Origin of the sequence: Williamsia muralis, assembly GCF_002735905.1 — a bacterium.
GTDB lineage: Bacteria > Actinomycetota > Actinomycetes > Mycobacteriales > Mycobacteriaceae > Williamsia > Williamsia muralis_A.
Genome location: NZ_PEBD01000008.1, coordinates 682,529 through 740,199, shown reverse-complemented (window position 1 = coordinate 740,199; position 57,671 = coordinate 682,529). Strand labels below are relative to the sequence as shown.

Sequence of the window (57,671 nt, the reverse complement as noted above, 5' to 3'; positions counted from 1 at the left end):
CAGCGCGCCCTTCGAAACGCCGAGTTTCATCGCCACCAGGTTCTTCGGGTGGGGTCCCTTGATACGCAGATCACGAAGCCAACTCGGCGGGTCCGCCTGCAGGGCTTCGAGTTCGGCACGGGTGATGGCGCCCTGCTGGAACTCGGCGGGCGTCGCCGGCAGGTACACGTCCAACTTCTTGGCGGCGGTGGCCGGCTTCATCGACTGCGAACTCATGAACCGAGACTATCGGCCGGTAGCCTGTGGGCGTGACCGCGCCTCACCATGCCTCGTCATTTCAGCTGGCCTTTGTGCCCGGCGTAACACCAGGCAAGTGGGTACGGATCTGGAGTGAACGCCTTCCGAAGGTGCGGCTCGAACTCGTCCCGATCGACGTCGCCGCATGCGCCGATGCCATCCGCGACGGCCGGGTACAGATGGCGATCACCCGACTGCCCGATGCCCTGGATCACCGCGACCCGGGGCCGCACCACACCATCGAACTCTACGAGGAGGTGACGGTCGTGGTCGTGCCGAACGACCACGTCTTCACCGCGGTCGATGAGATCGGCGTTGCCGATCTGGCGGATGAACAACTCCTGTGGCCGCTCGACGAACCGCTGGTGGTCGGGCAACGGCCGGGAAGGGCAGTGGAACATCGACCGCAAACCACCAGCGACGCAATCGAACTCGTCGCGGCGGGCACCGGACTCTTGCTGGTCCCGCAGTCGCTGGCCCGACTGCACCATCGCAAAGACCTTGCCTATCGCCCGGTGACCGACGCGCCAACCGGATCGGTGGGCCTACTGTGGCCGGCACCGACATCTGAGCTCGCCGAGGAGTTCATCGGCATCGTGCGCGGACGTAAGGCGACGTCGTCGCGGAGTCAGTCCGAACCTGCCCCGAAACGGTCGGCCAAAGAGAAGGCCGCTGCCAAGCGCGCTTCCAGAGAAGCCGCCGGAAAGACACCCGGGAAGGGCCCACGTAAACCGAGGCGGTGACGAGCACGCCCTTCGGAAATGGGTCGTTGTGGCGAACGAAGGCCCAGGTGGGCTCCGCCACAACGACCCATTTCCGGGGGTGCGGTTACTTCAGCAGGGTGTGGAGCGAGGCGATCCGGATAAGAGGAGGAACCTCGGTGTCAGAGGCGGTTCATTGAAACCGGCCCTGACGTTCAGCGGAAGCGGAGGGATTTGAACCCCCGGTGGTTTTACCCACGCTCGCTTTCAAGGCGAGTGCATTCGGCCGCTCTGCCACGCTTCCTTCGGTCAGTGAGCCTACTTGACGCGAAGTCGTTCGTTCTCACGGAGCCAGGTATCCACCTTCGCGAAGGTGGTGGCCATCGCGTCGCGCTCGTGGTCGTCGAGGTGGTCGAGCAGGTAGGTGCGCACCGCAAGCACATGCCCCTTGGCCGCCTCGTGCAACTTCTCACGGCCCAGGTCGGTGATGCGGCATTCCCGGTTGCGCAGGTCTCGTTCCTGGTCTTTGGCCATCCGCTCGATGAATCCCGCCTCCACCAGCCTGTCCACTCGGCGGGAGATGGTGCTCTTGGTGGCAAGCGCGCCGTCTGCGAGGTCACTCATCCGCATGTGGTCGTGTTCGGACAGGAGGACCAGGATGCGGTAGTCGGCAAAGGTGAGACCCGACGCGGTGATCAGAGCATCGTTGATGGCGTCGAACAGCCGTTGGCTGCCGTCCATGAACGAACGCCACGCCACCTGCTCGGCCTCATCAAGCCACGGCACATCGTCCTTCGTCATGGTCCATTCCCGGTCACCGATCAGCAATGTGAAGCACAGGTTACCCCGCACCAATACGGTGACCCGCCGAACGTTTTCGCTCGTCAAGAAGCGGTCACCGTAGAAGTGACGCACCAGCCGGCCTTCCGGTTCCGCACTTCGACGGCAGGCTGGGGTATTGGTTGACACATGAGCAACATGCGAGCAGTGACCGTCACGGAGTTCGGACCGCCGGAGAACTTGGTGATCACCGACATCGAACGGCCGTCCCCCGCCGCAGGTGAGGTTCTCGTGAAAGTGGCCGCCGCCGGCGTGAACCGCGCCGACCTGCTGCAACGCCAAGGGAACTACCCGCCCCCACCGGGCGCCAGCGACATCATCGGGATGGAGGTCTCGGGCACCGTTGCCGAACTCGGCGCCGAGGTCACGGGATGGGACACCGGACAACAGGTGTGCGCCTTGATCGCCGGCGGTGGCTACGCCGAATACGTGACCGTGGCCGCCGAGCACCTGCTCCCCGTACCCGACTCGGTCGACCTGATCGAGGCCGCCGCCCTCCCCGAGGTGGCCTGCACGGTGCTGTCCAACCTCAAACGAACCGCTCATCTGCAGCGCAGTGAACTGCTGTTGCTCCACGGCGGAGCAAGCGGCATCGGCACCCACGGCATCCAGTGGGCGAAGGCGCTCGGGGCCACGGTTGCAGTGACCGCCGGCTCAGCCGAAAAGCTGGAACTGTGCCGCGGTCTCGGTGCCGACATCACCATCAACTACCACGACGACGACTTCGTCGAGGTGCTCAAGACTCACGGTGGCGCCGACGTCATCCTCGACATCATCGGGGCGAAGTACCTGAGCCGCAACGTATCTGCGTTGGCAGCGGACGGAAGGCTCGTGGTGATCGGCATGCAGGGCGGCGTCAAGGCCGAACTGAACCTGGGCGCACTGCTCTCCAAACGCGGCACCATCCATGCGACGGCCTTGCGTGGTCGCGAGCAGTCGGACAAAGCAGCGATCGTTGCTGACACCATCGCGACCACTTGGCCGTTGATCGCCGACGGGCGCGTCAAACCTGTTGTCGGAGCACAGTTCTCGCTGAACAAGGCGGGCGAGGCACACGCCTTGCTCGAATCGGGGAAGGTCACCGGCAAGGTGTTGCTCACCGTCTGATCCCGGATTCCCACCAAGATCAGTCCCCTGAGGTGTCGCGGGGGGAACTATGCCCCCGAAGGCGCCTCAGCGGGACGATTGTGGTGGTGTCAGCCGAGTGAACCGAGGGTGCGGACGAGCTGGTCGACCTCATACGGCGTGGTGTACGGCCCGAGCCCGATGGTGACGGCACCGCCCACATCGTTGACCCCGATGCCGGACAGCACCCGGCTGTTCACATCGGCCAGCGCGCTGATGCCATTGTCGGCCAGACGCCGGACCACCTTGTCCGCGGTGACCCCCGAGACTGTGAAGCTGACCGCCGGGATCTGCACCGGCGCTTCGCCGATGACGTTGACGAAGTTCAGCTGCCGTAGCGAGTTGAGCAGGTAGTGCAGCAGTCGCTGTGAGTACTCCGCCAGACCTGTCATCGACTGGACCAGCCGCTCGCGCCGGGTTCCGGTGGCCGATTCATCAAGCGCCGCAAGGTGTTCGATCGACGCAACTAGGCCGGCGAGCAATGCGTGTTGATGTCCGTCGACCTCGAGCCGTTCCGGCCCCTGTGCATCCGGGTTCAGCGACATCGACCGCACGCGGGTGAGCATCTCCGGATCACGGAACACCAGCGCTGCGGTGGACGGCCCGCCCCAACGCTTCGCACTGACCACCAGCACGTCCGCGCCCAGCACCTCGATGTCCAGCGGCATGTACGGCGCTGCGCTGGTGGCGTCCACCACCAGCAGTCCGTCGATAGCGTGGACCGTGACCGCCGCGGCCGCCACGTCGACCACCGTGCCCAGCGTCGACGACGCCAGTGGCATGGCGACCACGCTCGTGGACCGACTGACCAGACCTTCGTATTGCCAGACGGGCAGTTCGCCGTTCTCGATGTCCACCTCGGCCCAGCGGACCTTGGCGCCGAATCGATCGGCAGCGCGCAGCCACGGCACCACATTGGCCTCGTCGTCGAGGCGGCTCACCACCACTTCCGAGCCGAGCCACACCCGAGTGTTCAGGCATTCGGCCAGAACGCTGAGCAACTGCCCACGCGACGGACCGAGCACCACTCCCCGCGGATCGCCGTTGACCAGATCCGCGACGGCCTGCCGTGCCGCGTCGATGACGCCGGCCGTCTTCTTCGCCGCGGGATAGACGCCACCGGGTTCGGAGACCAGCCCGCGGAACGCCTTGGACACCGTGGTCGCCACCGAGTCCGGGATCTGCATCCCGGCCTGGGGATCGAGATGGATCCAGCCGTCTCCAAGCGACGGGAACAATCCCCGTACGCGTGCGACGTCATAAGCCATGGCAGTCACCATAGACCGTCCTTCCGACGCTGCCACCTGAGTTGTGGGCCTGCTGCGAACACGAGATCGGGACATCTGGACAATGGGGACATGGCCGAAGACATTTTCAACCAGGGACCCCCGTCCGACAGCGACGACGGCATCGTTGTGGTGCCGTCGGCGAACTCCGACCAGGGTAAAGGTGACGATCATCAGGGTGTCGCCGACATGGTCGAGCAGCCGGCGAAGGTGATGCGGATCGGCACGATGATCAAGCAACTCCTCGAAGAAGTTCGGGCGGCACCTCTCGACGATGCCAGCCGGGTTCGGCTTCGCGAGATCCATCAGTCGTCGATTCGCGAACTGGAAGACGGTCTGGCCCCTGAGCTGCGCGAAGAGCTCGAGCGGCTGGCCCTGCCGTTCAGCGACGACAACACGCCGTCCGACGCGGAACTACGGATCGCACAAGCGCAGCTGGTCGGCTGGCTCGAAGGACTGTTCCACGGCATCCAGACCGCGCTGTTCGCCCAGCAGATGGCCGCGCGGGCGCAGCTCGAGCAGATGCGTCAGGGGCAATTGCCGCCGTCGGGTCCGATGGGTGGCCCCGGTGGGCCGCCTCACGGGGTCGCGGGCACCGGTCAATACCTCTGATCTGACGTCTGCCGCCGGCAGGCCTGCGGTGCCCGGTTTGCCGAGATCGACAACTGCGGCGTCCGGGGCGGGCCGGCGTTGACGGTAGGCTCGTCTCTCGTGTCAACAGCAGTCGATCGCGAGCCGGTGCGCCCGCCCTCAGCGGAGTCCGATTCCCGGTCCTTCCGCCGGGCATTCGGCGACCTCGCAGCCGGCTTCCGCCAGTCGGAGCTCTGGCTGCTCCTGGGCTGGCAGGACATCAAGCAGAGATACCGCCGCTCTCTGCTCGGCCCCCTCTGGATCACCATCGCCACAGCGGTGACTGCGGTGGCCATGGGACTTCTCTACTCGCAGCTGTTCGGCAACGAGATCGACACCTTCCTGCCGTACGTCATGCTCGGGTTCATCTTCTGGGGTTTCATCTCCGGATCGATCCTCGAAGGTGCCGAGCTCTTCACCACCAACGAGGGGCTGATCAAACAGATCCCTGCCCCGCTGAGCGTGCACGTGTACCGCCTCACCTGGCGCCAGCTGATCATCTTCGCGCACAACATCCCGCTGTATGCGGTGTTGCTGATCATCTTCCCGCAGCCGGTGAACTGGACCGTGGTGTTCGTCATCCCCGGCATCGCACTGCTCGTACTCAACGCCGTGTGGGTGTCCATCGTCTTCGGCATTCTGTCCACGCGGTTCCGCGACATCGGCCAGTTACTGGCCACCGCAGTGCAACTGGTCTTCTTCATGACGCCGATCATCTGGAGTGCCACCGATCTCGAGAAAAATGTCGGAGCCGATTCCAGCCGCGTCAAGCTGGTCCAGATCAATCCGATGTACCACTACCTCGAGATCACCCGCGGTCCGCTGCTGGGCGAGTCGGTGGCGCTCTACCACTGGCTGATCGTCATCGCCTGCACGATCGGCGGCTGGGCAGTGGCGTTGATGGTGCTGCGTAATTACCGTGCTCGCGTTGCGTATTGGGTGTGAGGTCATGAGTTCAGTTCGAGTCGATACCTGGGACGCCTGCGTCGATTTCCCGATCTTCGACGCCAAGACCCGGTCCATCAAGAAATCGGTGCTCGGCCGTGCCGGAGGCGTGATCGGCGCCAACGATTCCAATGTCGTCGTGGTCGAGGCACTCAAGCAGATCAATCTGCACCTCGAACACGGCGATCGCATCGGGCTCGTCGGGCACAACGGTGCCGGCAAGTCCACGCTGCTGCGCCTGCTGTCGGGGATCTACGAACCCACGCGCGGTGCATGCAGCATCAAGGGTCGGGTGGCGCCCGTGTTCGACCTGGGCGTTGGAATGGACCCCGAGATCTCCGGCTACGAGAACATCGTCATCCGAGGCATGTTCCTGGGCATGAGCCGCCGCGAGATGCTCCGGAAGATGGAAGACATCGCCGAGTTCACCGAACTGGGTGACTACCTGTCGATGCCGCTGCGCACCTACTCCACCGGTATGCGCGTGCGCGTGGCGCTCGGAGTGGTCACCTCGATCGATCCCGAGATCCTCATCCTCGACGAAGGTATCGGTGCCGTCGACGCGGAGTTCATGAAGAAGGCACGCATCCGCCTGCAGGAGCTGGTCGCACGGTCCGGCATCCTGGTGTTCGCGAGCCACTCCAACGAGTTCCTCGCGCAACTCTGCGACCGCGCACTCTGGATCGACCACGGCGCGATCCGGATGGACGGCGGGATCGAGGAAGTGGTGCACGCCTACGAAGGACCTGAGGCCGCGCGCCATGTGCGTGAAGTCTTGGCCGAGGTCGAAAAGGATGGCTGAGCCCGCCGCGGCCCCCTCCGGTGGCGCGCAGACCGCGGACCGCGTGATCGGCGTGGTGGTCACCCACCGTCGCCTCGAGCTGCTGCGGCAATCGCTCGGAGTGCTGACCAACCAGAGTCGGCCCGTCGACCACCTCATCGTCGTCGACAACGCCGACGAAGCCGCGGTCGCCGAACTGGTTGCCGCGCAGACCATTCCCACCACCTACATCGGGTCGAAGCACAACCTCGGCGGCGCCGGCGGATTTGCGCTCGGCATGCTGCACGCGCTGTCACTGGGCGCCGACTGGGTGTGGTGCGCGGACGACGACGGCAGGCCCGAAGGCAGCGACGTTCTCGGCACGCTGCTCGAATGCGCTGTCACGCATCAGCTTTCCGAGGTATCGCCGGTGGTGTGCAACATCAGCGACCCCGACACGCTGGCCTTCCCGCTGCGGCGTGGACTGGTGTGGCGTCGCAAGCGATCCGAACTGTTCGCCGGAGACGAGACCTCAGACCTTCTGCCCGGCATCGCCTCACTGATGAACGGCGCCCTGTTCTCCGCATCGGCCATCGAGGCCGTCGGTGTCCCCGACCTGCGCCTGTTCGTCCGCGGCGACGAGGTGGAGATGCACCGCCGACTGGTGCGGTCCGGTCTGGACTTCGGCACCTGCCTCACCACGGCATATCTCCATCCGGACGGCACGGACGAGTTCCGGCCGATCATGGGTGGGCGGATGCACACCCAGTACCCCGACAACGACACCAAGCGGTTCTTCACCTACCGTAATCGCGGCTATCTGATGAGTCGGCCCGGTATGCGCAAACTGCTGGTGCAGGAGTACGCCCGATTCGGCTGGTATTTCCTTGTGCAGCAACGGGATCTGGCCGGATTCCGGGAGTGGCTGCGCCTGCAGTCGCTGGGCCGTCGGGAACGGTTCTCGCGACCCTGAGCTCGTAGGGTACTCACGGCAACGTCGATGGACAGTGCTGCGCATCGCAGGACGTTCGTCTGGTTGATGTGTCGGTGGTGAAGACACGGTTGCCGAAAGCGCGCTGTTGTGTGCGAATCTTCGGGGATGACAACCCCGACACAGAACCGTAGATCACACGTCGTGCAGGTCGCCTCGCGTGTCAACGACATCAGTTGGTGGCTGTTCGTTGTGGCATCCCTGATCGCCGGAGGAGTCAACTGGTGGACCGAACGCGTGTGGGCAGCCGGATTCAGCGACGACGTCCGGTTGTACTGCCCCTTCGTTCGCGGATCGGTAGGCGGCGACTGTATCGTCACCACCTCCGGATTCGCCGACGATCACTGGTTCACCGACACCGCGTTCTACTCGATGGCCGCTTTTGCTGTGCTAATCCTCGCGGCCATCGTGGAAGGCGTCGCGAAGGGCCGATTGGTGTCGGGCATCGTGACGGTCGGGCTACCGATAGTTGCGTGGGGGTTGTTCCTCGTGGCTTCACCAGGCGTGGTCGCCGACGACGTGATGAAGCCGATCTGGGCCATGCTTGTTGTGTTCATCGCCGTCATGCTCCGCGAGACGTGGGCGCGAACCCTCAGACGATCGAACGCCCGGCGGTGGTCGAACCACGAGACAGCGTGACGACAGTCCCGATGGTGCGGACGTGGCTGGGCCGCCAGCTCAGCGAATCGTTCCCAAGCCAAACTAGAACGTGTTCTACTGAACTGAGACGGGTCCGGCTCGACCAGGCTCAGGGAACATATTTAGGAGGATCATGCGGTTCACATTCGCCGAGGCGATGACAGATCCGAGCTACTACCTGCCACTGGCTCAAGCGGCCGAGGCCGCCGGGTATGAGGGGTTCACCATCCCCGACTCCATCGCCTACCCGGAGGAATCGGACTCGACGTATCCGTACACCGAAGACGGCAGTCGGGAGTTCCTGGAGGGCAAGGCCTTCATCGAGACCTTCGTGATGGCGGCAGCCATGGGCGCGGTCACCGAGAAGATCCGATTCAACCCGTTTGTGCTGAAACTGCCGATCCGTCCTCCCGCGCTGGTTGCGAAGCAGGCGATGTCGGTGGCCGTCCTCACGAACAACCGGTTCTCGCTGGGGGTCGGTACCAGCCCGTGGGCCGAGGACTACGACATCATGGGCGTGGACTACAAGCGTCGTGGCAAACGGATGAACGAGTGCATGGACATCATCCGCGGACTCAGCACCGGCGAGTACTTCGAGTTCCACGGGGAGTTCTACGACATACCCAAGATCAAGATGAACCCGGCGCCCACCAAGCCGATCCCACTGCTCGTCGGCGGTCACGCCGATCTGGCACTCAAGCGCGCCGTGATCCGCGGCGACGGCTGGATGCACGGCGGCGGCCCGCCCGAGGAGCTCGACGCCCTGCTCGACAAGATCCACGACATCCGCAAGGCCGAAGGAAAGTTGAACGACCCCTTCGAAATCCACGTGATCTCGTATGACGCCTACACACCCGACGGCTGTAAACGCCTCGAGGACAAAGGCATCACCGATGTCATCGTCGGCTTCCGGATCCCGTACATCACCGGTGACGACACCGAACCGCTCCAGAAGAAGATCGACAACCTCAACATGTTCGCCGACTCGGTGATCAGCAAGGTCAACGGCTGAACCGGCCTCCCGATCTGGTGGGTTCGGGCGAACATAAGCCCAGGTGGACCTCACCATTTCCCACCGAGATCGGGGGTCAGGCGACCAGGCCTGCGCGGAATGCGACGAGCGCAGCCTCAACGCGATTGCGGGTCCCGAGCTTGTTGAAGACCGACGAGATGTGGGTCTTCACCGTCGTCTCGCTGAGGAACAGCGCCGAGGCGATGGTCGCGTTGGACGCGCCGCCGGCGAGCGCGCGTAACACCTCACGCTCGCGGGAGCTGAGGATCGCGAGGTCGGTCGGAGAAGCGGAATTTTCAGGCGGCCCGCTCTCGACGATCCGCCTGAGCGAATCGGCACTGAAGAGCGTATTACCCGCCGCGACCGCGCGAACCGACTGCTGAAACGTCTCAGGCGCCTCGTCTTTGCTCAAGAAACTGTGTGCACCGGCGGAGACAGCCTGCACAACAAGGTCATCGACGTCCATGGCAGTCATCGCAATGACTCGCGGCGGGTTCGGCATCTTCATCAGCTCGCGGGTCGCAACCAGGCCACCGACCCTTCGCATCTTCAGATCCATCAGTACAACGTGGGGGCGGCGAGCCTGGACCGCAGCGGGCACTTGGTCTCCGTCCTCGACATCGGCGACCACGACGATGTCGTCGGTGGCGGCGAAGATGTCGGTGACCCCACGACGAACGAACGGGTCGTCGTCGGCGATCAGCACAGTGATCAGGGCAGCTGTGGTCATGATGATCCACAGCGTATTGCGTCATACCGACATCGAGAAGCACCGTGTGGCCACGCGATTCACGCGTACCAGGGCACCCAGCAGTTGATGATGAATTCGGCGCCGACAACGCCTGCGTTGAACGTACCGCCGACGTTGTGCACTTGTTCGGCAAGTCCACGCAAGCCCATGTGCGAGCCCTGTGGCACCGCGGGCGGTCGGGTGCTGAGGGCGTTACGCACACCGATCCGGATCCCGTGCTCGTGGGCCCCGGTGATCCCGATGAGGACCGTTTGATCGCCTGCATACTTCTGTGCGTTGGTCAGTGCCTCCTGCACGACACGGTAGGTGACGTGCCCGGAGGCGGTGCCTACGTCACCGGGCGACACGTCGGTGAAGAGTGTTGTGTGCAAGCCTGCAGCTCGTGCTGACTGCACCAGATCGGCGATCCCGTCGATGCCCTGATGGCCGGTTTCCCGCGGGGCCGAACCGCGCAGCACCCCGACGATGCCTTTGAGTTCGTCGAGCCCTTCGTGCGCGGTTGCCCGAATCATCGACGCGGTATTGGCAATCTTCTCGGGGTTGTCCGTGCCGCCCACCTGAACCGCACCCGCCAGAAGCGAGATGCGACTCAGACTCGCGGCCAGGGTGTCGTGCATGTCGCGCGCGATGCGTGTTCGTTCTTCTGCGCGGATCATCTCGTCGCGCATGGCGTCGGTCTGCTTGGTTGCGCGATCGCGACTGATCTCGGCGCGAGCCAGCTCGAACTGAGTGTGCCGCAACAACGCCACCACCACGACGATCGCCACCAGCGCGGCAGCCACGATCCACGGAATCCACAGCGGTACATCCCATTCGGGCTTTGGCACATCGTCGGGTACTTGCGGTGACCCGATTGTCAGCACCGAATTGTCGCGGGTTCGATGCGCATCGTAGGTCAACGAGATGCCGCATGCCATGTAGACGACAGCAGCCGATATCGCGAGGCGGATGCCGCGCTCGGCCTGCGCGACCGCGTACAACGCGATCAGCGCAGCGGTGGCATCCGTGCAGAAGAACAACGGCCCGGCGACGGCGGCAGCCAATACCGCGATCGGGTGCTCATGACGCCAGACCAGTGCGGCTGCGGCCGCAAAGTTGAGCAGCATGCCGACCACCAGGTTCCACACGGGAATCGTCCCCGAGTCGCCCGAGATGCCGGCCGTCATCACCGTGCAGAACACGCTCAACGCCACCGCTCCGGTGGTCCAGAGGCGGCGTCTGAAGATCTGCCCGGTAGTCGCTGTCACCGCTGGGACGTTACGCAATGCCTCTGACCAGATGCGATCAGACGACAGGTCCGTGACCACGCGAAGGCAGACCGAAAGGATGACCGAAGCCGACTCTTCGGCCGAGGCGCACCGGAACCCTTCTGCGATGAGCTGTTCATCGACCCGAACGACAGCATCGAACCGCGCCGCGTTCACATCCCGCACAGCACAGGAGGTCCCGTCATGAGCAATCCAGGTCAGCCCGGAGACAACCCTTACGGCCAGCCGTACAACCCCTACCCGCAGCAGCCGCCACCCAAGAAGAAGCGCAAACTCTGGCCGTGGCTGGTGGTCGGCATCCCCGTGCTGCTGATCGGTGCGTGCACCGCGGTGCTGGTCTCCAGTGTCAACACCGACAGCGATACCAGTGTCACCAAGGGTTCAGGGCAAGGCACCCCCGCCGCGGCTGCCGGCCCTGCCTTCCCCGGCAAACTCGACGACGACACCTCGGCGCTCGCGGGCGACACGATCACCCGAGATGACCTCGCCTACACCGTCTCTCCGCTGGAAACGGTCGGCACGGCGATCGGCAACTACCTCTGCACCAACGTGACCATCAAGAACGTCGGTGGCAAGCAGAACGACTTCAACAGCTATATCGACTGGAGTCTGCAGGATGCCGCCGGCACCATCCGCGACGCGACCTTTGCCCCCGAACGCCAGCCGCTCAACTCGGGCCAGATCGCGCCAGGCGGCCAGGCAAGCGGTGACGTGTGCTTCGACTCTCGGGACGGATCCGGCCCCGGTACCTACGTGGTGCTGTTCAACGACACCTTCTCCCTGTCGTCCGACCGACTGGCGTGGGTGAACACCCTCTGACCCGTTCGGCACTGTGCGGTTGTCCGGCGCGTGTGCGCATGTAGCGCGCCGAACAACCCCCACAAGGATCGGGGGTCAGCGGATCTTGAAGATGACCGTTCGCTGCACAACGAAGTTGATGACGGTCGCGGTGCCCTGAGCGATCACGAAGGCGGCGAGACTGTAGACGAAAGTCTCCTCCCACACCCTCGACAACCCGGTGTAGATGCCGACCTGGACCACGAAGGTCACCAGATAGAGAACCGCGACGGCGACAAAGCGAAGCGCGCTGGGTTCGGCGGCGAAGGTCCACCGACGGTTGATCAAGTACGCCGTGGTGGTGCCGCAGATGAAGCCGACGGCTTTCGCGAACCACTCGGGCATGCCGAACCCGTATTGGAGCAACAGCGTGAGCCCGAAGTCGAGGACGCCTGAGCCGGCCCCGGTGATCACAAACCGGACCAACTGGGTCTTCAGGTCGACCCCGACGCGTGGTGCTAGCTCCTCAGACACCCCAACACACTAAACGGCAGCCGCCGACTTCCCCGATTCGGTCGGCTCCAGGATCAGGATCGTGCCGATCACCAGCTCGTCCCGGATCAAACCGGTGATGATGGATTCCTGCTCGGACGCATTCTCCCAGCGACTGTCGTGACGATGACGCTCGGCGACGAGGTCGTCGCATTCGGTGACCCGCTGTTGCCACCAGTCGGGGGCAGCGTCGAAGTCGGCCAGATCGGCGCGATCGACGATGCGCAGACCGGCGTCCTCGACGAGCCGGTCCAATCCGGGGCGAGTCGGAAAGTTGTTGCCCTCGGGCTGGTTCGGCAGGTCGTCGACCGTCTTGACGTACACGAGCACACCGACTCTTCCGTCGGCACGGACAACACGTCGGAGCTCTCGCAGCATCTTCGGCTGATCGCTGCTCGTGCAGACGACTCCGAGCGACCACGCCTTGTCGAATGCCCCGGACGGGAACGGGAGATTCTCGCCGGCGGCCGCGACGGTGGCCCGGCCGAACAACCGTTGCGCGGCCTGGCACGCGCCCATCATCGGCTCGACCAGCACCACCTCGGGTCCGAACTCCCGCGCGACGAACTCGGCTGCCCCACCCATGCCCGCCCCGACATCGACGAGGCTGGTCTCAGGGTCGAGGGCGAGCTTGCCCGCCAGCCAGCGAAGTGCTTCGGGGCTGCCGCTGCCGCGACATGCGGCGGGTATGGCGTACTCGCGACCAAGCGCCTCCACGGCTCGCACTGTCCACGAGGGGACCGTGTCGAACTCGTCCTTCATCGCCTCTGCATCAACTACCACTGCGCCGCCTTCACCGGTTGTGCCCCACGGCCAAGCGCTCACGTAGCCGCCGTCCGATCTCTGCCTTGACCTTCGCTGCTGGGACCTCACCGGCCGCCGACGCCAAGCCCGACAGGTTGACGCCCACCACACCCGGGATGTCGAGGAGCGCAACTGCTTCGTCGACCGCGGTCTCGATGCCCGCCTCGACCGAGTCGTCTGCGGCCAGCACCCTGGTGATCTGCGAGTGGTCGAGGTGCAGACCAGGAAAGGCGGCCAGCACCTGCGCGGACCGCTCATCGGTATAGACGGCCACACCGGCGATGACCGGCATCGTGACGCCCTGAGTCCGCGCTGTTGACATGAACGCCCTCAACGATTCCGGTGTGCTGACGTGATTCAGTACCGCCAACTGGGCGCCGGCCCTCTGCTTCTCGAGCAGACGCGCCGGGCGGATGCTGGTCGGCACGGCTTCGGGAGCCTCCGGCACACCCACGGCAAGATCAGCCTGTGCCGCCAGCGCCGCGAGCCGGGTTCCGTCCAGATCGAAAACCTGTGTCACATCCTGTCGAACGCCCTGTGCCCGGCCGTCGCCGGTGACACAGAAGACGCCGTCGGCCCCAGCCTGGCCCAAGCCCATCAGTTCCTGCTCGAGCACCACCCTGTTGCGGTCGCGACAGGTCAGCGTCACCCACGGGCATCCACCCACCCCCCGGATGATCTGCGCCATCACGGTCGGTGGGTAGTCGGGCCGGTTCTGATGTTCTCCGACGAGGACGGCATCACTGCTCTCACCCAGAATGGATGCCACCTGTTCGAGGACGCCCCGGTCGAAGGCCGGGACCGACAGGTCCGACAGGACCACCGGGCGGGCACGGGAAGCGTTGATCAACTCACTCGGCGACGCCGGACTGGTCAACGGCTGTGGCCACGGAATGGGTTCGGTGAGAACGGCAAACGGACAGATGTGGGCGTCCATTTCACACGTGGCGTCATCGCGCACACCACCGCACGGCCCGAAGACCATGCGCTTGGGGCATTCCCGTGACCGCGTTCCCCGATACTCGGTGAAGGCGTCGGGCCCATCGGTCGTGGTGTCCATGACGAACCGCTTACCCCGGTGACTCGGCCGGCAATCATCTGCGGCGGACCGGCGCACGGTCCCCCGCACGACTAATTGGCTACGTCACACAGTTTTTCGAGCTCCTCGAGTGCTGTGTCGAGATGGGTCAGCAGTCGCTGCAGGCTCGGAATCGTCGCGCGTGCACCGGTCAGACCGAAATTGATGTTGTCGCCGTTGGACGCCACGGTGATGTTCAATGCCTGCCCATCCATGGCGATCGACGCCGGGTAGACACCGTCGAGCCGCGCACCGTTCCAGTACAGATCCTGTTTCGGGCCCGGCACATTCGAGATGATGATGTTGAACGGCGGCGGGGTGTACCGCACGAACCCGGGCACCGTGGAAAACGCCAACGGCGCCATCACCGCTGCGCCGTAGCCCAGCGCCATCAGCGGGCTGAGGTCGCGGATGACGTTCTTGCTCGACCGCGTCGACTCCACGAGGGTGGCCAGCCGACGTTCCGGATCAGGTTGATCGGTGGCGAGATTCGCCAGGATGGCGGTGACCGCGTTGCCCTCGGAGGTGTCGCTGCCCGCGGCATGCATCGACACCGGCATCATCGCGATCAGCGGCTGTTCGGGCAGCTCGTTCTGGTCGATCAGATACGACCTGAGCGCTCCGGCACACATCGCCATGACCACGTCGTTGAGTGTGATGTCGAGGCCTGCGGCCACCGTGCGCAACCGGGTGGCCCGCCATTGATCGGCCGCGAATCGCCGTGCGCCACCGATCGGCACGTTGAACATCGTGCGGGGCGCCTGCAACGGCAGGATCAGGTTGCGGTCGCGGACCGCCCGAAGCCCCAGACGTGCACCGGCGGGAGCCAGCCCGGCGAGTTCACCGGCGATCTTGGCCCCACCGCTGAATACCTGCCCGACCAGGTTCTGTGAAACCGAATCGTTCGACGGCTCCTTGGGTTTGCGTGCGAACAGTGCGGGGTCCCAGGGGGCGCGCCCGTTTCGCGCCTCGGGGTCAGTGTCGAGCGTCTTCTCGAGCAACTTCAACGCGCTCACACCGTCCACCAGCGAATGGTGGATCTTGGTATACATCGCGACCCGGCCATCGGCGAGGCCCTCGATCAGGTGCACCTCCCACATCGGCCGGTAACGGTCGAGAAGCGCGCCGTGGTTCGCCGAGACGTACCTGAGCAGTTCGCGGATTCGGCCCGGACGCGGCAAAACCGTTCGGCGAACGTGGTATTCGAGGTCTATCTCCTTGTCGTACGTCCACCGGACCGTACCCATCAGCGCCACGGGTGACGCGGGCCGTTTGCGGAAGAGCCGGTAGACGTCGGTCTGCGCCTGCAGTGTCTCGAACATCTGCTCACCGAGCTCTTCGGCAGAACTGCCCTCGGCGGGCTCGAAGAGCTGAAGACCACCGACGTGCATCGGATGCTCGCGGGATTCGGCCAGCAGGAACATCGATTCGGTGATCGGCATGTACGGCATGTGCGCTCCTGGACTGTCGGTTCCGTGTGTGCTCGAGAGACTCGAAGTCCACCAATGTGAAACAGGTTACAAGCTCGCACGGTTGCGCACCCGCCGTACTCGAGGGTTTACCGCTCGACTCTGGGGGAACTCAGGCGACATGCGCTTTGGATACACGTTGATGACCGAACAGAGTGGCCCGAAGGATCTGGTGCGGTACGCCGTGTCAGCCGAGAACGCGGGATTTGACTTCGAGGTCTCCAGCGACCACTACTCGCCCTGGCTCGTGTCCCAGGGTCACGCGCCCTATGCGTGGAGTGTGTTGGGCGCGGTCGCCCACGCCACCGAGCGGGTCGAGCTGGCGACCTACGTGACGGCGCCGACCATGCGATACCACCCGGCCGTGGTGGCGCAGAAGGCTGCGACGATGCAGTTGCTGGCAGACGGGCGATTCATTCTGGGCCTCGGATCAGGCGAGAGCCTCAACGAGCACACGGTCGGCCAGGGCTGGCCCGGCGTCGAGCAGCGACTGGAGATGCTGGCCGAGGCAGTGAAGATCATCCGCGAACTCCATGCCGGCGAACTCGTCACCTACGACGGCAAGTACTTCCGCGTCGACTCGTCACGCATCTGGGACCTGCCTGACGGCGGTGTCCCGATCGGTCTCGCCGTTTCCGGCGACAGATCGATCGAGCATCTCGCGCCGCTCGGCGACCACATGATCTCCACCGAACCCTCGGGCGATCTGGTGACGTCGTGGGATCAGCACCACCCCGAGCAGTCGCGGAAGATCGGACAGATCCCGATCTGCTGGGATCCCGACAAAGACGCAGCCGTCGCCCGCGCGCACGACCAATTCCGCTGGTTTGCCGGCGGGTGGTCGGTGAATGCCGATTTGCCGACAACTGCCTCGTTCAGTGGCGCCACCCAATTCGTGAGGCCAGAGGATGTTGCGTCATCAATTGCGTGCGGTCCGGACCTGGATGAATTGGCCGAAAGTGTGAAGCCGTTCATCGAGGCCGGTTATACAGACGTGGGACTTGTTCAGATAGGCGGCGACAGTCAAGACCAGTTCTTGGCCGAGGCGGCGGGGCCTTTGCTCACGAAGCTTCGCGCACTCTGACAGTCAGCGCGGTTCGCTCTTCCAACTCCTCGATCACCGCTTCGCCGACTGCGATCGCGTCGTCGAGCAGCGCTGCACGTGTCCACAGACGTGTCCATTCGGTGTGCACGGACATGCACTGCTCCAGTGTTGCCAGCGCAACAGCAGCCAGCTCGATTGAGGGTTGAAATTGGTTGTCGGTCACCGACTTCGGGCCGGTGTTGTCCGCGAGAAGCAGGCCGCCCGGCAATGCGGCCGCCACAGTGGTCGCTGCTCCCAGAGCAATCAACCATGCGCGCTGATCGTCGGCACGCACCGCGGTTGCCAGGGCCGACCGGACCAATGCAGGGCGTCCAACGGCAGCCGTACGGTCGAATTGATCAGCCCATTCGACGGCAGGCGCGTTGTCGAAAACACCGGTTCCCCAGATGTGCATTGTCGACACCTCTCCACCGCGACTCGGACGTTTGGTCTCACATATTTGTCGCATACGTGCTGCGAATTGTTACCCCATTGTCCCCCGCGTGTTCGAGGTCTCGTCCTGAACATTACGTGAATTGACCGACTCAATTTTTTGCATCGGGCGTTTTGTTCAACTCGAACATTCAACGGGCTAGACGATCGGCAACTCGTGTGATGAGGCCGTCGCGGCTCGCATGGCCGGCGATGCGCGCCGGGAGCATCATGACGGGCATGCAGATCTACGACGACATCGTCATCGGCGCCGGCCACAACGGCCTGACCGCGGCCGCCTACCTGGCCCGGGCGGGCCACAAGGTGCTCGTGCTCGAACGCGCCCCGCACGTCGGCGGCGCAACCGTCTCCGCCCGGCCGTTCCCCGGCATGGATGCGCGGCTGTCCCGCTACTCGTACCTGGTGTCGTTGCTGCCACGGCAGATCATCGCCGATCTCGGACTCGACATCACCCTTGTCCGGCGCAGGTACTCCTCATACACGCCGCTCCCCGCCGATCCGTCCAGAGGCATTCTGGTCGACACAGCCGACGAAGCAGCGACAGCGGCATCGTTCCGAGCCGTCACGGGATCTGACGCGGACTTTCGCGCGTGGAAACAGTTCTATGCCGCGATGTCGACGATCGCCGAAGGTGTTTTCCCGACCATGCTGCGACCGCTCGTCAGCGGCGATGAGATGGCGATGATCGCGGGTGGCGATCTGGCCGCCATGGACATGTGGGAACGCCTCACCACCGAACCGGCCGGCACCATCATCACCGACACGTTCAGCGACGACCTGGTCCGGGGCATCGTCGCAACCGACGGGCTCATCGGCACGTTTGCCGATCTCGACGACCCGTCGCTCGCCCAGAACATCTGCCTGCTCTACCACCTCATCGGCGGTGGCACCGGCGACTGGGACGTCCCGGTGGGTGGCATGGGCGCGGTTTCCGGCGCCCTCGCCACCGCAGCCGTCGACGCCGGCGCCGACATCCGCACCGGAGCCGACGTCATTGCTGTCGACCCGGGCGACGGCACCGTGGAATGGGATCAGGGCACGGCCAGGGCCGAGTTCATCCACGCCGCCTGCGCCCCTTTTGTTCTCGATCGACTTGTCGGGAATGATGTTGCGTTGCAATCGAAACCACGTGGAGCCCAGCTCAAGATCAACGTGCTGCTGCGGCGCCTGCCGAAGCTGCGCGACACCGATGTCCCGGGGGGCGCGGCGTTTTCGGGCACCTTCCACATCCACGAGGGCTTCGACGCGTTGGCGCGATCACATCGTGAGGTCGCGGCCGGCCGGATCCCGACGACTCCGCCGAGTGAGATCTACTGCCACACCCTGTCCGACCCGAGCATTCTCGGCCCCGATCTCACCGGTATGCACACCCTGACACTGTTCGGACTGCACATGACGCCGGAATTGTTCACCCGGCCAGGGGCAAGAGACGAAGCCGTGGCCGCCACCTTGGCCGCCTTGGACTCGGTCCTCGACGAACCCATCGCCGACGTCATCGCCACCGACAGCACCGGTGCACCCTGCATCGAAGCGAAGACCCCGCCGGAACTCGAAGAGGCGGTAGGACTGCCCGGCGGCCACATCTTCCACCGGCCGCTGCAATGGCCTTGGGCGGAAACACCTGCAGAAGTCGGCACATGGGGTGTGGAAACCGCCCATCGGCGGGTGTTGCTCGCCGGGGCCGGCGCCCGGCGCGGCGGCGGTGTCAGCGGCATCCCGGGCCACAACGCTGCGGCGCTGGTCCTGCGTTCCTGACACTTTTCGGCGGCGTCATCCGTTCGGTCACCGACCTGATGAAGCACCATGAACGGCTGGCAGCCACCCGGATGAGGAGATGATGTGACCCTGACACTGGCGGGTGTGGTGGTGGTGCTCGCCATCGTGGCGGTGTCGGTGTTCTCCGCCCGCCTCGGGGTGGCCGCACCGCTGCTGCTGGTGGCCGTCGGAACCGGATTGAGCTTCATCCCGGGCTTTCCCCGGCTCGAGTTCGCGCCCGAGCTGATCCTCGCCGGAGTGCTTCCACCCCTTCTGTATTCGGCCGCCGTGAACATGCCTGCACAGGACTTCCGGCGAAACTTCAAACCGATCACCGCGCTGGCGGTCCTTCTCGTGGTGGTCACCACGGTGGGAACGGCATGGTTCTTCCACGCCCTGATCCCGGACCTCGGCTGGCCCGCCGCATTCGCCCTCGGCGCGGTGATCAGCCCGACCGACGCCGTCGCCGCGACATCGGTGGGCAAAAAGCTGGGATTGCCCGGACGGGTGGTCGCGGTGCTCGAAGGCGAGGGTCTGGTCAACGACGCCTCGGCCTTGGTCCTCCTGCGGTCGGCGGTGGCGGCTCTCGCCGGGACCGTGTCGATCTGGGGTGTCCTCGGCGATTTCGCCTTCGCGGTGGCCGCTGCGGTGGTCGTCGGGTCGGTGGTCGGCTACGTCAACATCCGCATCCGTGGGTGGCTGAACGACGCCGTGCTGACCACGGCCATCTCCTTCGTGGTGCCGTTTGTCGCGTATCTCCCAGCGGAGGAGATCGGCGCCTCGGGAGTGCTCTCGGTGGTGGTGGCGGGCTTGATCACCGGGCATCAGGGATCGCGGTATCTGCGCGCTCAGGACCGGATCGCGGAGACGATCAACTGGCGGACCCTGGCCTTCCTTCTCGAGGGCGCGGTGTTCCTGTTCATGGGGATGGAGCTCAAGAAGTCGATCGAGCAGGTGGAAGAGAGCCAGTTCAGCACCATCACCGCCATCGCGATCGGATTGGTGGCCTCAGCCATCGTGATCATGTTGCGCATCGCGTTCGTGGGTCCGCTCGTGGCGTTGCTCCGCCGCGACACCCGCCGCGCCCACGAGGCGGTGTCGAAGATCGGCGAGATACAGGCACAGTTGCACGCCCACCAAACCCAAGGGCACCTCACCGAGCGACGTCTCCAATTCGCACAGACCCGGATCACCCGGGTGTCCGCGGACCTGTCCTTCCAGCTCAACGAGACTCTCGGCTGGCGCGGTGGGGTGGTGCTCGGCTGGGCCGGGATGCGTGGAGCGATCACCGTGGCCGCAGCTCAGACCCTTCCACAGACCACGCCGCACCGCCCCCAGCTCATCCTGATCGCGTTTGTGGTCGCGGCGACCACCCTGCTGCTCCAGGGACTCACCTTGCCTGCCGTCATCAGGACCGCCAAGGTGACGTCAGATGATCCCGACAGGCTCCGTGAGGAGTACGGGAAGCTCGTCGAGGATCTCCAGCGCGCAGCGACCGCCGCCCTCGCTGACCCCGCCGCGGCGGACCTACCCGACGACGAGGTGACCGCAGCCGTGGTCGAGATGGTCCGGGCCGACAGCATCATCGGTCGCGTGCAGTCCACCGACGACCCCAGCCAGAACCCTGACGGACGCAGGCGCTACTTCCGACTGCGGTTCGCCGTCCTCGCCGCCGAACGCGAGGCACTGCTGCACGCCAGGAAGCTGGGTCTTTACAGCTCGCAATCACTGACCCACGCGCAGAACCTGCTCGACCTCGAGGAAGCCCGCCTCGAACAGCTCGACGACGACAAATCGGAGTGAGCTGAGCCCGCTCAGGAGTGGGCGAGCTTCTTGTTCACCACCCGGGTCAGCCATGCCGGCGAAAAACGCGCACCAAGCGACAGCGCCTTGGTCTGCAACCCCACGGCGTAGTGCACCCGGTGGATGAGCTTGCTGGTCTTGGGTTCCTCGACGGCAGCGAGGATGGCATCGGCGACGTCCTGGGGTCCGAGGCGGATCCCGAGCGAGTCGGTGGTGCCCGTACGGACGTCCTTGGTCATCGCGGTCTGGACGTAGAGCGGCCACATGGCGATGGCGCGGATGCCGTGCTTGCCCCACTCGATGTCCAACGCCTCGGTGAGACCGCGGACGTACATCTTGGTGGCGCTGTAGCTGGCCAGCTCGGCCTGGCCGTAGATCGCCGACGCCGACGCGATGTTGACCAGCACCGACCCCGGAGTGGCCTTCAGATGCCGGAACCCGGCATGGCACCCGTTGGTCACGCCCTTGACGTTGATGTCGATCTGCTTGTGCTGGGTGGCGAGCGGGATCTCCTCGAACGGACCCGCCAGCAGGATTCCCGCGTTGTTGATCAGCACGTCGAGCCGCCCACCGTTGCCGTCGGCGAACTCGTCGAGACGGGTGGCGAACTCATCGGCGTCGGTGACGTCGAGGTGGCCCGTGACCGCGCGACTTCCCGCGGCCTTCACCTCGTCGGCCAGACTGGCCAATCCCGCCTCGTCGATGTCGTACGCACCGACGAGGTATCCCTTGCGCGCAAACGTCAGGGCAGTGTGACGTCCGATACCGGCTGCAGCACCGGTGATGAAGACCGATCGTGTAGGCATACGGGATTCTTACACCGCACGTTGTCGAATGGCTAGTTCCGATGACACGCCCGGTAGGCTCTGCTCCGATGTCTACCGCTGAATTGCCCATTGAAACCCGCAAGCTCGTCGGCTGGAGCCGTACGACGCCGATCGAGGGTCACGTGCTGGCGACACCCGATGTCGAGGTGATCGCCAAGGCTGTCGCGCAGGTTGCCGACGCAAACGCCGACAAGCCGTCCTACCTGCGTCGCGGCGTGATCGCCCGCGGACTGGGACGTTCCTACAACGAATCCGCACAGAACGTCGGTGGCCTGACCGTCGACATGACGCAGCTCAAGCGCGTCCACTCGATCGACGACTCCACCGGGATCGTCGACCTCGATGCCGGCGTCTCACTCGACGAGCTGATGACCGTGGCCCTCCCGTTCGGGCTGTGGGTTCCGGTTTTGCCCGGCACCAGGCAGGTCACCATCGGTGGAGCCATCGCGCACGACATCCACGGCAAGAACCATCACAGCGCCGGCACCTTCGGCCAGCACGTTGTGGAGATCACGTTGTTGGTGGCCGATGGACGCATCCTCACCCTGACCCCCGCCGGCAGCCCCGACGACCCCCAGGGCGAACTGTTCTGGGCGACCATCGCCGGAATCGGACTGACCGGCATCATCCTGCGGGCGAAGGTTCAGCTCAAGCGGACCGAGAGTGCGTACTTCATCGCCGACACCGCCACCACGAGCAGTCTCGACGAGACCATCGCACTCCATCTCGAAGACGGATTCGAAGACGGCTACGAATACGCATCAGGCTGGTTCGACTCGATCAGCAAGCCGCCGAAGCTCGGCCGCGGGTCATTCAGTCGCGGCAATCTGGCCAGACTCGACGAGCTGCCGCCGAAGCTGCAGAAGGACCCGCTGAAGTTCAACGGCAAACCGCTGGTGACCTTCCCCGACATCTTCCCGAACGGGTTGGCCAACAAGTTCGACTTCTCCATCGTCGGTGAGGCCTACTACCGGATGGGGTCGAACAAAAAGGGCCAGGTCAAGAACTTGGCGCAGTTCTACCACATCCTCGACATCTTCGGAGAGTGGAATCGGGCCTACGGGCGTACCGGCGGATTCACCCAGTACCAGTTCATCGTGCCCACCGGCAACGAGGACGAGTTCAAGCGGATCATCGCCGACATCCAGGCCTCCGGACACGTGAGCTTCCTCAACGTGATCAAGCTCTTCGGCGACGGAAACCAAGCGCCCCTGAGCTTTCCGTTCCGTGGCTGGAACGTCTGTCTCGACTTCCCGATCAAACGGGGACTCGGCGAATACCTCAACGAGCTCGATCGTCGCGTGATGGCCATGGGCGGACGCCTGTACACGGCCAAGGACTCGCGGACCTCCGCACAGAACTTCCACGCCATGTATCCCGAGATCGACTCGTGGATCGCCACCCGCCGAAGGATCGACCCGACCGGGGTGTTCATGTCCGACATGGCCCGCCGCCTCGAACTCGCCTGAGCAACAACTCGTTCGAGCCTGCACTCCCCCGATCTGCCGACTAGACAGGAACATTCATGATCAACGCCGTAGGCGTCCCACAGTCCGTCCTGGTACTCGGTGGCAGCTCCGAGATCGGACTGGCCATCACCGCCGAATACCTCAAGAAGGGGCCGATGCGTGTGGTCCTGGCCACCATGCCCGGCGATCCCGCCGGTGAGGCCGCCGTCGAGAAGATGAAAGCCGCCGGCGCCTCGTCGGTGGAGCGCATCGACTTCGACGCCCTCACCCCCGACAGCCATCCTGCCGTGATCGACCAGGCGTTCGCGGGGGGCGACATCGACGTGGCCATCGTCGCGTTCGGCGTCCAGGGTGTGGACGAAGAGGTCTGGCAAGACCAGCGCAAAGCCGTCTTCACCGCCAACATCAACTACACCGCCGCGGTATCGGTGGGCGTTCTCCTGGGCGAGAAGATGCGCGCACAGGGCCACGGTCAGATCATCGCGATGAGCTCGGTCGCCGGAGAACGCGTGCGCCGCAGCAACTTCGTCTATGGATCCACGAAGGCCGGCCTCGACGGGTTCTACCTCGGTCTCGGTGAGGCCTTGCGTGAACACAACATCCGCGTACTCGTCATCCGCCCGGGCATGGTGCGCACCCGCTTGTCGGCGCACGTGAAGGAAGCACCGCTGACGGTCGAGAAGGAAGACGTCGCCAAGCTGGCGGTGTCGGCAGCGGACAAGGGCAAGGAACTCGTCTGGGCGCCCCCGCCATTCCGTTTTGTGATGATGGTGCTTCGCCACATCCCCCGTCCGATCTTCCGCAAACTTCCCATCTGATCCATGCGCCGACACCTGTGGTCGAGAGCCGACGATGGGCATCGCGTCGCGCACGGTTCAAGCGGGAACAGACACCTGCTGTCGGTTGCAGACCTGATCGGCGCGGCCGTCGTCGCGCTCGTGGTGTCGAGCATTGCGCTGGCAGCGATCGGCCGCGTGGACTGGCCTGCGTTCAACTCGTCCAACGTCGAGACCGCTCTCACCACCACCGGTCAGGTCCTCGCGGTCGTCCTGATGATCGTCGCCGTCATGCTGTCGCGGACCGGCAAGGCGACGTGGGCGATCAAACCCCTGTCGTGGCTGGGTATCTCGGCCTTGGCAGTGGTCACGCTGGCAATGCCGCTGGGAGCCACCAAGCTCTACCTGTTCGGCATCTCGGTGGATCAGCAGTTCCGCACCGAGTACCTCACCAGGCTGACGAACAGCCCCGCCCTTGCCGACATGACCTACGCCGATCTACCGCCGTACTACCCCGCCGGGTGGTTCTGGCTGGGCGGACGTTACGCCTCCCTCACAGGTCAGCCCGGCTGGGAAGCGTACAAACCGTGGGCGATCATCTCGATGTCCATCGCTGCCGCGTTGTCGATGGCCCTGTGGCAGCGGATGATCCGCACCGACCTGGCGATCGCGGCAACACTGGCCTCCACCGTGCTCACCCTGATGTACGTGAGCCCCGAGCCCTACGCGGCCGTGCTGGTGCTGCTCGGCACTCCGATGCTGGTGACGATTCTGCACGGCTTGCGGTCGGGCAGCGTGCCCGCGATCGTGGCCGGTGGACTGTTCCTCGGCCTGAGCGCCACCTTCTACACGCTCTACACCGGCCTGTTCGCCATGACAGCTGTGCTGATGGCGCTCTACCTCGCCGCAGTGGCATGGTTCGGTTTGGACAACAAGGCGGTCAACAAGTCTCGAATCCGTACCGAGCGGGTACACGCCGTGCTGCACCTGGTGTTGCGACTGGCCGGGATGGCCGCGGTGGCCATCCTCGTGGCGCTCGTCGTCTGGGCGCCATACCTTTACGACAGGCTTCGCAACGAGCCCGCCTCGGGTGGTACGGCCGAGCACTATCTGCCGGGGTCGGGCGCCGTGCTCCCGACACCGATGCTGCACTGGTCGCTGATCGGCGCGCTGACCATGGTCGGTCTGGTGTGGATCATCCTTCGGTTCCGCACCCGGACCGCAGCTTTGACCTTCGGTGTCACGGTCGTCTCGATCTATCTGTTCTGCCTGCTGTCGATGGCGGTCACGGCCACCGGGACCACCCTCCTCTCGTTCCGCATGGAGCCCTTGCTCACCGTGGTCCTCGGTGTTGCCGGCGTGTACGGCTTCGCGGAGTTGGCGTCTGTGGCGGTCCGCCGATTCGGTGACGTGCGCACCCTGGTGGCGATACTCGCCACTGGTGCAGCCATCGCTGTGGCACAGAGCATTCCCGGTCACCTCGCCACCGAGATCACCGTCGCCTACACCGACACGGACGGGAACGGTGTGCGCGCAGACCAGCGGCCGCCTGGAGCGGGTGCCTACTTCCCCGAGATCGACGCGGCCATCACCACCCAGACGGGCCGGCCACGCGACGACACCGTGGTACTCACCGCCGACTACGGATTCCTGTCGGTGTACCCGTACTACGGGTTCCAGGGACTCACGTCGCACTACGCGAACCCGTTGGCGGAGTTCGACAAACGCGCTGCGGCCATCGAACAGTGGTCGACGGCCGAAACCGCGGACAGCCTCGTCGAGCAACTCGACGCCTCGCCGTGGCGACCACCGACGGTGTTCCTCTTCCGCTACAGCGCAGAAGGTTACGATCTGCGCCTGGCCGAAGACGTCTACCCCAACGACCCCAATGTCCGTCGGTACACGGTGACCTTCAACCGGTCGGTGTTCGAGGATCCGCGGTTCACGGTGACCAACATCGGGCCCTTCGTCCTGGTGGTCCGCAACTAGTTTTCTACCGGTCAGGGCCCCTAGTTCTCTACCGGTCAGGGCCCCTAGTTCTCTACCGGTCAGGGCCCCTAGTTCTTTACCGCTCAGCGCCACAGTCGAGCGGCTGCGCGCCCACGACTCCCCGGACCGACAGCAGGCCCTCGAGGATGTACTGACCCGGAAGGGTGGCCTGCAAGGTGACCCAGCTGTCGGGTGTCTCGGTGATGCAGGCGTACAGGTTCTCGTCCACACTGCTGCGCGCGACAAGATACTTGTTGTAGCGCACCTGAATTGCGTGCGCCTGTGTGTCGGGTACGTCCAGGACGAGCTTTGCCGGCGACGACTCGACAACCGTGAGCGGCGCCGGGACGATCGGGGCGGGGTCGTCGACCTTGTAGAGGTCCCACTTGTCGTTGCCCCAGACCTTTTCGAGATAGGGCAGGCCCGACTGCACCAGTGCGGCTTCGTTTTTCATCTGACGTAGCGGATCGGCAGAGACCGCGACAAAGGCGACCGAGTTCTCCGACAACCACTGTCTGTACGACTGCGGGGTCAGCGCGTTCTCCTCGTAGAAGATCGGGTTGAACCGCGAGTCCGATTGGTTCTCCCAGCCACGCGCCAGCTTGATGGTCATGCCCAGTTTGTGTGCGCCCGCGTGGGTTTGGGCATCCACCAGTTCCACGCGGTGGTTGTTGATCTCCGGCCGGTCGACCAGCTGCGAGCGCAGGGGGATGTAGTCGCGGTTGCTGTCGCCCGAGTCGGCTCCGACCACCTGGTCTGCAGTCGCCACGAACGTCGCGTAGATGAGGGCCGGGGCCAAGGCAATGGCCAGGAACTTGAGCGACCGTTTCGAGTAGAAGAGACACAGACACGGCAGCACCAGACAGAAGAACCTGCTGAGGTTGGAGCCGACGCCCGTCGGAACGAGGAACATGACGATGGCCGCGGCACTCGCCAGTGGCACGATCCACCGGGCCGGTGGGATGGTGAGCGCGGCGGCGCCGCCCACGGCGATCAGGGCGACCCAGAACAGGGTGGTGGCGGGGAACCCCTGAGCGCCGGGGCTGCCGAACATCAAGAAGGGAACGCCCACTCCGAGGGCAGACCCACCCAGCACCCACCACGTGGTCCGGGCCTGCTCGTCACGGCCGAAGGCAAAGGGCACCGCGGCCAGTCCGACAAACGCCGGGGCCAGCGGACTCGCGAGCCCGGCGACCAGCAGGCCGATGACCCCGAGCGCCAGATACCCGCGGCGCACCACGACGATGGCACCGAGGGCGATCGCCGCTCCCACGGCGAACGCCACCCGGCCCGAGAGCATGTTCAGTACTGCGGCGATGGTGATGGCCCAGACCAGCGCGGTCTGGTGGGTGGCGCCTTTGGCCAGCGGGACGGCCAGCAGAGCGATGGCAGCGGTGGCGAGGCACAGCAGGAGCAGGGAACCGGTGAGTGTCGACAGCGCCGGCACGATCAGCGAATAGCTGCCGGGCGAGACCCCGCCGTACCAGCCGAACCAGTAACCGAGGCCGACGCCGGATCGAGCAGCTTCCTCACGCGCGATGGCCGCTTGCAGATCCCCGACCGTCGGGTGCGCCACCCACAGGCCCACGATGGCGATCAGCGCCACCAGGAGTGGGAGGAGCGGCCGCCGGCCAAGTGCCGGCAAGGCCACCGGGAAGCTCATCCGATCGACACCCCTGCGCTCTCCGGCCTGCGGGCCGCTCGGTTGCGCCACCATCGGGTCAAGGTCGGCGCGTAGATGATCAGCGCCGCCACCGCCAGGAGCCAGACCCCTGCGATGACATCAAGAATGTAGTGGTTTCCCGAACCCATGACCACAAAATAAGTGGTGAACGGGTAGATGAGGCCGAGGATGCGCAGCCACTTCCACTTGGCCAGGAAGAACAGCGTCACACCGCACCAGGTGGCCCATGCGCAGTGCAGCGAAGGCATGGCGGCGAACTGGTTGGAGATGGCGTCGCTGCCGGGCGCACCCGACTCAGGCCACCAGCCCCACGAGGCGGTTTGCGCCATGACGTCGACAAATCCTTCACCTTTGAGCAGGCGCGGCGGCGCGGTGGGCAGCCAGTAGAAACCGATGAGGGCCAAGCCCGTCGTCAGAACCAGCACGCCGCTGACCTGGCGGTAATACTGTTTGCGCCGGAACAGCAGCCAGATCAGCACCACGGGGGTGACGATGAAGTGCAGGGTGGCGTACTGGAGGGCAACCAGGTTGGCGAGCCACGTGGTGGTGTGCACCAGTTCGTTGAGTGGCCGCTCGAGGGCAAAGTTCCAGCTGTCTTCGATCCTCAGGATCTCGTCGGCGTTGCGGTATGCCGCCGCGGCGACGTCGCCCACGCTGTTACGGATGGCCGAATAGATGGCGTACAGCGCGCCGAGCATGAGGATCTCGACCCACCATCGAGGGCGGGCAAGGTATCGATTGACCCGGGTGACCGCGGCCCGGAAGCCGGTCTCCCGCAGTTCGGATTCGTAGGCGTCGATCGCAGCCGAGTCGAGCTCCGGGGCGGTGGTCGATCGGGCATCACGGGTTGCCATAAATCAACTCCCGCATATAACCCTCCAACTACCTACTTCGAGCTCGTACCGCCTGACCCGAGTTTGCGGATCGAACGCGAAACTACCGCGTACAAGTCACAGGTCCGACACATCTCGCTACGATGGCAGGCCGGAGAGGGCGCAATGGTTCTGCAGGATCATAACCGAGAAAGGGCCTCCAACCTTCCCACACGCGGCCCGTGAACCCTCTGATCTGCCGAAAGTCAGAGCCATTCACCCGTCGTTGGGGTTCTATTCAACAATTTACGGTGCTTCGGATGTGATGCTCGTCACAGCTCACATTTGATCGACACCCGACGAAGCCTGCACGAGCTCGACGAGTCGGCGCACCGCGAACTCGTAACCGCGGATGCCGAACCCCGCTATGACACCTTCCGCGACGCCGGACACATAGGACCGGTGGCGGAACTCTTCACGCGCGTGCACGTTGCTGACATGCACCTCGAAGATCGGCACCTCGGGGATGACCAGCGCGTCCCGTAACGCCACCGAGGTGTGCGTCCATCCGCCGGGGTTGATGACGATTCCGCACGCATGACCACGTGCCCCGTGGATCCACTCGAGCATCTCGCCCTCGTGGTTGGTCTGGCGCGCTTGCACGGTGAAACCGGACTCCGCCGCGGCCGAGGTGGCGATCGCCACCGCGTCCTCGAGGGTGTCGGCGCCGTAGACATCAGGCTGCCGGGTGCCGAGCGCGTTCAGGTTGGGCCCGTTCAGCAAGAGGATGGGCGCACGGTCACCGGATTCGCGGCTGTCGATCATGGGGCAACTGTATGGCTCGGCGCGGCACCGCAAGAGAATCCGACACGCCCAGGCGGTTACCATCTGCGTTTGTGCCTGCTGACGCCCCGACCGTGAAACCGACCCACGACCGGGCGCGGATCGCCAAGCTCGCTGCGATCGTCACCGGCCTGCTCGGCGTCTTCCTTGCCCTGGCCACGCCGCTGCTGCCCGTCAATCAGACCACCGCCGAGGTGAACTGGCCGCAGCAGGACAAATTGCAGTCGGTGCTCGCACCACTCGTCTCCTATGCACCGATCGACCTCGATATCACGGTGCCGTGCAGCGCCGTCGACCAGCTCACCGGGCCCGGCCAGACCGTGCTCGTATCGACCACCCCGAAACAAGCCGAAAAGGCAGTCGCCCGAGGTCTTTTCATTCGCAAGTCCGGCCAGGCGACGGACGCACTGGATCGGCAGTCCGTCGAGGTGGTGGTCCGCAACACCCCCGTGGCCTTCGCGACGCTCGCCGATATCCGTTCGCAGGGTTGCGAGAGCATCAAGGTGACCGCGACCGCTGAATCGGTGAAGGCCGAGTTCGTCGGGATGACCGACGCCGAAGGTGAACCGCTCGTCGGCGAGACGACCGACGGCGACCAGCGCCCCCAGATGACCGGCATCTACACGGACCTGACCGGCGCTGCGACGTCGCTGCCCGGTCTGACGGCGCACGCCACCATCGACGACCGGTACAGCACCGCCCCCACCGTCCTCAAGTGGCTGGCGATTGCGGTCGGGGTGCTCTGCACGTTGATCTCTCTGGGCGCATTGGCCGTGCTCGACTCCACCGATGGCCGCAAGCACCGCCGGTTCCTGCCCGCCCGATGGTGGACGTTCAACGCCCGCGACGGCGTGGTGATCGGCGCGCTTGTCATCTGGCACATAGTCGGCGCGAACACATCGGACGACGGATACATCCTGACGATGTCCCGGGTTGCCGAGCACGCCGGCTACACCGCCAACTACTACCGCTGGTACGGCGCGCCGGAGGCCCCGTTCGGCTGGTACTACCAGGTGTTCGGATGGCTGGCGCACGTCACCACCGCCAGCCCGTGGATGCGCCTGCCCGCGCTGGTCTGCGGAATCCTGGTGTGGCTGATCCTTTCCCACGAGGTGCTCCCTCGCCTCGGCCGCGCGGCGACCACCAACCGGATCGTGCCGTGGACCGCCGCCTTCGTGTTCCTCGCGTCGTGGTTCCCGTTCAACAACGGACTCCGACCCGAGCCGATCATCTGCCTGGGCGCGCTGCTCACGTGGTGCTCGGTGGAACGTGCGATCGCGACCGGCAGGATCCTCCCTGCGGCAGTGGCCTGCACGATCGGAGCATTCAGCCTCGCGGCAGGACCCACAGGCCTGATGGCGGTCGCGGCATTGATCGCCGGTGCCCGCCCCATGGTGATGGCCCTGATCAAACGAGCCAAGGCCATCGGCGGGGACCTCAGAAGTTATCTGGCGATGGTGGCTCCGGTCGCCGCCGCCGGGGTGTTCGTGATGTTTGTCGTCTTCTCCGATCTGACCCTCGCCGCATTCACGCAGTCGACGAGCATGAAGACCGCGCTGGGTCCCTCACTGCACTGGTACAACGAGATCGACCGGTACTCCGCGTTGTTCGAGTTCTCGGCCAATGGCTCGGTGTCCCGACGGTTCGCGGTGCTGGCGATGCTCGTCGGGCTGGTGGTCTCCGGCGCGATGCTCATCCGGAAGAGCCGCATACCCGGTACAGCGCTCGGCCCGTCCCGCCGCATCGTGGGGATCACCTTCGCCTCGCTCATCTTCCTCATGTTCACCCCGACAAAATGGACTCACCAATTCGGTGTGTTCGCCGGACTGGCGGCGGCACTGGCCGCCATCGCGGCCATCGCGGTGAGTGCCGAGGCCATGCACGCCCGGCGCAACCGGATGCTCTTCATCGCACTCGTGCTGTTCATCACCGGTCTGTCGTTCACCGCACCCAACGCCTTCTTCTACTACTCGAACTGGGGCATGCCGTGGGGCGCGCTTCCCGTTCGTTTCGGGGTCGCTCTGGGCAGCGTCATGCTGTACCTCTGCGCGGCCGCGCTGCTCGTCGCTTTCTGGTTCCACTTCCGCGAGCCGTTCGATCGGCGCAAGGACGCCGTCGCGGCCGGCTCAAGGGCGCAGGGCACCCGCCCTCGCCGGTGGTACAGCACACTCGCCGCGGCACCTCTGGCCGTCGCGGGCGCGTTCCTCGTGGTCTTCCAGATCGGCACCGGTGTCGCCTCGGGCGTGAAGCAGAGTGGATCGTTCTCCATTCCGTCGTCGAACGTCGATGCCCTGCGCGGGGACATCTGCGCGATGGCCGAGAAGGTCCTGGTGGAACCCGATCCTTCAGGCGACCTCCTCGAGCCGGTGGACGGCAACGTCGCACTCGGCCTGAACGGCTCGTCCGAACCGGCCGAAGGGGCGCCTGCCAATGCGGGTTTCACCGCAAACGGTCTGCCGCTGAGCCTGGACTCGACCGCAAGCGCGGGGAGTCTCGGCGTGCTCGGCGGAAACGTCGCCATCTCGCCGGATGTGCTCAATTCGAACGCGGGCGGGACCGGCGGCGGTGAAACCGATCAGGCCGGCGTCAACGGCAGTACGGCAAAGCTGCCGTTCGGGCTGGATCCAGCCGTCACACCCGTGCTCGGCAGCTATTCGCAAAACGACCAGATCCCCTCGTACCTCACCTCGTCCTGGTATCGGCTTCCCGCACGGAACGCCGACACCCCGCTGATCACGATGGCGGTCGCCGGTCAGTTCGACATCGAGAACGTCAAGATGGAGTACTCGACCGGGTCCGGCGACTCGAACGAGGACTTCCAGGTGGCGGGCGAGGTCGATCTGATCGACCCAGGGCCACGACCCTCGTGGCGGGATCTGCGCACCTACCGCAGTTCGTTCCCGAACGACACCACGGCGATCCGCATCGTCGCGAAGGACGAGAACCTCGCCCAGGACAGCTTCATCGCACTGACGCCACCCCGATCACCGCGTCTGCAGACATTGCAGACGATGGTCGGCAGCACCGATCCCGTCCAGCTCGACTGGACCAGCGGACTCGCTTTCCCGTGCCAGCGCCCGTTCGACCACCGTGACGGGGTCGCAGAGATGCCGCAGTGGCGGATCGCGCCCGGTGCCGATCTGTCCGCCGCGGTCGGCGCGTGGCAGGACGCCTTCGGTGGTGGGCCACTGGGCTGGATCGAGGTGGCCCTGGACAAGACCACGGTGCCCTCCTATCTCGAGGGCGACATCGGTCGCGACTGGGGTTCGCTGGTCCGTTACGAGCCCTACGGTGAGCCGGCGGGTCTGGCAGAATTGAAGCTGGGCGAGACCACTCGGTCCGGACTATGGAGTCCTGCGCCCATCCGGTACTGACTGTGCCGTAGGTCACCGCAGCGGTCACAGGACCGATCCCCCGCTCGGGGCAGGTTCGGGCTCTCAGGTCAGTGCAATACCATCGTTGCTCGTGCCTGTGTCCTCTCACATCCCCAGTGCGGGGACTGTCCGTTGGACCGCAATCGTGGCGGGACTGGTCGGGATCGTGCTGTGTGCGATCACCCCTCTGCTGCCGGTCGACAAATCCACCGCGAAGATCGATTGGCCCGCAGGTCAGCCGCTTTCCAGCGCGACCGCGTCGGTCACCGCACCGTTGATCGCGCAGACGCCGCAGACCCTCGATGCGACCATTCCGTGCTCCCTGATCGACAGCCTCGGAACCGACGGGGGCCTGGTGCTGGCGACGATGCCTCCGAGCGCCCAGCAGTTCAATCAGAAGGCCTTGGTCGTGACCGCCTCCGCGTCGTCGGTGTCGGTGGTGTTCCGTAACGAGCTGGCTGCCACGGCGCCCCGCGACGCCGTCGGATCGCCGCAATGCCGCGATCTCCGGATCTGGTCGAACCCGGGAGGGGTGGGCGCACAGTTCGTCGGCCTCGGTCCGGTCGGCACCCTGGGCATCGACCAACGACCACAATTCGACGGCGTCTTCACCGACATTCCCACTGACGACGTGAAAGCCGCCCAGGCGCAGGGGCTTTCGGTCACCACAGTGGTGGACACGCGATTTTCCTCGACACCTACCCTGATCAAGCAACTCGCGTTGATCGTCGGGATCATCGCGATCGCCGTCTCGTTGATCTGCCTCGGCCGGCTCGACTGGCTCGCGGGTTACCACCGGCGGATCGGCGCCCCCGCATGGGGCAAGGTGCTGCGACCGCGTGTCACCGACCTGGCCGTCATCGCCGTGCTGCTCATCTGGCACTTCCTCGGCGCCGGCTCACCCGACGACGGCTACATCCTCAACATGGGCCGCGCGTCAGAGGGTGCGGGTTATCTCGCCAACTACTACCGCTTCTACGGCATCGCCGAGGCGCCGTTCGACTGGTACTACTCGTTCCTGGCCCTCTGGTCGGAGGTGTCGGCCTCGGGACTGTGGATGCGCATTCCATCGCTCGCCGCCGGTCTCGGGTCGTGGTTCATCCTGTCGCGGGTGCTGTTGCCCCGCCTCGGCGCCGGAGTCCGCCGCAGCGCCTGGGCCATCTGGGCAGCCGCGGCCGTGTTCACCGCGTTCTGGCTGCCGTTCGCCAGTGGCCTGCGCAGTGAATCGATCATCATCCTGGGGTCGCTGCTGACCTGGTGGGCCGTCGAGCACGCCATCGCGACGCGTCGATTGCTACCGGCTGCCTTGGCTGCGATGTGCGCCGGGCTCACTCTCGCCGTGGCGCCCCAGGGTGTCATCGCAATTGCCGTACTGATCGTGGGCGCCCGGCCCATGCTGCGGGTGCTGCTCGAACGCGGCCGCGACCCCGAACGCGGCAACCGCGTGCGGGTGCTCGACCTCGCCGCTGTGATGGCACCGTCCGTCGCGGCCGCCTCGCTGGTCGTGCTCGTGGTCTTCCGCGATCAGACCTTGGCATCGGTGTTCGATGCCGTGCGCACGCGCTACATCGTCGGACCGACCATCTCGTGGTGGCAGGAGTACCTGCGGTACTACTTCATCACCGTCACCACCCCCGACGGCGCCCTGACCCGCCGGGTGCCGCTGTTGCTGTTGCTGTCGTCGGTGTTCGTGACCCTCGCGGTGATGTTGCGACGCAAGAAGATTCGTGCAGTCGACCCAGGGCCGGCCTGGCGGGTGCTCGGCGCCACGCTGATCACGTTGCTGTTGATGATGTTCACACCCACGAAGTGGACCATCCACTACGGCGTGTTCGCCGGTTTCGCCGCTGCGCTGGCCGCCACGGCCACCATCGCTGTCGCCCAGTCGGCGGCGCGGTCGGTGCGGAACCTGTCGGTCTTCGTCGCGGGACTGCTCTTCGCTCTCGCCGCGGCGATGGCCGGCGAGAACGCCTGGCCTTTCGCCTACAACTTCGGCATCTCGTGGTTCGACAAGGCACCGGTACTCGCCGGTCGCGAGGTGTCCACCATCTTCCTGGTTCTCGCCGTGGTGGCAGGCGCCGTCGCGGTATGGCAGCACCTGCGCCTCGACTACGTCGCCAACAAGGGGCTAGCCCACGGTCCCGACGCGTCGGCCGCCGAGGCGCGGTCCGACCGCCGGCGGCTGTTCATCGCCTCCTCCCCCATCGCCCTGGTCGCCGGTTTCATGGTGATCTGCATGTTGGCGGTGTTCGCCAAGGCCGCGCTGTCGCGGTATCCCGCCTACACGGTGCTCGGTGCGAACATCGATGCTCTTCGCGGGAACAGCTGCGCGATGGCGGATGCGGTGCTGGTCGAAGAAGACCCGAACCGCGGCATGCTGACCCCTGCCGACGGCGCATCGGCGTCCGACGCCCTCGCCGGCGAGAATGCGGTCGGTTTCACCCCGAACGGCGTTGCCGGCGACCTGACACCCGAGGCGGGCTCGTCCCGCCCCGGCCAGATGAACGTGTCGGCCAGCTTCAACAAACCCTTTGTGGTGTCGGGTGCCGGTGCCGGCATCACCGGCGGAACCGGGCCGGAAACGGTCAACGGTTCCACCGTCGCGCTGCCGTTCGGCCTCGACCCGGCCACCACGCCGGCGCTCGGCAGCTACGGGTACGACTCGGGAGAGGCGTCACTGACCACCGGCTGGTACAACCTCCCCGCCCGTGACGCGTCGCCGCTGATCGTGTTCAGCGCCGCCGGACCGGTGTTCACCTTCAACGAAGAGGGTGTGGCGACCTTCGGGCAGCAGCTGAAGGTGCAGTTCGGTGCCCCGAATCCCGATGGGTCGTTCACCGACCTCGGCCCGCAGATCGTGCCCATCGACCCCGGGCCCGACAAGCCGAACCGGCCGTGGCGCAACCTGCGCGTCCCGATGGCGCAGGTCCCCCGGGATGCCACCGCCATGCGGATCGTGGCCAAGGACAACAACGTCAACCCCAAGCAGTGGCTCGCGGTCACCCCACCCCGCGCACCGCAGCTCAAGACCCTGCAAGAAGTCGTCGGATCGGACTCCCCCACGCTGATCGACTTGAGCGCGGCGTCTCAGTTCCCTTGCCAGCAACCGTTTTCCATCACCGATGGAGTCGCCGACATCCCGCAGTGGCGCATCCTGCCCGACAGGGTGACCGCCGCCTCCCAATCCAAGACGTGGCAGGCCGCGGACGACGGTGGTGTGCTGGCCGTGCCCGAAGCGCTGGCGCGGGCGAACACCGTGGCGACCTACCTCGACGACGACTGGTATCGCGACTGGGGGTCGCTGGAGAAGTACACCCCGTTGGTACCGGATGCTCCGGCAGCCGAGATCACCACGGGGACAGAGAAGAACTGGGGATGGTCACGCACCGGCTCACTGAGGGTGGTGCCGCAGGAAAATGAGTGAAAAGGCGAGCACCATCAACACAGAACCCCCCACCGCAAAGCGGAGCCTGAGCCGCTACGTCGGTCCCGGCTACCGCAACGTCAAGATCGTCGCGGTTGTCTCCGGCCTCATCGGGTTCCTGCTCGCCTGCCTGAGCCCGCTGATGCCGGTCAATCAGACCACGGCGCAACTCAACTGGCCGCAGGACAACCAGGTGGTCAACGTGGCGGCGCCACTGGTGTCGTTTGTCCCCACCGACATGCGGGTCTCCGTTCCCTGCTCCACCGCTGCCGACCTCCCCGCCGACGGCGGGGTTCTGCTCTCGACGATCCCCGCCGGCGGGCAGGAGGCCACGTCCAAGGGCCTGTTCATCCGGGCCACGTCCGACAGCATCACGGTGACCGGCCGCGACGTGGTGTTGTTGACCGCGGATCGAGCTGTCGCACAGGCGGATCCGAACTGCCGCATCATCGTCGAGGCCGATGGTGAAGGTACGGCCGGGCGCATCGAGAACGGCGGCACCGAAGGCCAGTTGTCCTTCGACGTCCGCGATCCCAATCTCCGACCACAGATCGTCGGCGTCTTCACCGAACTCCCCCAAGGCACCTCACCCGAGGGACTGGAGTTCAGCGCGACCATCGACACCCGGTTCGTCACCACCCCCACCAACCTGAAGTTCGCCGCCCTCGTCATCGGCGTGGCAATGACTGTGGTGTCACTGGTGGCGCTCGCGCTCCTCGACTCCCGGGACGGTCGCAGACATCGGCGCATCCTGCCCACCCACTGGTGGACCATCCGGTTCTCCGACGTCGTGGTGTTCGCGGTGCTCGGTTTCTGGTGGCTGATGGGGTCGAACACCTCCGACGACGGCTACAACTTCACCGTCGGGCGCATCGCCGGAGAAGCGGGATACGTCGACAACTACTACCGCTACTACGGAGTGCCCCAGGATCCATTCGGCTGGCACTACCAGGTGATCTCGGCGATGACCGAGGTCAGCCTGTCGGCGCCGTGGATGCGACTACCCGCGTTCTTGCTGGGCCTTCTCGGGTGGTGGCTGATCTCGCGTGAGGTGATCCCGCGCCTCGGCCGGACGGTCCGTCATTCCACCCCGGCACTGTGGTCGGCAGCGTTTGTGTTCCTGGCCATCTGGATGCCGTTCAACAACGGCCTGCGGCCCGAACCCGCGCTCGCGATCGGCGCGCTGCTCACCTGGTGTTGCGTCGACCGCGCCATCGCCACCGGTCGGTTGCTGCCGCTGGCGATCGGTTCGGCTGTTGCCGCCTTCACCCTCGCGCTCGCACCGGGTGGCCTGATGGCCGTCGCGTTGCTGCTCGCCGGAATCCGCCCACTGCTGCGACGAGTGGTCGCCCGCAGGCACCGCGACGGGCTGCTACCGCTGTTGATGCCCATCCTCGCCGCGGGAACATCGGTGCTGTACAACATCTTTGCCGATCAGACCCTTTCGACGATCCTGACGTCGTCGCAGGTCGCCTCCGAGGTGGGGCCGACGCTCGAATGGTGGCAGGAACCCGTTCGGTACTACTACCTCATGTTGCCCACCGCCGACGGCACGTTGTCGAGGCGATTCGGCATCCTGATGGCGTTCCTGTGCCTGATGGTGGTGCTGCTCATGTTGCTGCGCCGCCGCCAGCCGATGGGCATCGCGAAAGGGCCCACCTGGCGCCTGGTCGCGGGTGTCTTCGGCTTCATGTTCTTCTTGGCCTTCACCCCCACCAAGTGGACCCACCACCTCGGCGTCTACGCCGGTATCGGTGCGGCTCTGGCCGCCGCCGCTGGTGCGATGATGGCGCCTGCCCTGCTACGACGCAGGCGTAATCGCACATTCTTCGCCGCTGCGGTGCTGTACGTGGTCGCGCTGTCGTTCGCCGGCACCAACGGGTGGTGGTTCGTGGCGAGTTACGGCATCCCCTGGTGGGATCAGCCGCCGGCCATAGGCGGCATCCGGGTCACGTGGATCGTCTTGGTGATCGCTGTCGCCACCACGCTCGTCGGCCTCTATCAGCACTTCCGGGACGATTACGTGGACGCCGAACAGCGGGCGTCCGGGTCGAAAGCACTGCACAGACTGGCCTTTTCACCCATGCCGGTGCTGGCCGGCCTGGTGGTCCTGTTCATGCTGCTCTCGTTTGTCAAGGCTGCCTACGAGCAACGCGACAGCTGGTCGTGGCTGAACTCGAACGTCGACGCACTGAAGGGCAACATCTGCGCCCTCGCCAATGACGTTCTGGTGGAACCGGATCCGAACCGCGGATTGCTGGCACCGGCAACGGTGGCCGGGCAGGACGATCTGTCACCCGGCGACGCATTGGCCGGGACTGGCATGGCGGGATTCACCCCCAACGGTGTACCGAACGATCTGTCGGTGGATGCCACCGAGACCAGCGACACCACCACGGCACAGAACACCGCCCAGACCGGGGCCGGATCCGGCGACACGACCGAGGCGGACGAGGCCGGTACCGGTGGCGGACAGGGCGCGCTCGGCGTCAACGGGTCCACCGTGAGGTTGCCTTTCGGACTCGACCCTGCCGAGACCCCCGTCTTGGGCAGCTACGGTTCGCAGAACGCGTCGCTCACCTCGGCCTGGTACCAGATGCCGCAGCGGCAGGCCGATGCGCCGTTGCTGACCCTGTCGGCTGCCGGCCGTATCGCCGCGGTGGACGGTGAGGGCATCGCCCAGCCCGGACAGCAACTGGTGGTCGAGTTCGGCAGGCCCGGACCGGGTAACACGGTCATCCCGATGGGACTGATGAGCCCGATCGACATCGGCGATCCACCCATCTGGCGCAACCTCCGCTTCCCGCTGTCCGATGCCCCCGCGGGTGCTTCGGTGGTCCGGGTGGTGGCCAAGGACAACGCCGGCGCACCGGATCAGTGGCTGGCGGTCACGCCGCCGCGCATCACCACGATGCGCACGCTCAACGACCTGGTGGGCAAGGACGACCCGGTCTTGATCGACTGGCTGCCGGCGCTGGTGTTCCCGTGCCAGAAGCCGATGGCGGTGAAGCACGGTGTCGTCGAGGTTCCGCAGTGGCGCATCCTCCCCGACGCGCAGGCAACTCGCCAAAACAGCCAGACGTGGATGTCCGCCGATGCCGGTGGTCCGTTGGGTGTCACCCAATCGATGTTGCGGGCCACCATCATTCCGTCGTATCTACGAAACGACTGGGGCCGCGACTGGGGTTCGCTGCAGCAATTCAGCGAGATCGCACCCGCGAAGCCCGCCGAACTGACGATCGGCTCGAGCACGCACTCGGGTCTGTGGTCGCCCGCGCCGATGCGAGCGGCCCGGTACTGAGTCTCGGTACCGCCTGTTCCCTCCGACTTCAGTCACTTCCTCCGGTTGCAACCGGAGGAACAGGCACGAGTCGGAGGAACAGGCGAGCCGACGTCCACCACGACACCGTTCCCGCCGATTCCCTCCGACTCCAGTCACATCCTCCGACTGCAACCGGAGGAACAAGCACGAGTCGGAGGAACAGGCGAGCCGACGTCCACCACGACCCCGTTCCCGCCGATCCCCTCCGACTTCAGTCACACCCTCCGACTGCAACCGGAGGAACAAGCAGGAGTCGGAGGGAGTGACGAGCCAGAGGAAGTGACTGCAGCGTGAGGATCTGCGGCGTCGCGGGGCGGCTGTGTGCAACGGTATGAGGATGGGAACGGTCCGATCCACGCCAGCTGTACTACGCCTGTGGCGCACAACGTGGTTGCGAGCAGCCGTCATCGGTCTGGGCTTCGGGTTGGTCGCGGTCCTCGGCTGGTACTTCATCACTCCCGGGATCACGGAGTCGTCGCCCAAGGTGCACGTCCCGTCCGGCCGCGACCTCGCCCTCCACGTGCCGGGCTGGGTCTGGCTGATCCCCGCTGCATTCGCGATCTGCGCGGGTCTGCTCGGCTGGGCCATCGAACGTTTCACCGCGAGGCTCGGTCCGAGCACCCAGAGTGAGGTGTTCAGTCTGACGACGGTCGCGGGCTGCACGCTGGGCGGCGCAGCCATCCTGGCGACGATACGGTTGGTGCCTCACAAGGCCGTACTCGTGTCCGGAGACGGTCAACTGCCCGACATCGGCTTCGGGTGGGCGTATGCGTTCCCCGTGGCGGGTTTTGCCATCGGCGTGATGCTCGCGGGAGGCATCCGGCATCCCGACGAGGACGACGACGTCAGCTGAAACCCCCACACCCTCCGACTGCAGCCACATCCTCCGGTTGCAACCGGAGGATGTCACCACACGCGGAGGATTTAGATCGGCATCAGGAAGTGCTTACGCGGCGACCGCAGGATGTGCTTGTCCTTCAACTGTGCCAACGCTTTTCGCAGCTGCAACCGAGTGCTCGACGGATCTATCACGGCGTCGATGTAACCGCGCTCGGCCGCGAGGTACGGCGTTGCCATCATCGTGTTGTAGAAGTCGACGAAGTCCTGTCGGATCTTCGCAGCCTCTTCCGGCGTCGCGTTCTCGGTCTGCCGCCGGGTCAGGATGGTGGCCGCGGACTCCGCACCCATCACCGCGATCTTGGCCGTGGGCCACGCGAAGTTGATGTCGGCACCGAGCTGCTTGCAACCCATCACCGCGTAGGCGCCGCCATATGCCTTGCGCAGCACCACGGTGATCTTCGGGACGTCGGCCTCCACGTAGGCGAACAGGAACTTGCCCGAGCGCCGGATGGTGCCCTTCTTCTCCTCCTCGACGCCCGGAAGGATGCCCGGGGTGTCGACCAGGAAGATCAGGGGGATGTTGTACGCGTTGCAGATTCGGACGAAACGAGTGGCTTTCTCCGACGAGTCGGTGTCGAGCACACCGGCCATCACGTTCGGCTGATTGGCCACCACACCCACCGAGATGCCGTCCACCCGGGCGTATCCGGTGATGATGTTGGGGGCGAACAACTCGGCGACCTCATGGAACGCACCATCGTCGAACACGCGCAGGATGATGTCGCGCATGTCGTAGCCGGTGTTGTCGTTGTTCGGCATGAAGGTGTCGAGTGAGAGGTCGCTGGGGGTGATCTCCGGTTCCAGCCCGGGATTGATCACCGGCGCCTTCTCGTGGCAGGAGGACGGCATGTACTCGAGATAGTCACGCACCCATTCGAATGCGCTCTTCTCGTCATCGGCCAGGTGATGGATGTTGCCCCACTTGGACTGGTTGTACGAGCCACCGAGTTCCTCGGCCGAGACGTCTTCACCGTTCACCTCACGGAGGATGTCCGGCCCGGTGACGAACATGTAGCTTTCGTCCTTGACGCCGACGAGAATGTCGGTGTTCGCGGGGGTGTACACCGCGCCGCCCGCACACTTGCCGAGGATGATCGAGACCTGCGGCGCCAACCCCGACAACAGGTCGTTGCGACGGCCCATCTCGGCGTACCAGGCCAGCGATGTGACCGCATCCTGGATACGGGCGCCTGCGGAATCGTTGATGCCGACCATGGGGCAGCCGATCTTGCCGGCCCACTCCATGATGGCCGAGACCTTGCGGCCGAACATCTCACCGACCGTGCCGCCGAACACCGTCTGGTCGTGCGAGAACGCCGCGACCGGACGGCCGTTGACCAGGCCGTGCCCGGTCACCACACCATCGCCGTAGCCGCTGTCCGCGGCGCCGGGCATCTTGGCGAGTCGACCGAACTCGACAAAGGTGCCGGGGTCGAACAACATGTCCAGTCGTTCGCGAGGCGAGGCGATGCCTTTGGCAGCCCTCTTCGCGACCGCCCGCTCGCCGCCGGGTTCTTTTGCCGCCTCGAGCTTCTCGCGAAGTTCCTTGAGCTTGCCGGCGGTGGTGTCAGTCAATCTGGGTCACTTTCTTGCGAGCTCTTCCAACCGTGCGGTCAGATCGGCACCGATTTTTCCGATGTAGGGTTCGTCGATGATCGCCAGGTGATCGCCTCCGACATGGATGATCTCGAGATCGTCGACCACCTCTCCCCATCTTCCGTCTTCATCGATCTTTGCCCACTGCGGTTCGAGTTCGATTGCGCCATCATGCATCTTGTCGGCCCGGTAGAGGACCACCTTGCCGTCGTAGCGCGTCGGTTCCACCGTCGACAACGCACGGTTGTCGAGGAAGCTGGTGCGCTGGTGTTCGATGATGCCACCGGGGATCTTGGCGTCACTCATCGCCAACATCTCCATGATGATCTTGAACTGGCCGTCGTCGTCGGCCTCGACCAGGCGGTCCATCGGGATCGGCACGTCGTCGAGACCGTAGGTGCGCTTGGCGAAGTCCAGGTACCGCTCGAGGCGGGCCCGCTTGCTCTCCGGGGTGTCCTCGACCGGTTCGGCCGGGCGCACCACATCGATCAGGCCGACAAAGGAGACCTCTTCACCGGCTTCGACGAGCACCTGCGCGCATCCGTATGCCAGGGCGCCGCCAAGAGACCAGCCGACCAGAACGTACGGGCCGGTGGGTTGGATCTCGCGCAGCTTCGGGTAGTACTGCCGGACCCGTTCTTCGATGGTCCCCTCGACGCGGTCGAATCCGATGACCGGGACGTCCTCGGGCAGTCGCTTGAGCAGCGGCTCGTACGCGGCGGTGGAGCCACCGGCCGGGTGGAACACCAGCACCGGTGTGCGGTCTGAGTTCTCGGGAGTCCGGAGGTAGCGGACGAACCCATCCACCAGCCCACCCTCGAGATGCTCACGCACGTAGTTCGACATCGTCTCGATGTTGTCGGCGTCGATCACGTCCTCGATGTCGAGCTCGCCGCCCGCACGTTCGGACAACCGCGCCGTCAACTTCTCCGCGGTCTCGTCGTCGAGCACCGGAAGCGGGTTGAAGATGCCGCCGGCAGACTTTCCGGTGACCACGGCCCACACGCCGAAGGTGAGACGCTCGGCCGCATCTCGCGGTGGGACGTCAGCACCGGCCGCGGCAGCGACCGCTGCCGCGTTCTGCAGGCCGGCCTTCGGCTTGTCGGCCTGGGCTTGTGCCGGTGCTGCCGGCTGAGCCGGGGCAGGCGTCGAATCCGCCTCGACGACAGCCTGTTCGGGCGCGGGTGTTTCGAGACGCGCTTCGGGCTGGGGCTCGACGGACTGGGGCTCGACGGGCTGGGGCTCGTCGGTCTTGGTTCCCTCAGAGTTGATCAGTTCGGCCAGTGCAGCGGTGTCCAATTCGCCCTTGCCCGCTGCATCGGCGGCCAGCGCCTCCACCTCGTCGCGGTGCTCCACGGCGTAGGTGACGAACTTGACCACGTCTTGGAGGTTGGCGTCGCGCATCGCCTGCAGTTGCAGCTGCGGGATGTCGAACTCCCACTCCGCACGGTTCTTGATGCGCATGGCCATCAACGAATCCAGACCCAGCTCGATCAACGGGATCTCACGAGGCAGATCCTCGGCCTCGTAACCCATCGACTCTGCGACGATCTGTGCCAGCCTGTCGTCGATGGTCTCGCCGGAGGCCGGATCCCACCGGGCACCGATCTCATCGCTGATCTCCGGTTCGGTCACCAGCGTGTTGTCGACGAACCCGGACTGCTCGGCCGTCACAGGCGCGGTGGCGGGCGCCGTCTGGACGGCGGCCGGCGCCGGTCCACCGGAGGCCACCACGGCATCGAGGAGCAACCGGAACGAAGTGCCTTCGGCAGCATGCACCTGCAGCGCGCCGCCGCCCGGGTGAGGTGCCAAGGTGGTGGTCAGCGTCGAGGCGCCCACCGGCTCACCGTGCGGGAGCACCGCCGTCACCTGTACGTCGGAAAGCACCTGCGACGCGGCAACTCTGACGAGCTCGGTGAGGTCGGACGCTGCCGATGCGGCCACCTGCCAGACGTGGCGGCCGTCGGGGAGGGCCACGTGCGATCCCGGAATCCTGGAATCGCCCGACCCGGCCGAGATGTTCGCGGTCAGCCAGTACGGCTTGCGTTCGAACCGGGTCCGAGGGATCGCGGCGAAATCGCCCTTACCGAACAATGATCCGACGTCGACGGCATGACCGTGCACGTAGAGCTTCATCAGCGCGTTGATCACGCCCTGGCTCTCGTCTTCCTTGCGGCGCAACGTCTCGATCAGTTCGGCGTTGTGGATGCCGACGGAGAAAGTCACGGCGGCAACGGAAATCAGAACCGCGGGGTTCGGGGACAGTTCGAGGAAGGTGGTGTGCCCGTTCTCGACGGCCTTGGCGACGGCCTGGGAGAACCACACGCTGTGCCGAAGGCCCTTGGTCCAGTACTCCACGGCGTGCACCGGCTCGCTGCCCGGCCGGTAGAAGGTCTCGCGGTCGACCGAGCTGTAGAAGCCGATCTTCGGCGACCGCGGGTCGATGCCGGTGAGCTCGTAGGCGAGTTCACCGAGCAACGGGTCGGTCTGGGATGTGTGGCTGGCACCTTTCGTGGCGAGTTTTCGCCCGAGTTTGCCCTCGCTCTCGGCCCGCGCCACGATGGCGTCGACCTGCGGTTCGGGACCACCGATGACGGTGTGGGTGGGTGCTGCGTACACGCAGATCTCGAGATCGGGGTAGTCGGCGAGCACACCGGTGATGTCGTCGGCGCTGTACTCCACCAGAGCCATCAGCCGGATGTCGTCGCCGGTCAACTGGGCCTCGGCCTCGCCCATCAGCCGCGACCGCTGGCAGATGACCCGAACAGCGTCCTCGAGGGACAGACCACCGGTGATGTAGGCGCCTGCTGCCTCACCCATCGAATGCCCGACCACCACACCGGCATCCGCACCGTGGTGGCGGAGCAACTCGGCCAGGCCGATCTGGATGGTGAAGATCCCGATCTGCGACGTCTCGATCTCGTAGGCAACCGAATCGTCGAGGAACTGCTCGACGATCGAGTAGCCCAGCTCGTCGACGATCAGCTTGTCGACCTTGTCCACCGCCGCGGCGAACACCGGGTTCTCGGTGTAGAGCTGCTTGCCCATCTTGCGGTGCTGCGAACCGAACCCGGACAACAGCCACACGGGCGACGCCGAATCCGGTGAATCACAGGTGAAGACGAGCGGGCTGTTCTTGTTGTCCGCGACCGCCCGCATGCCCTTGAGCGCGTCCTCGTGCGTTCGGGCCATCACCACCGACCGGGTACGCCCATGGTTTCGGTGGGCCAGGGCCCGCCCGATGTCGACGAGCGGCGTGTTCTTCGCAGCGTCGGTCTCGAGCCAGTCGGCGAGGTCGGCGGCGGTCTTGCGACGACGCGACGGGAGGAACCCCGAGACCACCAGCGGGACAACCGAACCCTCGGCCCGGCACGGCGCGAACCCTACTGCCGGGTCCTCTTCGGCTTGCGGCTCTTCGGCTTTCGCCGGCGTGGAAGCGAGCTGACCCAGCGCGGCACGTTCGGCTTCGGTGAGGAATTCGTCGAGGTCGTCGTCCTCGTCGAGGAAGTCGGCGACCGTCGCCTGGGCGGCAACCGGCTCGTCGATGACCTCGGCGGCGGGCTCCCTCAGGTCTTCAGGCGTCACCTCTCGGACCACCACGTGGGCGTTGGTACCGCCGAACCCGAATCCTGAGACACCCGCGATGGCGCGGCCGGAGTACCTGGGCCAATCAGCCGGCTCGGTGACGACACTGAGCCGCAGCGCGTCGAACTGGATGTACGGGTTGGGGCCTGCGTAGTGCAGCGACGGCGGGAGTTTGTTCTCTTGGAGGGCGAGGATCAGCTTGATCAGGCCTGCGGCACCAGCACCGGCTTCGAGGTGACCGAAGTTGGTCTTCGCCGAGCCGAGCAGCGTCGGCTTGTCCGCATCGCGGCCCTTGCCCACCACACGGCCCAGGGCGTCCGCCTCGATGGGGTCGCCGAGAATGGTTCCCGTGCCATGCGCCTCGATGTAGTCGACGTCGCGCGGGTTGATCGCAGCATCGATGTAGGCGCTACGCAGCACCTGAACCTGCGCTTCGGGATTCGGGGCGGGCAGACCGTTGGAGCGCCCGTCGGAGTTGACCGCTGATCCCGCGACCACCGCGAGCACGTTGTCACCGTCGCGGCGGGCATCGGAAAGTCGCTTCAGCACAACGAGTCCGCCACCCTCGGCGCGGATCATGCCGTCGGCGTCGGACGAGAACGCCTTGATGTAACCGTCTTTGGACTGCACACCCACGGAGTCGAACCCCAGCGTCGCAGCCGGGGTGATCAGCATGTTGACGCCGCCCGCGAGTGCGACATCGGACTCGCCGCTGCGCAGGCTGCGCACTGCCTGGTGCACCGCGACCAGCGACGAGGAGCATGCGGTGTCGAGCGCGATGGACGGCCCGCGGAAGTCGAAGTAGTACGAAACTCGTCCCGCCACAATGGAAGTGGAGGTACCCGTCAGCGCGTATGCAGCGGTTTCGCCGGCGCCTTCGGGATCGGAGACCGCCAGCATCTGGTAGTCGTTGGTGGAGCTGCCGATGAACACACCGACCTGGCCGCCCTTGAGGTCGCTGGCCGGGATGTGCGCGTGTTCGAGTGCCTCCCAGGTCAGTTCGAGTGCGAGCCGTTGCTGCGGGTCCACCATCTCGACCTCACGCGGTGACATCTGGAAGAAGTCCGCATCGAAGCCCTTGACGTCGTCGAGGTATCCACCCTTGAGGTTCGCCTCGTCGAGCACCTTGGCGATTCGCGGATCCGACTTGAACTCGGTCCAACGATCCTCGGGCAGGTCGCTGACGCCGTCGCCGCCGTTGATCAGCAGGTCCCAGGTGGATTCCGGGGTGTGACCCGCTTTCGGGAAACGTGTTGCCACACCGACGATCGCGATGTCGTCGTTCGGGCTCCGCTTCCGGTTGTACAGGTCGTCGTCGTCATCGTCCTCGCGGCCCGCATCCGGGTCGCCCTCGATGATGCGCTTGGCCAGCGACGCGATCGTCGGATGCTGGTAGGCGACGGTGGCGGTGAGGATGATGCCGGTCTTGTCCTCGATGTCGCCCGACAGCGCAACCGCGTCGCGCGAGGACAAGCCGAACTCTTCCATCGGCCGGTCGTCGGAGACCTGGTCGACCGGCAGTCCGGTCGTGTCGGAGACCCACTGCCGCAGCCACTCCCGGAGCTCCGAGACCGTCAGGTCACCGGCCTTCTCGTCGTTCTGCCGTTCTTCGCCTGAATCGGTCGCTGAGCCCACCGGCGACACGTCCAGCTCGCCGTCACCGCTGCTGTCTCCCGGACCGAAACTCGACCCCGGCAACTTGTCTTCGGAGTTCAAAAGCTCATTTGTCGAACTGTTCAGTTCAGGCATCGGGTAGTCCAGACTATTGATTCTCGTGTGGCGCATCGGGGAACGCCGTCTGCTGGTAACCACCGCGCAGAGTTCCGTCGATGTACGCCGCCTTACATGCCCGCCGGGCGATCTTGCCGCTGGAGGTACGTGGGATCGAGCCCGCCGGAACCATCAGCACGTCTCGTGCCATCACACCGTGTCGCTGGGCGATCGTGGCGCGTACGGTATCGGCGACCTCCTGCGGGTCGACCTTTTTGCCCGGTCCACGCTCGGCGACGATCACCAGCTGCTCGGAGGCGTCGTCCGCGTCGAACTTGAGTCCGCTGGCGGAGTTCTGGAAGACCACCTCGGGCAGTTCGTTGGCAGGCACGGCAAACGCGGCCACGAAGCCGGGCCGCAGAGCCGGGCTGGCTTCCTGCGCCGAGAACTCGAGGTCCTGCGGGTAGTGGTTGCGGCCGTCGACGATCACCAGGTCCTTGACTCGTCCGGTGATGTACAGCTCGTCCTCGAACCAGACGCCGTAGTCGCCGGTCTTCATCCACTTGGCGCCCTGGGGAGCACCGATGCTCCGGCTGCCCTCGGGCAGCGGCGCGGTGAGGGTGTTGTTGAACGTCTCCTCGGTCTCCTCCGGCCGACCCCAGTATCCGTGGCCGATGTTCATCCCGTGCAGCCAGATCTCACCCACATGGCCGTCGGGACGCTCGGTGCCGGTCTCGGAGTCGACGATCACGGCCCACTGACTCACCGACACCTGTCCACAGGACACCTGTGCCACTGCACCCGGCGCATCCTGATCGACCAGCTTGAACTCTCCCGCGTTGAGGGCGGTGCGATCGACATAGATGACCTTCGCCTCGTTCTCGCGTTTGGTCGACGACACGAAGAGCGTGGCCTCTGCCATCCCGTATGAGGGCTTGATGGCGGTCTTCGGGAGTCCGTACGGACCGAAGGCCTCGTTGAACTTCTTCATCGAGCTGACGGTGACCGGCTCGCTGCCGTTGATCAGGCCGATGACGTTGCTCAGGTCGAGCTTCTCGCCGGGCTTCGGAACGCCACGCACAGCGGCGTGCTCGAAGGCGAAGTTGGGGGCGGCGGCGAAGGTGTCGGCGCCATCGGCGACTGCGGCCAGTTCCTTGATCCACCGGCCGGGCCGCCGGACAAACGCCTGCGGGCTCATGATGGTGATGTACTTGCCGCCCAGTGCGGGCAGGATGACCGTGAGCAGGCCCATGTCGTGGAACATGGGCAGCCAGGTCACGCCGCGCGAGTTGTGGTCGAACTCGATCGCGTCGATCATCTGCAGCGCGTTGGCGGCCACCGACTCATAGGTGATGACGACGCCGGCGGGAACCCGGGTGGAACCCGAGGTGTACTGCAGATAGGCCGCATCGTGCAGGGCCGGTTTCGGCTTGACCCACGTGTCGCCGACCGAATCGGGAACGGCATCGACAGCGATGACCCGAGGACGTTCCTTCGCAGGCAACGGCTTGAAGAAGTCGCGGACGGCCTCGGCCGACTTGGTCGCCGTGAGGATCACACTCGGCTTGCAGTCGGCGAGCACCGCGGTGAGCCGGTCGGTGTGACCCGGCTCGTCCGGCGAGAACAGCGGAACCGCGATGTTGCCCGCGAACAGCGACCCGAAGAAGCCGATCACGTACTCCAGCGACTGCGGGGCCAGGATTGCCACCCGGTCGCCCGGTTGCGTGACCTGCTGCAGCCGCGCGGCGATGGCACGAAGCCGCTTGCCGAACTCGGCCCAGGTCAGGTCGATCGGCTCGCCATCGCGTTCGCGGCTGTAGTCCATGAAGCGGTACGCGAGCGTCTCGGCCTGCTCGATGACATTGCGTTCCACGTAGTCGACCAGCGTCACGTCGTCGTCGAAGAACAGATTTCCGTTCTCGTCCAAGAACTGGTCAAACTCGTTGTTCATTCGTACTCCTGATCGCGACCTCGACGCCCCGGACACAAATCTGGTCACCAGCCCTGCGTGACAGTGCGTCCGCGGGGTGATCCACCTTGTGTTCGGCTTGCGTCACCTGTGAACGGTCGAGCTCAGCGCGCGGCACCATGTGCTTCATCGATGCCACACGCCTCGTCTCCAACAGCGTTCCCTACTTTTCTTGTCAAGCCAAATAGGACTCGCGGTCGCCGCCGACCCGAGCCAAACCTTCCACACCTTACCGGCCAGTACCACTCGCCTTGGGTACGGGTCGTGAGACAACCTACGCTTTCGCGACCACGAATGTGGCTACTCGCCCTTGAGTATCGGAATGATCGGTGCGAAGGCATCCATCTGCGTCGGGAACACCCCGACATACGACATGGACGTTCGCCTGCGAACCTCGCGGATCTGGTCGGCGATCTGCTCGAACGACCCGAAAGCAAGGTACGGCGAGGCCAGGATGTCGTCCACCGACAACTTGACGTCCATGGCGATGTTCGGCGGATAGCCCTGGTCGAGTGCGGCCAGTGCCATCTCCGCGGTCGCCTCGCGATCATCGGTGATCACGATCGTGGCGATCGTCCAGTTGAGTTCGATCTCGTCGAACCTGTCACCGGCCGCCTGCCGGATCCGGTCCACACGCTCGATGGTCTTCTCCATCGTCATGTCGGACAACCTCAGCCGGCCGTCGGGCGTGGTGCCCGTCGCGACCGAGATGATGTCGGCGTGCTTGGCGGCAAGCGCCAGCATCTTCGGGCCACCGCCGCCGACGGCGATCGGAGGCCGGGGACCCTGCCGCGGTCGGGGACTGCCCACCAAACCCTTGATGTTGTAGAACTCACCCGAGAAGTTGACCTCCTCACCGCGAAGGAGTCCGTCCAAGATGGTCAGCGACTCATCGAGCCTGCGGATCCGGACGCCGGGCGATTCGAACTCGATACCCGCCTTGTCGAATTCTTCTTTCATCCAGCCCGCGCCGATCCCCAGCTCCAGGCGGCCCTTGGACAGCACGTCGATGGTGGTGGCCTCTTTGGCCAGCAGGGCCGGATGCCGGTAACCGTTGGCCAGCACCGACGTGGCCAGCCGGATCCGGTCGGTGGCCTGGCTGAGTGCACCGAGGGCCGCGAGCGGCCCCACCTGGTTGCCCAGATGGTCGGGCACGGCGAACGTGTCGAACCCGTACTCCTCGGCGGTCTGCGCGAGTTTGACGAACTTACGCGCCCCACCCTCGTCACGGTTGCCCTCGCCACCCGCTCCGAACCGGAACTTACGGGGGCCCGGTGCGGCCTCGGCTGAAGTCATCGCAAGTCTCCTGGTTGTCGAACATGCCCGGTGGTCGTCGCCCATGCCTTACGGGCCCGGCTCGGCAGTAGACGATACTTCCGCACCTGATCAGCGCAAAATGCGCTCGATCCGGTCCGGCGGGCTCATTCGTGCTTGGGGAAAGGCGCCTTGTCGATCACGTCACGTGCCCAGCCCGTCATCCACTCCGTGGCCGGCTCACCGTCGTCATTCCAGTACCGAGTGGTGTTGTACATCGCGTGTACCGGGTTGTTGATGGCACCCATCAACTTGCTGATGCCCTCGATCGGGTTCGCGATGGTGGGTGCATCACAGATCAGATCGCCTGGCGCACAGAGGGAGTACGTGCGGTCGGTGAGCTCGCCGAATCCGCCGGGGCGTGGCCCGGTCAGGTCGATCCCGGGAATCGGGAGGATGTCGAGAGCGATTTCCGCACCGACGCCGGGAGGGTTGGGACCCACCGTCTCCACCTGATTCGGCTGACGGCGACCGTCGGCGATCAGTCCGACGCCCACCACGAGATCGGCAGCGACCGGCCCCCGACCGTTACCGATCTCACCCGCGATGTCACCTGCGATGACCGCTCCTTGCGAGAAGCCCATCAGGACGAAGCTCGTGAGCGGACACTTCTGATTGACCTCGGTGATCTTGGCGCGGGCCTTGCTGGTGCCCTCGGCCCGTGAAGTGTTGTAGTCGATCTGGCGGTCGGTCAGCACGGTCGGATTCCGGAACTGTGCCACATACGGCACCGTGTAGACGTCGGCCCGCGAGCTGTCGAACTCCTCTGCGAGCGGCCCGGACACCTTGAGCATCAACGAGTTCGGGTTCGCAGTCGGATTGTAGGGGTCGTCATTCGATGCCGACTCCCACGTACCGGGCACCACGATCACCTGGACGTCCGGGCAATCGGCGGGCTGCGCGGTGGGTCGCGGTGCAGCCGACGACGGCGGCGACGATGAAGGTCCACCCGGTTGCCCCGGGTCGGGCCGAAGCAGGTTGATGATCAGGATGATCACCAGGATCACCGCGATGACGCTGAGGATCCCCAGGCCGAGGACCACGAACAGCAACGTGCGTCCCCGACTTCGTTTCTTACGTGTCATGTCGGCCGCTTTGTGGTTGTCATGTCGGCGACCGTCAGCAGTACTTGGCTTCGGCGGCCTTGATCACCTTGTCGGCGTTGGCCTGTGCCTTGGCCTCGTCGGTGGTGCCCGAGCCCACGAGAGGTACCACGATCACCTTGATGTCGGCCGGGCTGGCACCCTGCTCCTTGCCCTGGCAGACCGCCGAAGCTGCACTGAGCGCGATGGCGTTGTCGGGGTCGTTGGGGAACTCGACGCCCTGCTTCTTCAGTTCTGCGAGGTAGTCCTCGGTCTTGTCGTTCTCGTCGACGCCTTCGGGCACATTCGCCGAGGGCGGACCCGTCTCGGGAAGACCCTCGGTGTCGTCGGGCTGTCCGTCGCTGCTCGCCTCGGTCGACGTGGCCGTCGAGGCGCCCGACGACGGCGCAGCGCTGCTGGTGGCGCTCGTCGTACTACTGGTGGTGCTCACCGAATCAGTCGGCGCCGACGCGGTCGAATCGTCGCCGCAACCGGTGGCGAGCGCTGCGGTGATGAGCAGCGCGGCACCCGCGGTCACAACCCGAATGATGTTGCCTGTCATGTCACTTCCTTGTGTCTTCTCGCCGGACGGCACGGCGGGGTCCGGTGAGCCGGCGGACCGAAAACACTCCGCCAGGCCGACCCGGACACCCCGCGCTGCGAGCCGGGATTCGCGCTCTGCGCCCTGAATACCTCCGCAAGGCTACAGAAGGCACCTGAGGAATCACTTGGCGGTGACGACCCCGTTCACGACCTCGATGGCGCCGCGTTCGAAGTTCACCCGGTAGCCGCCGGTGATGTTCATCTGATCGCTGACCGGATAGCCGAACTTGCCGTTCTCGAATCCGGCCTTGCCCCATGCGTCGTAGATGGGTCCGAGAGGGATGGCGAATGCACCCTTGGCCGGCGTCCAGTAGATGTTGCCACCGTCGAATGCGTTGAACCGTCCGCCGTCGCGCAATCCGATCTCGTTGGTCTTCGGGAATCCGAGCCAGCCGCCCTCGAAGTCGAGCGTGGCGTACTTGTCCATGATCTTGCCCTGGACCGAGTGGGCACCGTTTGCCGGAGTCCAGTAGTAGCCGCCGATCTGGAACGCCTGCACCCGACCCTTCTTGTTGGGTGTGTCGATCTCGTCCCCGGTCGGGTACTTCAGCGGCCCACGTTCGTAACCGGCCTTGCCCCAGTCGGCCAGGATCGCCCCACCGACGGCGTGCGCGCCGGTCTTCGCGGTCCAGTAGATGTTGCCGTTCTGGAAGCGGTTGAAGCGCCCGATCCGGTCCGGTGTCGCGAGCTCGTCGCTGGTCGGGAACCCGAGCCACCCGCCCGGGCCTCCGGCAGCCACGTACGCGCCGCCGATTCCGCCACCGACGACCTTGGCGCCGGTCTTCGCCGACCAGATGATCCGTCCGTTGCGGAAGTCCTGCGCGCGTCCACCCGGCACGTCGTATTCGGGGGTCAGGCACTCTTCGAGTGCCTTCTTGTTGGCCTTGTAGACGGGCGCGATGGCGCCGCCGGTTGAGCACGCCGGCCTGTCGACCCCTAGGCCGAGTGCACCTGCTGCCTGCGGCCACGCCTGCTGCATCTCGAACTGCCAGTACGGCCACGTGTGGGTTCCGGACGCGCGGTAGACCGCCTGGGCCGGGACGCCGAGCTGGTTCAGCTTGCTGGCGAATTGCTGCGATGTGACACGCGACAGCACCTCGAGGCCCACACCCGCGTAGTTCGTCGCGAGGTACGGGATGGTCGACGGGGTGTCGTACTGACCGACCATGCCGTTACCGGACGAGACGTACAGGCTCACGCCCTTGAGCTTGTCGGCCAGGAGGTACGGGTCGTGTTCCTTCCACGCCGGGTTGGTCGGCGGTCCGAACATCTTGCTCGAGTCGTATCCACCGGCGTCGTTCATCGCGAACTGCACCGCTTGCGGCATCCCGAAGGAGCTGAGCTGCAAGATGCCCGAGAACGATGCGGCGAACTTGAAGAAGCCCGGGTTGCGGCCCGCGAGCATCATCGCGGCGCTGCCACCCATCGACAGTCCCTCGACCCCCCGCACGTCCGTGGAGCGCCACTGGCTCTCCAGCAACGGTGGGAGTTCCTTCGTCAGGAACGTCTCCCACTGGTAGTTCTTGCCGTTGTCCGGCTCGGCCCAGTCGGTGTAGAAGCTCGACTCGCCACCGACGGGCAGGACGACGTTGACGTTCTTGTCCTTGTAGAAGTCCTCGATGTTGGTGTTGAGGACCCAGCCGTTCTGATCTTCCTGGGCCCGGAGTCCGTCGAGCATGTACATCTGCGGGAACTTGTTCGCCGGACGGTAGTTCCAGTCACGGGCGAGCAGCAGCTGAACCTGGATGTTGGTGCCCATCGCGGGTGAGTACACCCACATCGCCACACGGCGATCGGAGTACCAGAACGTGTTGGTGATCTTGACGCCTGGGACCGGCGCCGGCGCCTGGAGAGCGGGAGCCTGCACAGCAGGTGCCACCGGACTCTGCGGTGCTGGGGCGGCGACCGCAACGGTCGAGGACATACCCAGCACTGTGCACACGGATACCGCGCCGGCCATCAGTCCCAGTGCGCCGCGCACAAATCTCTGCCGCATGTACCTCTACTCCTCAAGTCACCGTCACCACTGTGGTCTTGCTCTGCTGCCCTTTGTCACCGGACGAGGTCCGGATCAAGGCAGAGCCGCAGACAAAAACAGAACGTCCTACGTGTTTCTTACACGTAGGACGTTCTGTTTTGAGGTTGCCACACCTGTGACAGGTGTGAATTTTGTGACTAGAGGGATGTCACCACGATTATCCGCGGAACCAGCCCTGCTGGAGTGCTCGCCACATCATGTCCTGCCAGTAGCCCCACTTGTGGGTGCCGGTGACCGGGTAGTCGGTGGTGAGGTTGACGCGGTTCACGAAAGCCTGGACCTCGAACGCGCGGGTCTGGGCGAGCGAGAGCACCTCGAGCGGCACTCCCTGCACGATGCTGACCGCGTTCTCGTTCTGGTTGTAGCCGCCCGGGATACCGCTACCCGACGCGACGCGGACCTTCAGGTCGTGCATCTTGGTGATCTGCACAAACGGGTCGTTGTCGTACCAGCGGGTGCTCCACGGGGGGCCCCACATGCTGTCCGCGTTCCACGGTCCGCCGTTGGCATCGAGCAGCGCGACGCGGATGGCCGACTTCATGCCCGGCGCCGACAGGTTCAGGTAGCCCGACATCGAGAAGGCGTGCGAATAGTTCTGCTTGTTGTTGGCGCCGATCACCAGGGCCGCGTTACCACCCATGGAGATGCCGGCGATGGCGTACTTGCCGCCGGGGCCAACGCGGAGGCCGCGTGCGTCCATCCCCTTGACCAGGGTGTTGGTGATGACGCAGTTCCACATGTACTTGTACGGCTGGCCGTTGAAGTTGCTCGGCGCGTTCCAGTCGCTGTAGAAGCTGGCGGGTCCGCCGACGGGCATGACCACGTTGACGCCACTGTTGACCATGTTCTGCACATTGGTCTCGTGCTCCCAGCCGCTGACGTCATAAGTGGCGCGCAGGCCGTCGAGCAGCACAACCGTCTTGTAGTTGCCGGGCTTGGACCAGGATCGGACCTTCACGGACGGCATCCCGCAGCCGTCGACGTTCCATTGCTGGAATCCGTTACCGGTGCCCCAGGCGTTGGCTGTGCCGGTGCCGGCAACAACCCCGACTCCGGCAATGGTCGCCAGTGCGGCAAAAGCAGCGATGAGGCGTCTGCCCATCCCCACTCGCCTCGACGGTGTGCTTACGCGCATCGAATACAACTCTCTCTCTGTCCAGCAGCGGGGCCTTGTCTGGTTCCATCTCGAACCACGGCCACGAGGGTCTTGAAATCGGCACCAAAATTTTCAGGTGCCACACAGCTTGGCGGTCATCTGGCGATGCCGTCCTGCAACCGAACGGAGCCTATTAGATGCATCCCCTGCTGACAAACCCTGTGACCGGATCCACTCCAGCCGGGGTTGGCCACTTGACCAGGCCAAATCCGTGCTCTCCCTAACTATCGGACGTGCGAAACGCCGCGTTACACATTCGAGACCTTGGCTTTTACGGTTTCGCGGGCTCAGTGAGCTCCCGTGCCGATCGGCCTCGATTTCTCAGGGAAATCTCAGAATAATGTGGGCGATTGCACAGCATGTGGGATTGCTACCGGGGATAGAGAGGCGGCGGTATGGGTAATTTGCACCGCTGCAGTTCGTACTCGGGGATCCGGTCGATCCGGTAAGAGGTGAAACCGGCTGCCTGACGCAGGTTGTGCTTGAAGCGGGCGAACGACCAAGGCTGGGAGTACGAGGCGATGAGATCCTGGGTGGGCTTGCACGTGAGCGCCACCTTCGCCTGTTGCACGTCGTCTGCATCGAGATTCGCCGGCAACACCGGATACCTCGACCACGCGCCGGACTCGGCGATCACCCATTCGTCCTCGAGGTCTTTGTCGTGTCCGATGCGGCCGTCGGGAAGCCGGTCCGTGTGCGCAGCGATCGGGTACGACAGCCCCATCGGGTCGGTCACCCGCACGTCGAGTGGCGCGTTCATGCTCGTCATGCCGAGGTTCAGGTAGAAGACGGTGAGCTGTTTGGGGACTCCGGGCGGTGGCGGGACAGGTAGCGGATCGAAGTACCACTCGTCGTAGTTCGGCGACGCCAGCAACACTCCGCCGGTGTCGCTGTGCTCGGCGATCTCCTCGACCATCGCTCGGATCCGTGGATAGTTGAGGTAGTCGGCAGCCGTGACGGGGTGCTCCACCCCGATGTTCTGTATATAGAAGCGCCGTTCGTCGACAATGCCCTGCCGGCCTATCTCGGTTCCGTTCTTCATCCCTGCCACGTGCGAGGTGGAGATCGCCCAGACCACGGTGGTGATCCACAGCCCGGCCATCACCACCGTGCCGACCCAACCGGCGAGGTGATCACGCCCGACGCCCGCGGGCAGCGCGATCGGGATCACCATCACCGGGAGCATCAGTAAGAAGAGCGGGACCAGCAGCACTCGGGCGTGCATGAAGTCGCCGCCCTGGCGTACCCAATAGAAACTCTCCAGCAATCCGCACACGAGGATCAGCGCCACCACGGCCGACGGACTCTGCAGTCGGCGACTCCAGGCGCCAACACGCTCGCGCCAGCCGATCTGTGCCGTGTTCTTCGCCAGTTCGACTCTGCCCGAACGTGATCCGGAATCCAACACCCGGACCCGATGGGCCTGCAGGTACCAGGCGAGACCGGCCGCGACCACTGCGACCACCAGCGGGAGCAGCAATACATAAGGACTGAACATGTTGCCCAGGTACTTGAGACCCTGTTCGTACTTCGAGCCGGAGGCGTCCTTGGCCACGGCCGTGTTGGGAACAAGAAGGCCGTAGTAACCCATCCGGAAGATCTGGTAACCGACCGGAACCACCGCCGCTGCGGCGGCAAATGCGAAGCGCATCCGCCACGTCATCGGCGCGCACACCACGAGCAGTAACGCGAGTCCGCCGACGAGGGCGAGTTCGGGACGGATCAGCGGGGCCAGGCCCGCGTTGAAACCCAGCAACAGGGTGGTGACCACTTGCTTGCGTCCCAGACGGCCACCGAGCCCCGGCACATCGAGGTTTCGTTGACTCCAGGCGACCAGCTGACACCACAGCACCGCTGCCCAGAAGATGCAGAGGGAGACCTCGAGGCCGCTGGTGGCGAAGTCACGCGCAGGCGGAAGCGTGATGTAGACGAGCGCTCCGAGAGGCAGCAGCAACACCCAGCCTGGGTTGACCGGACCGGTGCCCTTACGGATGCGATAGAGCCGTCCGGTGCCGTACATGGCGATAGGAACGGCCGATATGGAGAGGACCAGGGCTATCCACAACACGACGTACTCGGTCTGGGCGTCGGTGATCCAGCTCCAGAACCAGATCAGGTACGTCCACACCGTCGACGTGTTGGCCTCGACGCGCTCCCCCTCGTTGAAGACGGGTCCATTGCCGGCCAACAGGTTCCGGACGGTGCGCAAGACGATGAGACCGTCGTCGGCGATCCACC

The 57,671-nt window shown here is 65.2% G+C and carries 42 protein-coding genes and 1 tRNA gene (2 of these 43 running past the window's edge); 19 read left to right on the top strand and 24 right to left on the bottom strand.

From position 1 onward, the window contains the following. Positions 1-201: the 5' portion of a DUF5997 family protein gene (locus CSW57_RS12520; protein ID WP_099383369.1), read on the bottom strand. Its footprint begins 174 nt before the window's first position; 201 of the gene's 375 nt are visible here — the first part of the coding sequence; the start codon lies at positions 199-201; its stop codon lies off the left edge, out of view. Positions 202-242: 41 nt separating this feature from the next. Here CSW57_RS12520 and CSW57_RS12515 point away from each other — a divergent pair, with 41 nt between their 5' ends. After that, positions 243-980, top strand: a complete 738-nt coding sequence (locus CSW57_RS12515; protein WP_099383029.1) for a LysR substrate-binding domain-containing protein — start codon at positions 243-245, stop codon at positions 978-980. Positions 981-1,157: 177 nt separating this feature from the next. On the opposite strand, the gene CSW57_RS12510 is transcribed toward CSW57_RS12515, so the two are convergent. Next, positions 1,158-1,242, bottom strand: a tRNA-Ser gene (locus CSW57_RS12510). Between the two features lie 14 nt (positions 1,243-1,256). Further along, on the bottom strand, positions 1,257-1,853 hold the full coding sequence (locus CSW57_RS12505; protein ID WP_099383028.1) for a MarR family winged helix-turn-helix transcriptional regulator: 597 nt from the start codon (positions 1,851-1,853) through the stop codon (positions 1,257-1,259). A 63-nt stretch (positions 1,854-1,916) separates the two neighbouring features. Between CSW57_RS12505 and CSW57_RS12500 the strand changes: the two genes are divergently transcribed. Next, positions 1,917-2,885 carry an NAD(P)H-quinone oxidoreductase gene (locus CSW57_RS12500; protein ID WP_099383367.1) on the top strand — a complete coding sequence of 323 codons (969 nt, stop codon included), beginning with the start codon at positions 1,917-1,919 and terminating at the stop codon, positions 2,883-2,885. An 89-nt stretch (positions 2,886-2,974) separates the two neighbouring features. Here the strand turns inward: CSW57_RS12500 and CSW57_RS12495 are convergent, their stop codons facing one another. Continuing rightward, the gene (locus CSW57_RS12495; RefSeq protein ID WP_099383368.1) at positions 2,975-4,171 is read right to left on the bottom strand and encodes a cysteine desulfurase-like protein; all 1,197 of its coding nucleotides are present in this window, start codon (positions 4,169-4,171) and stop codon (positions 2,975-2,977) included. A gap of 90 nt (positions 4,172-4,261) precedes the next feature. On the opposite strand from CSW57_RS12495, the gene CSW57_RS12490 reads away from it, so the two are divergent. From CSW57_RS12490 to CSW57_RS12465, 6 genes are all read left to right on the top strand, one after another. Next, the gene (locus tag CSW57_RS12490) at positions 4,262-4,801 is read left to right on the top strand and encodes a bacterial proteasome activator family protein (protein ID WP_099383027.1); all 540 of its coding nucleotides are present in this window, start codon (positions 4,262-4,264) and stop codon (positions 4,799-4,801) included. A 99-nt stretch (positions 4,802-4,900) separates the two neighbouring features. Continuing rightward, positions 4,901-5,764, top strand: coding sequence for a galactan export ABC transporter permease subunit Wzm/RfbD (gene wzm, locus CSW57_RS12485; RefSeq protein ID WP_030167806.1), 864 nt, complete (start codon positions 4,901-4,903; stop codon positions 5,762-5,764). Positions 5,765-5,768: 4 nt separating this feature from the next. Beyond that, positions 5,769-6,566 carry a galactan export ABC transporter ATP-binding subunit Wzt/RfbE gene (wzt, locus tag CSW57_RS12480; protein ID WP_099383366.1) on the top strand — a complete coding sequence of 266 codons (798 nt, stop codon included), beginning with the start codon at positions 5,769-5,771 and terminating at the stop codon, positions 6,564-6,566. Then, a complete protein-coding gene (glfT1, locus tag CSW57_RS12475) occupies positions 6,559-7,497 on the top strand; it encodes a galactofuranosyltransferase GlfT1 (protein ID WP_099383026.1) in 939 nt (312 codons plus the stop codon). The genes wzt and glfT1 overlap by 8 nt, the downstream gene beginning before the upstream one ends. Before the next feature lie 126 nt (positions 7,498-7,623). Next, positions 7,624-8,154: a hypothetical protein gene (locus CSW57_RS12470; protein ID WP_143696533.1), complete on the top strand. Its 531-nt coding sequence runs from the start codon at positions 7,624-7,626 to the stop codon at positions 8,152-8,154. Between the two features lie 133 nt (positions 8,155-8,287). Next, the gene (locus CSW57_RS12465; protein ID WP_062794764.1) at positions 8,288-9,166 is read left to right on the top strand and encodes an LLM class flavin-dependent oxidoreductase; all 879 of its coding nucleotides are present in this window, start codon (positions 8,288-8,290) and stop codon (positions 9,164-9,166) included. Positions 9,167-9,242: 76 nt separating this feature from the next. Here CSW57_RS12465 and CSW57_RS12460 read toward each other — a convergent pair whose 3' ends face one another. Both CSW57_RS12460 and CSW57_RS12455 read right to left on the bottom strand, forming a co-directional pair. Beyond that, positions 9,243-9,896 carry a response regulator gene (locus CSW57_RS12460; protein WP_099383024.1) on the bottom strand — a complete coding sequence of 218 codons (654 nt, stop codon included), beginning with the start codon at positions 9,894-9,896 and terminating at the stop codon, positions 9,243-9,245. Positions 9,897-9,955: 59 nt separating this feature from the next. After that, positions 9,956-11,110 carry a sensor histidine kinase gene (locus tag CSW57_RS12455; RefSeq protein WP_223249252.1) on the bottom strand — a complete coding sequence of 385 codons (1,155 nt, stop codon included), beginning with the start codon at positions 11,108-11,110 and terminating at the stop codon, positions 9,956-9,958. A gap of 258 nt (positions 11,111-11,368) precedes the next feature. On the opposite strand from CSW57_RS12455, the gene CSW57_RS12450 reads away from it, so the two are divergent. Then, on the top strand, positions 11,369-12,004 hold the full coding sequence (locus tag CSW57_RS12450) for a DUF4352 domain-containing protein (protein WP_099383023.1): 636 nt from the start codon (positions 11,369-11,371) through the stop codon (positions 12,002-12,004). Positions 12,005-12,079: 75 nt separating this feature from the next. On the opposite strand, the gene CSW57_RS12445 is transcribed toward CSW57_RS12450, so the two are convergent. From CSW57_RS12445 to CSW57_RS12430, 4 genes are all read right to left on the bottom strand, one after another. Then, positions 12,080-12,496, bottom strand: coding sequence for a GtrA family protein (locus CSW57_RS12445; protein WP_099383022.1), 417 nt, complete (start codon positions 12,494-12,496; stop codon positions 12,080-12,082). A 9-nt stretch (positions 12,497-12,505) separates the two neighbouring features. Further along, positions 12,506-13,297 (bottom strand): class I SAM-dependent methyltransferase, encoded by a 792-nt coding sequence (locus tag CSW57_RS12440; RefSeq protein ID WP_143696532.1) that lies wholly within the window; start codon positions 13,295-13,297, stop codon positions 12,506-12,508. 10 nt (positions 13,298-13,307) lie between these two features. Then, a complete protein-coding gene (locus CSW57_RS12435) occupies positions 13,308-14,378 on the bottom strand; it encodes a methylenetetrahydrofolate reductase (protein ID WP_143696531.1) in 1,071 nt (356 codons plus the stop codon). A gap of 71 nt (positions 14,379-14,449) precedes the next feature. Beyond that, positions 14,450-15,847 carry a WS/DGAT/MGAT family O-acyltransferase gene (locus CSW57_RS12430; RefSeq protein ID WP_099383020.1) on the bottom strand — a complete coding sequence of 466 codons (1,398 nt, stop codon included), beginning with the start codon at positions 15,845-15,847 and terminating at the stop codon, positions 14,450-14,452. Positions 15,848-16,007: 160 nt separating this feature from the next. Between CSW57_RS12430 and CSW57_RS12425 the strand changes: the two genes are divergently transcribed. Then, entirely contained in the window at positions 16,008-16,949 is a 942-nt protein-coding gene (locus tag CSW57_RS12425) for a TIGR03557 family F420-dependent LLM class oxidoreductase (RefSeq protein WP_370623946.1), read from the top strand. Here the strand turns inward: CSW57_RS12425 and CSW57_RS12420 are convergent. After that, positions 16,927-17,364 carry a DUF4259 domain-containing protein gene (locus tag CSW57_RS12420; protein WP_189339231.1) on the bottom strand — a complete coding sequence of 146 codons (438 nt, stop codon included), beginning with the start codon at positions 17,362-17,364 and terminating at the stop codon, positions 16,927-16,929. The two genes, CSW57_RS12425 and CSW57_RS12420, sit on opposite strands and share 23 nt — an antisense overlap. Positions 17,365-17,612: 248 nt before the next feature. On the opposite strand from CSW57_RS12420, the gene CSW57_RS12415 reads away from it, so the two are divergent. Together CSW57_RS12415 and CSW57_RS12410 are read left to right on the top strand one after the other, a co-directional pair. Continuing rightward, complete coding sequence (locus CSW57_RS12415; protein ID WP_370623945.1) at positions 17,613-19,157, top strand: phytoene desaturase family protein; 1,545 nt, start codon at positions 17,613-17,615, stop codon at positions 19,155-19,157. An 84-nt stretch (positions 19,158-19,241) separates the two neighbouring features. Continuing rightward, positions 19,242-20,960 (top strand): cation:proton antiporter, encoded by a 1,719-nt coding sequence (locus tag CSW57_RS12410; RefSeq protein ID WP_099383017.1) that lies wholly within the window; start codon positions 19,242-19,244, stop codon positions 20,958-20,960. 11 nt (positions 20,961-20,971) lie between these two features. Here CSW57_RS12410 and CSW57_RS12405 read toward each other — a convergent pair whose 3' ends face one another. Continuing rightward, positions 20,972-21,766 carry an SDR family oxidoreductase gene (locus tag CSW57_RS12405; RefSeq protein ID WP_099383016.1) on the bottom strand — a complete coding sequence of 265 codons (795 nt, stop codon included), beginning with the start codon at positions 21,764-21,766 and terminating at the stop codon, positions 20,972-20,974. 68 nt (positions 21,767-21,834) lie between these two features. On the opposite strand from CSW57_RS12405, the gene CSW57_RS12400 reads away from it, so the two are divergent. The 3 genes from CSW57_RS12400 to CSW57_RS12390 are packed head-to-tail and all read left to right on the top strand — an operon-like array spanning position 21,835 to position 26,021. Then, on the top strand, positions 21,835-23,256 hold the full coding sequence (locus CSW57_RS12400; RefSeq protein WP_099383015.1) for an FAD-binding protein: 1,422 nt from the start codon (positions 21,835-21,837) through the stop codon (positions 23,254-23,256). Positions 23,257-23,312: 56 nt separating this feature from the next. Then, positions 23,313-24,074, top strand: coding sequence for a decaprenylphospho-beta-D-erythro-pentofuranosid-2-ulose 2-reductase (locus CSW57_RS12395; RefSeq protein WP_023954826.1), 762 nt, complete (start codon positions 23,313-23,315; stop codon positions 24,072-24,074). Positions 24,075-24,077: 3 nt separating this feature from the next. Next, positions 24,078-26,021, top strand: a complete 1,944-nt coding sequence (locus CSW57_RS12390; RefSeq protein ID WP_099383014.1) for a galactan 5-O-arabinofuranosyltransferase — start codon at positions 24,078-24,080, stop codon at positions 26,019-26,021. A 76-nt stretch (positions 26,022-26,097) separates the two neighbouring features. On the opposite strand, the gene CSW57_RS12385 is transcribed toward CSW57_RS12390, so the two are convergent. From CSW57_RS12385 to aroQ, 3 genes are all read right to left on the bottom strand, one after another. Then, positions 26,098-27,738 (bottom strand): hypothetical protein, encoded by a 1,641-nt coding sequence (locus tag CSW57_RS12385; RefSeq protein WP_223249215.1) that lies wholly within the window; start codon positions 27,736-27,738, stop codon positions 26,098-26,100. Further along, positions 27,681-28,559: a phosphatase PAP2 family protein gene (locus CSW57_RS12380; protein ID WP_030167761.1), complete on the bottom strand. Its 879-nt coding sequence runs from the start codon at positions 28,557-28,559 to the stop codon at positions 27,681-27,683. The genes CSW57_RS12385 and CSW57_RS12380 overlap by 58 nt, the downstream gene beginning before the upstream one ends. A gap of 297 nt (positions 28,560-28,856) precedes the next feature. Next, the gene (gene aroQ / locus CSW57_RS12375) at positions 28,857-29,342 is read right to left on the bottom strand and encodes a type II 3-dehydroquinate dehydratase (RefSeq protein ID WP_099383013.1); all 486 of its coding nucleotides are present in this window, start codon (positions 29,340-29,342) and stop codon (positions 28,857-28,859) included. A gap of 11 nt (positions 29,343-29,353) precedes the next feature. Here aroQ and CSW57_RS12370 point away from each other — a divergent pair, with 11 nt between their 5' ends. The 4 genes from CSW57_RS12370 (at position 29,354) to CSW57_RS12355 (ending at position 40,333) form a co-directional block, all read left to right on the top strand. Then, complete coding sequence (locus CSW57_RS12370; protein WP_099383012.1) at positions 29,354-32,734, top strand: arabinosyltransferase domain-containing protein; 3,381 nt, start codon at positions 29,354-29,356, stop codon at positions 32,732-32,734. A gap of 91 nt (positions 32,735-32,825) precedes the next feature. Next, positions 32,826-36,158, top strand: a complete 3,333-nt coding sequence (locus tag CSW57_RS12365; RefSeq protein WP_099383011.1) for an arabinosyltransferase domain-containing protein — start codon at positions 32,826-32,828, stop codon at positions 36,156-36,158. Next, positions 36,151-39,459, top strand: coding sequence for an arabinosyltransferase domain-containing protein (locus tag CSW57_RS12360; protein ID WP_099383010.1), 3,309 nt, complete (start codon positions 36,151-36,153; stop codon positions 39,457-39,459). Before CSW57_RS12365 ends, CSW57_RS12360 begins: the two co-directional genes overlap by 8 nt. A gap of 358 nt (positions 39,460-39,817) precedes the next feature. Beyond that, the gene (locus tag CSW57_RS12355; protein WP_099383009.1) at positions 39,818-40,333 is read left to right on the top strand and encodes a hypothetical protein; all 516 of its coding nucleotides are present in this window, start codon (positions 39,818-39,820) and stop codon (positions 40,331-40,333) included. Positions 40,334-40,404: 71 nt separating this feature from the next. Here CSW57_RS12355 and CSW57_RS12350 read toward each other — a convergent pair whose 3' ends face one another. From CSW57_RS12350 to zomB, 9 genes are all read right to left on the bottom strand, one after another. Further along, a complete protein-coding gene (locus CSW57_RS12350) occupies positions 40,405-41,955 on the bottom strand; it encodes an acyl-CoA carboxylase subunit beta (RefSeq protein WP_099383008.1) in 1,551 nt (516 codons plus the stop codon). A gap of 6 nt (positions 41,956-41,961) precedes the next feature. Then, on the bottom strand, positions 41,962-47,310 hold the full coding sequence (pks13, locus tag CSW57_RS12345; RefSeq protein WP_099383007.1) for a polyketide synthase Pks13: 5,349 nt from the start codon (positions 47,308-47,310) through the stop codon (positions 41,962-41,964). A gap of 13 nt (positions 47,311-47,323) precedes the next feature. Then, complete coding sequence (fadD32, locus tag CSW57_RS12340) at positions 47,324-49,222, bottom strand: long-chain-fatty-acid--AMP ligase FadD32 (protein ID WP_099383006.1); 1,899 nt, start codon at positions 49,220-49,222, stop codon at positions 47,324-47,326. 318 nt (positions 49,223-49,540) lie between these two features. Next, positions 49,541-50,536, bottom strand: a complete 996-nt coding sequence (locus tag CSW57_RS12335) for an LLM class F420-dependent oxidoreductase (RefSeq protein WP_023954845.1) — start codon at positions 50,534-50,536, stop codon at positions 49,541-49,543. Positions 50,537-50,661: 125 nt separating this feature from the next. Beyond that, positions 50,662-51,639 carry a cutinase family protein gene (locus CSW57_RS12330; protein ID WP_099383005.1) on the bottom strand — a complete coding sequence of 326 codons (978 nt, stop codon included), beginning with the start codon at positions 51,637-51,639 and terminating at the stop codon, positions 50,662-50,664. A 34-nt stretch (positions 51,640-51,673) separates the two neighbouring features. Continuing rightward, a complete protein-coding gene (locus CSW57_RS12325) occupies positions 51,674-52,198 on the bottom strand; it encodes a DUF732 domain-containing protein (RefSeq protein ID WP_143696530.1) in 525 nt (174 codons plus the stop codon). 162 nt (positions 52,199-52,360) lie between these two features. Continuing rightward, positions 52,361-54,235, bottom strand: coding sequence for an alpha/beta hydrolase-fold protein (locus CSW57_RS12320; RefSeq protein WP_099383003.1), 1,875 nt, complete (start codon positions 54,233-54,235; stop codon positions 52,361-52,363). 199 nt (positions 54,236-54,434) lie between these two features. Next, entirely contained in the window at positions 54,435-55,379 is a 945-nt protein-coding gene (locus tag CSW57_RS12315) for an alpha/beta hydrolase (protein ID WP_223249213.1), read from the bottom strand. Between the two features lie 424 nt (positions 55,380-55,803). Continuing rightward, on the bottom strand, positions 55,804-57,671 hold the 3' portion of the coding sequence (gene zomB, locus CSW57_RS12310; protein WP_099383001.1) for a flagellar motor control protein ZomB. Its footprint extends 169 nt past the window's final position; 1,868 of the gene's 2,037 nt are visible here — the last part of the coding sequence; its start codon lies beyond the right edge, outside the window; the stop codon is at positions 55,804-55,806.

Bases quoted from the DNA above. Each gene is read 5' to 3' on its own strand.
- CSW57_RS12405 (WP_099383016.1), bottom strand. From the start codon at position 21,766: ATGCCTACACGATCGGTCTTCATCACCGGTGCTGCAGCCGGTATCGGA.
- CSW57_RS12395 (WP_023954826.1), top strand. From the start codon at position 23,313: ATGATCAACGCCGTAGGCGTCCCACAGTCCGTCCTGGTACTCGGTGGC.
- CSW57_RS12390 (WP_099383014.1), top strand. From the start codon at position 24,078: ATGCGCCGACACCTGTGGTCGAGAGCCGACGATGGGCATCGCGTCGCG.
- aroQ (WP_099383013.1), bottom strand. From the start codon at position 29,342: ATGATCGACAGCCGCGAATCCGGTGACCGTGCGCCCATCCTCTTGCTG.
- CSW57_RS12330 (WP_099383005.1), bottom strand. From the start codon at position 51,639: ATGACACGTAAGAAACGAAGTCGGGGACGCACGTTGCTGTTCGTGGTC.
- CSW57_RS12385 (WP_223249215.1), bottom strand. From the start codon at position 27,738: ATGGTGGCGCAACCGAGCGGCCCGCAGGCCGGAGAGCGCAGGGGTGTC.
- CSW57_RS12495 (WP_099383368.1), bottom strand. From the start codon at position 4,171: ATGGCTTATGACGTCGCACGCGTACGGGGATTGTTCCCGTCGCTTGGA.
- CSW57_RS12435 (WP_143696531.1), bottom strand. From the start codon at position 14,378: ATGGACACCACGACCGATGGGCCCGACGCCTTCACCGAGTATCGGGGA.
- CSW57_RS12470 (WP_143696533.1), top strand. From the start codon at position 7,624: ATGACAACCCCGACACAGAACCGTAGATCACACGTCGTGCAGGTCGCC.
- CSW57_RS12320 (WP_099383003.1), bottom strand. From the start codon at position 54,235: ATGCGGCAGAGATTTGTGCGCGGCGCACTGGGACTGATGGCCGGCGCG.
- wzt (WP_099383366.1), top strand. From the start codon at position 5,769: ATGAGTTCAGTTCGAGTCGATACCTGGGACGCCTGCGTCGATTTCCCG.
- CSW57_RS12315 (WP_223249213.1), bottom strand. From the start codon at position 55,379: ATGGGCAGACGCCTCATCGCTGCTTTTGCCGCACTGGCGACCATTGCC.
- CSW57_RS12420 (WP_189339231.1), bottom strand. From the start codon at position 17,364: ATGCACATCTGGGGAACCGGTGTTTTCGACAACGCGCCTGCCGTCGAA.
- CSW57_RS12370 (WP_099383012.1), top strand. From the start codon at position 29,354: ATGGCTCGGCGCGGCACCGCAAGAGAATCCGACACGCCCAGGCGGTTA.
- CSW57_RS12400 (WP_099383015.1), top strand. From the start codon at position 21,835: ATGTCTACCGCTGAATTGCCCATTGAAACCCGCAAGCTCGTCGGCTGG.
- CSW57_RS12415 (WP_370623945.1), top strand. From the start codon at position 17,613: ATGACGGGCATGCAGATCTACGACGACATCGTCATCGGCGCCGGCCAC.
- CSW57_RS12325 (WP_143696530.1), bottom strand. From the start codon at position 52,198: ATGACAGGCAACATCATTCGGGTTGTGACCGCGGGTGCCGCGCTGCTC.
- CSW57_RS12465 (WP_062794764.1), top strand. From the start codon at position 8,288: ATGCGGTTCACATTCGCCGAGGCGATGACAGATCCGAGCTACTACCTG.
- CSW57_RS12500 (WP_099383367.1), top strand. From the start codon at position 1,917: ATGCGAGCAGTGACCGTCACGGAGTTCGGACCGCCGGAGAACTTGGTG.
- CSW57_RS12450 (WP_099383023.1), top strand. From the start codon at position 11,369: ATGAGCAATCCAGGTCAGCCCGGAGACAACCCTTACGGCCAGCCGTAC.
- CSW57_RS12460 (WP_099383024.1), bottom strand. From the start codon at position 9,896: ATGACCACAGCTGCCCTGATCACTGTGCTGATCGCCGACGACGACCCG.
- CSW57_RS12425 (WP_370623946.1), top strand. From the start codon at position 16,008: ATGACCGAACAGAGTGGCCCGAAGGATCTGGTGCGGTACGCCGTGTCA.
- CSW57_RS12490 (WP_099383027.1), top strand. From the start codon at position 4,262: ATGGCCGAAGACATTTTCAACCAGGGACCCCCGTCCGACAGCGACGAC.
- CSW57_RS12430 (WP_099383020.1), bottom strand. From the start codon at position 15,847: ATGCCGTACATGCCGATCACCGAATCGATGTTCCTGCTGGCCGAATCC.
- glfT1 (WP_099383026.1), top strand. From the start codon at position 6,559: ATGGCTGAGCCCGCCGCGGCCCCCTCCGGTGGCGCGCAGACCGCGGAC.
- CSW57_RS12360 (WP_099383010.1), top strand. From the start codon at position 36,151: ATGAGTGAAAAGGCGAGCACCATCAACACAGAACCCCCCACCGCAAAG.
- fadD32 (WP_099383006.1), bottom strand. From the start codon at position 49,222: ATGAACAACGAGTTTGACCAGTTCTTGGACGAGAACGGAAATCTGTTC.
- pks13 (WP_099383007.1), bottom strand. From the start codon at position 47,310: ATGCCTGAACTGAACAGTTCGACAAATGAGCTTTTGAACTCCGAAGAC.
- CSW57_RS12335 (WP_023954845.1), bottom strand. From the start codon at position 50,536: ATGACTTCAGCCGAGGCCGCACCGGGCCCCCGTAAGTTCCGGTTCGGA.
- CSW57_RS12355 (WP_099383009.1), top strand. From the start codon at position 39,818: ATGGGAACGGTCCGATCCACGCCAGCTGTACTACGCCTGTGGCGCACA.
- CSW57_RS12380 (WP_030167761.1), bottom strand. From the start codon at position 28,559: ATGGCAACCCGTGATGCCCGATCGACCACCGCCCCGGAGCTCGACTCG.